A 57,671-nucleotide genomic window follows, 5' to 3' on the forward strand; every position below is an offset into this window, starting at 1 on the left:
AACGAACTGGCGGTGGAGATCGATGGCGTGCATGGTTGAGCGTGCGCGCGGCTGAGGGTATCCGCCTGCCGTCATGGCGGCGGTAGCGCCTGCTCGGCGAGGCGTCGAACAACGCAAGATGTTCGGTAGCGGCGGCCGCCCGGTTCGGTGCTCGCATGCGCGCACCGAACCCCGAGTAGCGTCGCCAGATAATCGGCGGCATCCGATCCAGACCTGTGCACTGGCATTCCATGTCCGACATTCGCCGCAAGATCGTGATCGTTTCCGGCGCGCCTGGCGCAGGAAAAACCACCCTGGCGATGCCGCTTGCCAAACGGCTCGGCTTTCCGCTGTTCTGCAAGGATGTCATCAAGGAAACGCTGACCGACAGCCTCGGCGACAGCGGCGGCGATCTGGCCGCGTCACGCCGTCTCGGCGGCGCGGCGATGGAACTGCTCTGGTCGCTGGCGCGCCACGCGCCGCAAGCGGTGCTGGAAGCAAACTTCCGGCCGCGCAGCGCGTACGAACGCGAAAAACTGACCAGCCTGGACGCGGTCATCGTCGAAGTTCATTGCGACTGCGGTCCCGACGAAACCGCCCGACGTTTTCGGGATCGTGCGGCGGCCAGCGCACATCACGCCGCGCATCCGTTGAAAGAACTGCCGCCGGACATGCTTGCGGAGTACGCCGGGCCGGTTGGACTGGGGACGGTGGTCGCGGTGGATACGCGCGTGCCGGTGGACCTGGAGCGCCTCGTGGCGAAGGTATTGAGCGCTTTATCCTGAAGAGCGGCGGCTGGTCCATTCGGCGTTGAGGCCGGGCCGAGTGCCAAAGGCAGTGACGACCGCCAGGGCGTGCGAGATGCGTGCCGCGTACCGTATCCACCTATCCAATCAGGAACAGCAGCGAATTCCCCGGCCACTGCAGCGTCATGCTCTGCAGATTCGACAGTCGCCGGAAGCACGACGGCATCCGGCACTGACCACCCCTCAGCCTTCGCGCTCCCCCGCCAACAACGCCAGCAACCGATCGCGCGGCAGCTTGCCGGTTTCGTTGCGCGGCAAGGCATCGAGCTTGCGCAGGCGGCGCGGCAGGAACACCGGGTCCAGCTCGCGGCGCAATGCGGCCAGGATCGCGGCTTCGTCCAGGGTCGGCGCGACCACTACGGCGGCGATGCGGCCGACCGCCTGGCCGGGTTCGGGTTCCAGCTGCAGCATCGCGCCGTCGACCACGCCCGGCACGCCCAGCAGGCGCCGGGTCAGGTCGGCCAGCGAGGCGCGCTTGCCGGCGATCTCCAGCAGGTCGGCCTGGCGGCCGCGGACCTGGAAGCGGCCGTCGGCGTCCACGTCCATCAGGTCGGCCAGCAGCACCGGCTGCGGCAGGTGCGGCGCGTGCACCAACGTGCCATCTGGTTGCGGTGCCACGCGCACGCCGGGCAGCGGCGTCCACTGCGCTTCGCAGGCGGTGCGGCGGCTGGCGAACACGCAGGTTTCGGTGGAACCGAACATCTCGCGCACCTGCCCGCCGAAGCGCGCCTCGGCGGCCGCGGCCAGTTCCTGCGCCAGCGGCGCGGTGGCCGAGACGATGCCGGCCAGCGGCGGCAGGGCGACGCCGGATTCGACCAGCGCGCGCAGATGCACCGGCGTGGTCACCAGCAGCCGCGGCGCCGGCACCTGCGCCAGCGCGCGCGCCACGTCCTCGGGGAAGAACGGCCGCCCGGCATGTACCGCCAGAGGCGTCACCAGCGGCAACAGGATCGACAGCTCCATGCCGTACATGTGCTGCGGCGGCACCGTCGCCACCACCTGCGGTACCGCGTCCGCCTCCCACAATCCGACCAGCGCCAGCAGATCCTGGCGGGTGCTGGTCAGGAAACTGCCCCAGGTCTTGGGGTTGGGTTTCGGCGTGCCGGTGCTGCCGGAGGTGAAGCCGATCGCGACGAGCGCATCGTCCGCCAGTTGCGGCATGTCGCCGTCCAGGCTCGGCAACGGCTCGGGCAGCTGCCAGTAGCGCGGCGGCGGTTCGGCCAGTTCCAGGTCGCCCAGGCAATAGCTGTCTGCATGGCTGCGCTGCACTTCGGCGACCACCGCCGGCGCGCGCGAGGACGGCAGCAGCGAGGTCTGCCCGCGCAGCGCGACCGCGCAGAACGCGACCATGAAGCGGTAGCGGTCCTCGCACAGGTTCAGCGCATGCCGGCCCGGCGGCAGCACAGCGGCCAGGCCGCGCACGTGGCCGAGGAAGGTGGCCAGATCGATGTGCTGGCCGCCGGCATAGGCCAGCGGACGGTGCAGGTCGCCGACGGCAAGAGGATGCAGCAGCGGCGGGGAAACGGCGGACGAAGCGACAGGCATGCGTGGCGAAGGCTCGGCGGGCGACAGGCCCGCAACGGGCAGCGCGAATCGGTAGCTTGGCCGCCACCGCCGCCGCTGGCAAGCCGGCGCCGCCGCGCACGCGATCGCGGCAAGCGGCGCGCCGGTGCCGCCGGACTCAGTGGTGGTAGCCGCTGTCGGCGGTGATCTTGCCGCGGAACACCCGGTACGACCATGCGGTATAGCCCAGGATCACCGGCAGCAACACCACCAGCCCGGCCAGCACGAAGCCCTGCGAGGACGGCGGCGAGGCCGCTTCCCAGATGGTCAGCCCCGGCGGCACGATGTTCGGCCAGATGCCCAGCACCAGGCCGAAGAACCCGAGCACGAAGAAACACAGGGTCAGCAGGAACGGGCGCGCATCGCGGCCCTGCGCCATCGCCGCGCGCCACAGCGCGAACGCGTTGACCAGCACCAGCAGCGGCACCGGCGACAGCCACCAGAAATTGCCGCCGTGGAACCAGCGCGCCATGATCCGCGAGTCCAGGAACGGCAGCCAGGCGCTGACCAGGCCCATGAACACCACCACCACCAGCACCAGCGGCCGGGTCAGCGAACGCGCGATGCGCTGCATCGGCCCCTCGGTCTTCAGGATCAACCAGCTGCCGCCGAGCAGCGCATAGCCGAACACCACCGCCGCGCCGGTCAGCATCGAGAACGGGCTGAACCAGCCCAGCACGCCGCCCAGATACTTGCCGCCCTGCAGCGGCATGCCCTCGACCAGCGCGCCGAGAATCACGCCCTGCCAGAACGCCGCGCACAGCGAGCCGGCGGCGAACGCCCAGCCCCACAGGTACTTGGAAGTGTGCGCCTTGAAGCGGAACTCGAAGGCCACGCCGCGGAACACCAGCGCGATCAGCATCATCAGCACCGGCAGGTACAGCGCCGACAGGATCAGCGCATAGGCCTTGGGGAACGCCGCCAGCAGGCCGGCACCGCCGAGCACCAGCCAGGTCTCGTTGCCGTCCCAGATCGGCGCGGCGGTGTTCATCATCAGGTCGAGCTGGTCCTCGTCCTCGGCGAACGGGGCGAGGATGCCCAGGCCGAGCACGAAGCCGTCCAGCAGCACGTACATCAGCACGCCGAATCCGATCACCCCGAACCAGATCACCGGCAGCACGGTGGCCATGTCCATCAGCGCGTCTCCTCGAGGTTGTCGTCGGCCGCCGAGATCGGCCGCGCCGGGGTCTTGTCGCCATCCTGCAGTTGCGGCTCGGGCTCGTGCGGCAGCGGCCCCTTGCGCAGCATCTTCAGGATGTACCAGCCGCCGAAGCCGAACACGAAGGCATACGCGGCCACGTACACGCCCAGCGACACCCACACCATCGCCGGGCTGATCGCGCTGACCGCATCGCGGGTGCGCAGCAGGCCGTAGATCACGTACGGCTGGCGCCCGATCTCGGTGACGAACCAGCCGGCCAGCAAGGCCACGAACCCGGCCGGCAGCATCGCGTTCCAGGCCACGTGCAGCCAGCGCCGCCGCAACAGCGTGCCGCGCCACCAAAAGAACAGCGACACGAAGGCCAGCAGGAGCATCGCCATGCCCAGCCCGACCATGATCCGGAACGCGTAGAACACCGGCTTCACCGGCGGCCGCTCGTCGGCCGGCACCGAGGTCAGCGGCGCGATCTCGCCATCCAGGGTGTGGGTCAGGATCAGGCTGCCCACGCGCGGGATCTTGACCTCGTAGTCGTTGCGCTCGGCTTTCTCGTTGGGCACCGCGAACAGCACCAGCGGCACGCCGGCACCGGGCGCCTCGCCATGCCAATGCGCCTCCATCGCCGCCACCTTCATCGGCTGGTGCTCGAGCGTGTTCAGGCCATGCGCGTCGCCGGCGGCGATCTGCAGCGGCACCGCGATCGCGGCGAACGCCACCGCCAGCTTCAGCATCCGCCCCGCCACCTCCACGTGCACGCCGCGGCGCAGGTACCAGCCGCTGACCCCACCGATCACGAAGCAGGTGGTGATGAACGCGGCCAGCACCATGTGCGTCAACCGATACGGGAACGACGGATTGAAGATCACCTCGCGCCAGCTGGCCGGCTGGAACACGCCATCGACGATCGCGTAGCCGGCCGGCGTGTGCAGCCAGCTGTTGGCCGACAGGATCCAGAACGTGGAGATCAGCGTACCCAGCGCGACCAGGCAGGTGGACAGGAAATGCAGCTTCTCCGGCACCTTGCGCCAGCCGAACAGCATCACCCCGAGGAACGAGGCCTCCAGGAAGAACGCGGTCAGCACCTCGTAGCTGAGCAGCGGGCCGAGGATGTTGCCGGCGCGCTCGCTGAGCACCGACCAGTTGGTGCCGAACTGGAAGCTCATCACGATGCCGCTGACCACGCCCATGCCGAACGACACCGCGAAGATCTTCAGCCAGAAGAAATACAGATCGCGCCACAGCGTGTCGCGGGTGCGCAGCCAGCGCCATTCCAGGAACGCCAGCCAGCTCGACAGGCCGATGGTGAAGGCCGGGAACAACACGTGGAAACTGATGACGAATCCGAACTGGATGCGCGAGAGCAGCACTGCGTCCATGGGACGTTCGCTCGTGAAACCGTAACTGAGCGTCATTGTTAGCCCCAGGCCGTGAAAATGCGTGTGACGGGTTGTCGCAGGGGGGCTGGGAATCGGGAATCGGGAATCGGGAATGGCAAGAGCGGTTTCCTGTTGCTTTGATCGCGCGTGCAAGGCGAGGCGCAAGCAAAGCGCCTTTGCAATTCCCCATTCCCGATTCCCGATTCCCAGCCCCCCTGCTACCCTCCCCGCTTGCCCGTTCGTCCGGAATCCAGATGCGTCGCGTAACCCTGTGCGTTGTGTTGCTGTCCCTGTCCTGCCTGGCGCCGCTGGCCGTCGCGCAGGAGGCCGCTGCCCCGTTGACGATCGAGCAGGCGATGGCCGATCCGGACTGGATCGGACCGCCGGTCGAGGCCGCCTGGTGGGCCTGGGACGGGCGCCAGGTGCAGTACCAGCTCAAGCGCGCCGGCAGCCCGGTGCGCGACACCTACCGCCAGGGCGTCGACGGTGCCGCCGCGCAGCGCGTCGAGGACACCCAGCGCAGCACGCTGGATGCGGCCGATCCGGTCTACGACGCGACGCGCCAGCGCATGCTGTTCGTGCGCAACGGCGACGTGTTCCTGCGCGACCTGCGCAGCGGCGCGCTGACCCAGCTGACCCGCAGCAACGAGGCCGCCTCGCGCCCGCAGTTCACCAGCGACGGCGGTGCGCTGTGGCGGGTCGGCAACGACTGGTACCGCTGGAGCGCCGGCGGCGGCACGCTGCAGGCGGCGGTGCTCAAGGCCGAGCGCGATCCCGACGCCGCGCCCAAGCCCGACGCGCTGCGCGAGCAGCAGCTGCGCACCCTGGAGACCCTGGCCCGCGACCGCGCGCAGCGCGAGCTGGCACGGCAGCAGGAACAGGCCTGGCGCCGCGCCGACGGCAGCCGCGCGCCGGCGCCGGTATACCTGGGCGAGGACGTGGCCATCGACGACAGCGCGCTGTCGCCGGACGGCCGCCACCTGCTGGTGGTCACCCACGCCAAGGGCGGCGACGAAGGCCGCGACGGCAAGATGCCCAAGTACGTGACCGAATCGGGCTACGAGGAATTCCAGGAAGCGCGCACCCGCGTCGGCCGCAATCCGCCGCTGGCGCAGACTCTGTGGCTGGTGGACGTGGTCGCCGGCAGCGCGCGCAAGCTCGATGTGGCCGGCCTGCCCGGCATCGACGCCGATCCGCTGGCGGCGCTGCGCAAGGCGGCCAAGCAGGAACCGCTGAAGGGGCCGCGCGCGATCCGCGTGGAGACCGACGGCGACGGCGCCGGTCCGGCGCTGCACTGGAGCGCCGACGGCCGCAATGTCGCGGTGATGCTGCGCGCGGTCGACAACAAGGACCGCTGGATCGCCAGCGTCGATCTGGACAAGGCCACCCTGCTCAACCGCCACCGCCTCACCGACGCGGCCTGGATCGGCTGGAGCTTCAACGACTTCGGCTGGCTGCCCGACAACCAGACGCTGTGGCTGCTGTCCGAGCAATCCGGCTATGCGCACCTGTACACCCAGCGCGGCACCGACAAGCCGCGGCAGCGCACCTCGGGCAAATGGGAAGTCTCCGCGCCGGTCGCCACGGCCGATGGCCAGGGCTTCCTGTTCCTGTGCAACCGCAAGTGGCCGGGCGACTACGAAGTATGCAAGCTCGACCTGCGCGACGACCGCGTCAGCGAACTGACCGCGCTCGACGGCGTGGAAGACTTCGCGCTGTCGCCGGACGGCCAGCAGCTGCTGGTGCGCTATTCGGGCAGCTACCTGCCGCCGCAGCTGGCGGTCGTGCCGGTGGCCGGCGGCAACGCGCGCACCCTTACCGACACCCGCAGCGCCGCGTTCAAGGCGCGCAACTGGATCCAGCCGCAGTACGTGCAGGTGCCGTCCAAGCATGGCGCCGGCGTGGTCTGGGGCAAGTACTACGGCCCGCAGCATCCCGAACCTGGCAAGCGCTACCCGATCGTGATGTTCGTGCACGGCGCCGGCTACCTGCAGAACGTGTCGGCGCGCTACACCCCGTATTTCCGCGAGCAGATGTTCCACAACCTGCTGGTGCAGAAGGGCTACGTGGTGCTCGACCTGGACTACCGCGCCAGCGCCGGCTACGGCCGCGACTGGCGCACCGCGATCTACCGCAACATGGGCCATCCGGAACTGGAGGACTACCTGGACGGCCTGGACTGGCTGGTCGCCGACAAGCAGGGCGACCGCGACCGCGCCGGCATCTACGGCGGCTCCTACGGCGGCTTCATGACCTACATGGCGCTGTTCCGCAGCCCCGGCACGTTCAAGGCCGGCGCCGCGCTGCGCCCGGTCGGCGACTGGACCCAGTACAACCACGAGTACACCGCCAACATCCTCAACACCCCGGAGCTGGACCCGGAGGCCTACCGCGCCTCCTCGCCGATCGAATACGCCGCCGGCCTGCGCGACCACCTGCTGATCGCCCACGGCATGATCGACGACAACGTGTTCTTCCGCGATTCGGTGAGCATGAGCCAGAAGCTGATCGAGCTGCACAAGGACAACTGGGAGATCGCGCCGTACCCGCTGGAAAAACATGGCTTCACCCGCGCCGATTCGTGGCTGGACGAGTACAAGCGGGTGCTGAAGCTGTTCGAGCAGCAGTTGAAGTAGGGCTGTCTGTGGCAAATGGTCGCGGCTGAAGCCGCTCCTACAGGGATTTCCTGCGGACCGCAGGGTCTGTTGTGGGGGCGACTGCGGTCGCGACGGGCGAAGCGCCGGCTTCCCGGTAACCGACGGGCGAAGGGGCGCAGCTTGCGCCGGCGGCAACCCGCCCTATCCTTGCCGGATGCTTCGCGGCCCCCTCATGCCGCCACCCATCGAAGGACCGCCGATGCCACCCCCGCCGCTGCCCGCCGCACGCAACCCGATGATCGACACGATGGCGAAGATCTCGCTGGTGGTCGGCGTGGTCTGGCTGCTGTACGCGCTGGGCCAGCTGGCGGTGCTGGCGCTGCTGCCCGATGGCGCGCTGCAAGAGGTGGTCGTGCGCATCGGCATCGCGCTGCCGGCGCTGTGGCAATGGTGCCTGGACCATCTGTTCGCGCTGTCGCTGCTGTCGGCGTTGCTGGCGCTGCTGTTCAGCGCCTCCGCCTGGGGACTGCAGCAACGGCGCGAATGGGCACGACTGAGCTTCGTCGCCTTCCTGGTCGTCACCGGCCTGGCCAACTTCGCCAGCCTGCCGCTGTTGTGGCAATTCTTCGGCGCGATGCGCCAGATGCTGCCCGAGGCGATGCTGCACAGCGCCGACGGCGCGCAGTTGCTTGGCCAGCTGCAGAACGGGCGCATGATCAGCATGGCCACCGCCACGGTGACCGCGCTGGTGTTCGCCGCGCTGCACGGCTGGTTCGTCTACCAGTTGTACCGGCCGGCGATCCGCGCCGAATTCCGCAGCTGATCCCACCCGCCGGCATCGCGCCGGCTTCGAAAAGGACTTCCGATGACATCGCATTGCCCCAGCCGCCGCTTCCTGGCCGGCGCCACCCTGTCCGCCCTGGCCTGGTTCGGCATCGCCGCCTGCGCCGACGCCGCGCCCGTCGCCCCCGTCTGCGGCCTGTACGTGGACGGCGCACAGAACGCGCTGTATCTGGAAAGCGCCGACAGCGCGCGGCTGGAACCCGAGCAGGACACGCCGCGGCGCTTACATCTGCTGCGCGAGGGCAACGCCTTGCAGTTGTTCGATCTGGCCAGCGGCCGCAGCGAGCGCTACACGCTGTCGGCAGACGCCGCGCAGGTCCGTGCGGCGGACGGCACCGTCTATCGGCGCGGCAACAGCACGCCCTGCGCCGCGTCCGCCCCGGCGCCGACAGCAGCGATCGCCCAGTGCCGCGCGGACCTGCCGGCCTGCGCGCAGCGGCTGGCTCGAGGCGACCAGGCGCACGCCGCGGCGCTGTGCGGGCCGCAGTTGCCTTTCGCCTGCCGTGCGCTGCTCGAGCCCGCAGCGGCGGCGCCAGCCGCGCCCGCCCCGGCTGGCGCCGCAGTGCAGCCCGAAGCCGTGTGCCAGCGCAGCGCCTCCCCGCAGATCTGCACTGCGGCGGCGGAACGGCAGTGGGACGCCGGCCAGTTCCTGCGGGCCAAGGCGCTGCTGGAACAGGCCTGCGCCCTGTCCGATCCGGTGGCCTGCGGCCGCACCACGGCACTGGAAGACGTGGACGCGGCGCTGCTGCAGTCGCCGCCGGCCACGCGGCTGCCATGCGGCCGCTTCGTCGCCCCCATCGGCGACGGGATCAGCCTGCAGTTCGGTGCCGATGGCAGCGTGCGCAGCGGCGAGGGCGAGGTCATGGAAGCGCGCCTGGAAGATGGCCAGATCGCGCTGCGCCAGCGGGACGGACAGCAATGGCGGCTGCGTCCGCTCGGCGCGAAGCTGCTGCTCGGTCTGGATCGCGCGCACCGCTTCGTGGTGTTCTTCGGCGACGAAGCCGGCCACTGCGGTGCCGCGGCGCGGTAACGGCGCAATCAGCCGGTCACAGGGCCGCAGCGCCAGCGCTTGCTGGCACTGTCCGACAATGGCTCCCTTCTCCCCACGGGGGAAGGTGCTCCGAAGGGGCGGATGGGGGTACGGGCGAAGCTCCTCGGGCAACCCGCGAGCGCCGCGCCCGGCAACCTGGCAATGCCGGTCGCGTTAACAGCCCCTGGCGATCGGCACGCAATAATGTGCACCGCGCCGCTGCCTGTCGCCCAGCGCAGGCGACCGCCCCTCCCCGCCGCCTGACTGCCATACCGCCACCATGACCGAGTTCGACCGAGTACGCGATTACCTGACCGGGCTGCAGGACCGCATCTGCGCCGCCATCGAGGCCGCCGACGGCCAGGCCCGCTTCGCAGAAGATCTGTGGCAGCGCGCCGAAGGCGGCGGCGGGCGCACCCGCATCCTGCGCGACGGTGCGCTGTTCGAGCAGGCCGGGATCGGCTTCTCCGACGTGTCCGGCACGCGCCTGCCGCCCTCGGCCAGCGCCAACCGTCCGGAACTGGCCGGCGCCTCGTGGCGTGCCACCGGCGTGTCGCTGGTGTTCCACCCGCACAGCCCCTACCTGCCCACCACCCACGCCAACGTGCGCTTCTTCCGCGCCGAGCGCGACGGCGAAACCGTGGCCTGGTGGTTCGGCGGCGGCTTCGACCTGACCCCGTACTACCCGTTCGACGAGGACGTGCGCCACTGGCACCGCACCGCGCAGGCGCTGTGCGCGCCGTTCGGCGAGGACCGCTATGCCGCGCACAAGCGCTGGTGCGACGAGTACTTCTTCCTCAAGCACCGCAACGAGACCCGCGGCGTGGGCGGGCTGTTCTTCGACGACCTGCACGCCGACTTCGAGCGCGACTTCGCCTACCAGCGCGCGGTCGGCGACGGCTTCCTGGACGCCTACCTGCCGATCGTCGAGCGCCGCCGCGCGCTGCCGTGGGGCGAACGCGAACGCGAGTTCCAGCTGTACCGGCGCGGGCGCTACGTCGAGTTCAACCTGGTCTACGACCGCGGCACCCTGTTCGGCCTGCAGAGCGGCGGCCGCAGCGAGAGCATCCTGATGAGCCTGCCGCCGCGGGTGCGCTGGGAATACGGCTTCCAGCCCGAGCCGGACAGCGCCGAGGCGCGCCTGGCCGAGTACCTGGTGCCGCGCGACTGGCTGGCATGAGCCGCGCACCGCTGCCGTCGGGCGTGCTGGGACGCGAGGACAAGGCGCGCATCGCCGAGCAGCTGCAGCGCTACCTGCGCGAGGAACTGCAGCAGCAGATCGGCAGCTTCGAGGCCGAATTCCTGCTCGATTTCGTCGCCGAGCGCATCGGCGCGCAGTTCTACAATCGCGGCCTGCAGGATGCCCGCGCGCAGCTGGCCACCCAGTGGGACGCGCTGGACGACGCGCTGTACCAGTTGGAGCAACCGACCGAGACGCGCCGCTAGTCGCGGCGACGCAGCTTCCTGTAGGAGCGGCTTCAGCCGCGACCGGGCGTTACCGGGAAAGCCCCGGTCGCGGCTGAAGCCGCTCCTACAGGGGTTTACAGGGATCAACCGTCCTTGGCGGTCAGGATGGTGATGTGGCCGTTGGTCTCCAGCAGCGCCAGGCGCACGTTGTCCAGGCCCGGGCAGCCCTGCTGGCGCATCGCCGCCTCGAAGTCGGCGTTGCTGACCAGTTCGCGGCGCAGCACCTGGCGGAACACATGGCCGTCGCGCGCCAGCACCACCGGCTCGCCTTCGATCAGGCGTTCGGCGCGGTCGCTGCGCGAGGTGATCAGGCCGACCCCGAAGTTCAGCGCGATCAGCGTCGCCGCCAGCAACAGGCCGCCGCCGAGCGAGGTGTCCTGGCCCAGCAGGGCGTTCTGCACCGCATTGCCGAGCAGCACGATCAGCAGCATGTCGAACGGTGTCAATTGCCCCATCGCGCGCTTGCCCGATACCCGCACCATGGTCAGTACCGCCACATACACCACGACCGCGCGGAAAATGAATTCCCACCACGGCATCGACAGACGAAAAAGATCGGGCATCGCGCGGCTCGCAGGTAAGGTGGTTGCACCCCGGCGTATGCCGGCGGCGATGGCGCTGAGCTGGATTTTTTCGCAGGCAATAAAAAGCCCCGCGGACCAGGGGGAGGTCGGCGGGGCCAGGGAACGGAGACTTGGGGAGGAGTCGCCGTTCCTAGATCTGCTCCAGGGGATGGGAGGAGATCCGCGACAGGTATTGCGCCTGTCGAGGGATATAAAACCATTTTGCACCTTGCTAGTTCGTGAAGATTTTAGTTAAAAATTCATCGAATTAAGGACCGATTCATTCACGAAATCCAGCGCAACGCAGGGTTCCAGAAACAACTGCTTTTTATAGGATGGATCCGTGCACAAGAACGCGGCGGACGCGCGTTTGTGATGCGGAGTGGATCCCGAAACTGTGCGCTGTTCGCCGGTCTGGCGCATGGATGCTCCAAAACCGGTGCGGTGCGATCCAATCCGCCACGCGAGCAACGACAGGAGCAGCGCGTAGACAGTTGCGCTGCGACGCTCTCCGCGCGGCCCATCGCCAAAAACCGCGCGGTTTCGAATAAAGGCGTTCAGGCGTGCCGCAACATCACGAGCGCGACCCGGTCACCACTCCTGCGCCTGCGAATCGGGCCGCCCACGGCAACGCGCGCCCATCCCTTCCACCACACCCAGACCCGGCCGCTGGCCGGCCCGGGCTTTCCCATTCCCGATTCTCGATTCCCCATTCCCGCCCCAACTAATGCGCCTCGTCCCAGTTGTCGCCGACGCCGCTGTCCACCACCAGCGGCACCTTCAGCTCGGCGGCGCCGGCCATCAGCCGGGTCACCTCGGGCAGCAGGGTGTCGACGAAGTCGGCGTCGACCTCGAACACCAGTTCGTCGTGCACCTGCAGGATCATCAGCGCGCGCTCGCGGTGCTGTTCCAGCCAGGCGTCCACGGTGACCATGGCGCGCTTGATGATGTCCGCGGCGGTGCCCTGCATCGGCGCGTTGATCGCGGCGCGCTCGGCGCCGGCGCGCAGGCCCTGCTGCTTGGCGTTGATGTCGTTCAGGTACAGGCGGCGGCCGAACAGGGTCTCCACGTAGCCCTGGGTGCGCGCCTGCTCGCGCATGCGCTCCATGAAGTCGCGCACCGCCGGGTAGCGGCTGAAGTACAGCGCCACGTAGTCCTGCGCCTCGCCGCGGCCGATGCCCAGGTTGCGGGCCAGGCCGAACGCGCTCATGCCGTACATCAGCCCGAAGTTGATCGCCTTGGCGGCGCGGCGTTCGTTGTTGGTGACGTCCTCGAGCTTGCGCCCGAACACCTCGGCGGCGGTGGCGCGGTGCACGTCCACGCCGGCGCCGAAGGCGCGCAGCAGGCCCGGGTCCTCGGACAGGTGGGCCATGATCCGCAGTTCGATCTGCGAGTAGTCGCAGGCGATCAGCTTGCGTCCCGGCGGGGCGACGAAGGCGCGGCGGATGCGGCGGCCGTCGTCGGTACGGATCGGGATGTTCTGCAGGTTCGGATCGGCCGAGGACAGCCGTCCGGTGGCGGCGCCGGCCTGGTGGTAACTGGTGTGCACGCGGCCGGTGTCGGGATTGATCATCTCCGGCAGCTTGTCGGTGTAGGTGCTGCGCAGCTTGGCCAGGCCGCGGTATTCCAGGATCACCCGTGGCAGCTCGTGCTGGTCGGCGATCGCCTCCAGCGCCTCTTCGTTGGTGCTGGGCTGGCCCTTGGGGGTCTTCATCAGCGCCGGCAGCTTCAGTTCGTCGAACAGCACCGCCTGCAGCTGCTTGGGCGAGTCCAGGTTGAAGGTGCGCCCGGCCAGCGCGGTGGCCTTCTGCTGCGCGGCGAGCATGCGCTGGCTCAGGTCCTGGCTCTGCCTGCGCAGTTCGGCCATGTCCACACTGACGCCGTTGGCCTCGATCCGCGCCAGCACCGGCACCAGCGGCATCTCGATCTCGCGGTAGACCCTGGCCAATGCCGGCTCGGCATCCAGCTGCGCGGACAGCGCACGGTGCAGGCGCAGGGTGATGTCGGCGTCCTCGGCGGCGTAGCCGGTGGCATCGTCGATGGCCACCTGCGAGAACGCGATCTGCTTGGCGCCCTTGCCGGCCACGTCCTCGTACTTGACCGTGTCGTAGCCCAGGTAGCGCCGCGCCAGCGAGTCCATGTCGTGGCGGCTGGCGGTGGAATTGAGCACGAAGCTCTCCAGCATGGTGTCGTCGGCGTAGCCGCGCACGTGCACGCCGTGGCGGCGCAGCACGTGCAGGTCGTACTTGCCGTGCTGGCCGACCTTGGGCTTGGCCGGGTCTTCCAGCAGCGGCTTCAGCGCCGCCAGCGCCAGGGTCCGGTCCAGTTGCACCGGCGCGCCGGGGTAGTCGTGGCCCAGCGGCAGGTAGTCGGCGCGGCCGGGCTCGATCGCGAAGCTGAGCCCGACCAGGTTGGCGCGCATCGCGTCCAGCGCGTCGGTCTCGGTATCGAAGGCGAAGCCGGCGGACGCGCGCAGGCGCTGCAGCAGGTGTTCGAACTGCTCCGGGGTCATGATCGCGGCGTAGTCGCCCTTGGCGGCCAGCGCCGGGTCCAGGGTGTCGTCGATCGGCGCGGCGGCGCGGGCATAGCCGGCGGCGGTGCCGCGCAGGCTGGGGGCGACCTCGGCGGCGCCAGCCGGGGCGGCCACGCCGCCGTCCAGGTCGCGCAGCGCCTGGGTGAAGCCGTAGCGCTGGTACAGGCCGCGCAGCAGGTCCGGCTCCTGCTCGCGCAGGGCCAGCGTGCGCGGGCCGCCGGGCAGCGCCACGTCGGTCTTGATCGTGACCAGTTCGCGGTTCAGCGGCAGCCGCGCCAGCGCCGCGCGCAGGTTTTCGCCGATCTTGCCCTTGATCGCGTCGGCATTGGCCATGACCCCGTCCAGCGAGCCGTATTCGGCCAGCCACTTGGCCGCGGTCTTGGGGCCGCACTTGTCCACTCCCGGCACGTTGTCGATGGCGTCGCCCATCAGCGCCAGCAGATCGACGATCTGGCTCGGCCACACGCCGAACTTCTCCATCACCGCCGCGTCGGAGTCCATGCGGCTGCCGCTCATGGTGTTGACCAGCTGCACGCCGGGGCGCACCAGCTGGGCGAAGTCCTTGTCGCCGGTGGAGATGGTCACGTCCAGGCCGTCGCCGGCGCCCTGCAGGGCCAGGGTGCCGATCACGTCGTCGGCCTCCACCCCGCCCTCGCGCAGGATGGTGATGCCCAGCGCGTGCACGATCTGGCACATCGGCTCGACCTGCGCGCGCAGCTCGTCGGGCATCGGCGGGCGGTTGGCCTTGTACTGTGCGTACAGGTCGTCGCGGAAGGTCTTGCCGGGCGCATCGACCACGAAGGCGACGTACTCGGGGCGCTCCTTCAGCGTGGCACGCAGCATGTTGACCACGCCGAACAGCGCGCCGGTGGGCTCGCCGGCGGGGTTGGTCAGCGGGGGAAGCGCGTGGAACGCGCGATACAGGTAACTGGACCCGTCGATCAGGACTAATCGGCTCATCGGGCAATTCTACGCTGGGCGTGGGCCGGGACCGGACCAAGAGCCCCTCTCCCATCGGGAGAGGGGTTGGGGTGAGGGTGCGGCGCGGAGCGACTCGCGGAGATTGGGCGCACGAGGCTGCGCCCGTACCCTCATCCGCCCCTTCGGGGCACCTTCTCCCGACGGGAGAAGGAACGGCCTAAGCCCCTCTCCCATCGGGAGAGGGGTTGGGGTGAGGGTCCGGCGCGGAGCGACTCGTGGAATTTGGCTGCACGAGGCTGTGCCCGTACCTCATCCGGCCCTGCGGGGCACCTTCTCCCGATGGGAGAAGGAACTGCTGCTAGCCCATCAAGAAAAAGGTTGGATGAAGCGCTACGCGCGTCCAGCCGTTGCGCGCCGAATACGGCGGCTCGGCGCATAATCCGTGGCGACGACTTCAAGCTGTGGAGAATGCTGCGATGAAAGCCCTGATGCTGGTTCCACTGTTGCTGCTGGCGGGCTGCGCCTCGACCGGGATCGGCCCCGACGGTCCGCCGGTGGACGTCCGCGGTGCCGACGTGACCCACCGCACGATGGACAACGGCGACAGCGTGGACGAATACCGGGTCTCCGGCCAGCTGCGCGCGGTCAAGGTGACCCCGGCCAACGCCCCGGCCTACTACCTGTACGACCAGAACGGCGACGGGCACATGGACGGCAGCAAGGACAACGTGTCGCCGGTGTACTGGAAGCTGTACAGCTGGTGAGACCGGCGCGCCGGCCTCCAGGCGCCGGCGCGCGACCGCTGCCCAGGGCATGTCATCCATCCCCTGGCAGCTCGCGCCACGCCTGCGCGCGTGTGGAGCGCCGACACGGCAGCATGTCCGCGTAACAGCGCCCCATCGATGACACGTCCTACAGGGTGATCGCGGCGAAGGCCGGGATCGCCGGGAAACCGGCCGGCGCCGCCGCGGTCCCGCCCGTCTTGACCCCGTTGCGGTACCACAGGTAGTACGGATAGATGGTCGCCGCCGGGTTCTGGCCCAGGCCGTGGTCGGCCGAATAGGCGCCGTTGTTGGCGGTGACCTTGACCAGCAGCGGCAGCCGCTGCTTGGTGAACGCCGCATCGCAGACCGCGCAGGGAAACGCGTCCTGCACGATCAGGAACGGCCCGGCCGCCGCCTTCGCCCCAAGTGCGTTGTAGACGCCGATCTCCGAATGCTGCTGCTTGCCCTGGCCGCTGACCGAGCCGGTCGCACCGGATTTCCATTTGCCGTTGGCAACGTAATAGCCTTCCGTGTTGATGGTCATGCACGATCTCCTTGCAGGTTTTGTGGGGGGGGTGGGGGCGGCTCAGCCGCGCGCGGCGATCAGCACACGCTTGGTGAACTGCCCGTAGTTGTCCGCATTGACCAGCGCATAGGCCGGATGGAACTGCGCCAGGACCTTGTCCATCGGCTCGGTGCTGCTCTGGTGGGCGAAGGGCGATACCGAATTGCCGAAGTCGGCATGCGCCGGATCGTCGCTGACCCGCGCGCACTGGAAGCTGCCAGCCGCGTCGAGGTCGGGGACGTCCACCGCGTTCAGTGCGCCGTGCGCGAACTCGTGCGCCAGGGTGGCGATGGTGTCGTCGGTGCTCTTTTCGTAGTTGCCGCCGCCGAGGAACGCGCGCCCCATCAGCATTTCCACCTTTCCGCTCAGCGACAGTTCGCCCTTGGCGCTCTTGGTCACCAGGTTGCGGCGCACGCAGCCGCCGTAGGTCTCGGCCCAATCCACGCGGTTGCGCACGTCGATGAAGTCCGGCGTGCCTTCGAACGCCAGCACCAGCGCGCGGAAGTTCTCGACCAGCTTCTGCAGGCGCGTGGCGTCGTAGGCGCCGAAGAAATCGAGATAGGTGCGTTCCGGCGGCGGCACCGGAACGGCGGCGAAGCGCTTGAGCCTGGCAGCGTCGAGCACCGCGTCGCGGGCCAGCGTCACCGCCGCCCTGGCGCGCCGCACCGCCTCGTTGATGCGCGCGATTTCCGCGGTGGTCAGCGCCGCCACGCGTTGCGCCGCCGGCAACAGCGTGCCGCCGTGCCTGGCCGGATCGTAGGCGACGAGCCGCCAGCCGACCGCAACCACCTGGGCCGGCGCCGCAGCGGCGGCCGGCGCCGGAGCAGGAACCGCCAATTGGCGGACCACCTCGGCGTTCAACTCGTCGGCTACCAACCGCAACCTGGCGTATTCGGCCGCCTGCGCGGATTTCCATGCGTCGAACTGGGTACGCACCGCGTTGACGTTGGCACCCTTCACTCCGTTGCCCTGCTTCGCCCAGGCCAGGACGGCGACGTCCACGCGCTTCAGTTCGGCGCTGCGCGGCTGCAGGCGCGCCTTGAGTTCCCATTCGCTGACGATGCTCATGCTGCGACTCCCTCGTCCGGTGGCAGGCGCCGATCGCAGGATGCGAAGGCGGCGCGGTGGCTGGACGCGTGCGCTGCTGTCGTGTACCTGCGGCGCATGCGTCCTTGGCAGCCAGGGTCGGCGCAAGCCGCAGGCCGGACCATCGGTGCAAACCTGATTCCGTGCTGCCGTGGGGCCGAGGGATCGTCTCGCGCCGTGGTTCGGCAGTGGCATGTGCGTGGCGCATGCGCACGCGACGGCGCGCAGCAGGCGGCGCCTTCGCTGCGTGGTCCGTTCGTTCGCGAAGGAGAGTGGCGCGCCCTGTTACGCGCCTTGTCTTGCGGCCGAGGATCGCAGGCGATGCGGGAAGCGCGTCGCGCTTATCCGTGTGCGAGCCGCAGCCGTGCGGCGCCGCGAATCCCCGCGCGCGGCGCGCGGGCGTGTTGGCGCGCTGCCGCGGCTAGGCGTCCTCGTCGCGGACGCCGGCCACGTGCTGCAGTTCGCTGACCCCGGCCGGGGCCAGTTCCTTGAGCAGGTCCAGGAAGTTGCGCCCGACCAGGCGCTGCGCGCGGCGCAGCAGCAGCGGCACCGGGCTGGAGGGTTCGTGGCTGGCGTAGTAGGCGCAGATCTCGTCGAGCCGGCGCATCACGTCGTCGGGGCTGGCGATGCGGGCGTTGCCGCCGCCGGCTCCGGCAGGCGCAGCGCTGCCACCCTCGCCACCGGCCTGCTCCTCGCCCGCCGCGTCGCCTTCGGCCGCGCCGCCGTTGCGCGCGGTCCATTGCGGCAGCAGGAAGCGCTCCAGGTCGCGCAGATCGCCAAGCAACGGCTTGAGGTCCGGTGCGGCGCTGCCGATGCGCTCGGCGAACAGCGCGTCCAGCTCGCGCGCCAGCTGCTGCGCGCGCTGCACCGCGGCCACGGTCTCGCCCAACGCTTCCAGCGGACAGTCCAGGCAGCAGGCCTCGATCTCGGTCAGCGATGGCACGCTGTCGCCGGCGTTGGCCGGTTTGATGCTGCCGTTGGCCACGCGCAGGTCGCGCAGGCTGAAGCGGCCCAGCCGCGGCGATTGCACGAAGGCGGTGCTGCGCAGCGCGCCGAGCAGGCCCAGCGGATCGCCCAGCGCGACCACGGCGTTGACCCGCGCGGTCGGGTCGTCGTCGTCCTCGGCGTCCAGCTGCGGATGCACGCTGTCCCAACGCTGCGCCAGCAGCGCATGCACCAGGGCCAGGCCGTCGGCCCAGCCGGGCAGGCCGCGCAGGCGCAGCCAGGCCGCGCTCAGGTGGATCGCCACGCGCAGATCGTGGCTGCGGCGGAACAGCGCCAGCGCCAGGGTCTGCACCTTGTCCCAGTCGGGCTCCTCGGCGGCGATCACGCTGTCGCCGACCGCGCGCTCGGCCTTGTTCGCTGCGGCGCGGTCCAGCGCCAGGAAGTCGGGGTCGTATTCCAGGTCCGGGCCGGACGCGGCGTCGTCGGCGATCGGCGCCAGCAGCGTCTCGAGGGTCTGTTCGGTGCTCATGCGCAATCACTCCGGTGCGGATGCGGCCGGCGTGGCGATGGCGCACGCCGGCAGGGAAACGGGACGGCGGCGCGCTGCGCTCACTCCTGCGTGCACTGCGCATCCGGATCGTCGGCGTCGCAGGCCGGCTGCTGGTCGGCCGGCAGGCGCAGGCCCGGTTTGACCAGGCCGAACGCGCGGTAGCTGGCGTTGGCCGCGCTCAGGTCCACATAGGCGATGGTGCGGCTGTTCGAACTCTGCGCGCGGCTGGCGAACGCCGAGGTCGGGACGTTGAAGCCCGACTCGCCGTCCACGACCAGCAGGCTGCCGTCGGCGGCAACCGCGTAGAAGTACGCTGGCGGCAGGCCGACCGCCGCCACGGTCTGGTTGCTCACGCCCAGCACGTAGATCGGATTGGCGACGGTGCCGATGCGGCTGCTGGCCGAGAAGGTGCCGGCGCCGTCGTACAGCCAGGCGGTGTCGGTCTGCAGCAGGTCGCCGAGCACGGCCAGGTACAGCGCCGAGGTGCCGGCATTGACGGTGTAGGCGCTGCCGTTGAGCGCGGACAGGGTCAGGCTCTGGCCATTGCTCAGGCTGAAGCCGCCGGGCGAGGCGAAATCGCCCAGGGTGCCGATGCGGTTGTCGATCGCCGCACCGGCGGCGCCCAGCCGGGTGCTGCCGCCGACGCTGCCGCTCAGCGTGTCGGCGCTGATGCGGCCGCTGCTGGTTTCGCTCAGGTCGCCGCCGACCTGCAACCAGACGCTCTGGCCGCCGAGTGCGCCGTCGATCGCCAGATCGCCGCCTGCGTCCAGACGCAGCGCACCGGCAACCGCGACCGGACCGGTCACGCTCAGGTCGCCCAACGTGCGCAGGCTCAGCTGGGTCGCGTTGAAGGCACCGAGCGCGGCGATGGCGTTGGCGCCGGTCAGGCTGGTGGCGCCGCTGGAACTGCCGCTCAGCGAGGCGGCACGCAGCGTGCCGGCGGTCTGCGCGATCGTGCCGCCGCTGCGCAACTGCAGCGCGCCACTGCTGCTCACGTCGTGGCCCAGGCCCAGGTCGCCGCCGGCGCTCAAGCCGATGCTGCTGCCGCTCAACGCGCCGGCCGTGCGCAGCGCGCCGCCCGCGCTCAGCGCCAGCGTGCCGCTGGCCTGCGCCGCCACCGTCAAATCGTTGCGATCAGCGATGGCGATGTCGCCGCCGCTTGCCTGCAGCGTGCCCTGGAAATCGTTGCCGGCATCGGTCAGCGCGATCGCGCCGCTGCCGGCATCCAGCGTGGTGCTGCCGGCGACGCTCAGCGCGCCGCGCTGGCCGATGCCGCCGCCGCTCGCCGCGGGCGTGGCGCTGGCGGTGACGATGGTAGAGGTGGTGCCGCCGCCAGCGTCGCTGCGCGCGACCAGGTCGCCGCCGATGCGACCCTGGCCCAGCGACAGGGCGCCGCCGCTGGTCACGTTCAGCGCGGCGACCGCCACGCTGCCCAGCGACAGTGCATTGCGGTCGCGCAGAGTGGTGGCGCCGCCGGCGAGGTTCACGTCGCCCTGGAAATCATTGCCGGCGGTGTCCAGCGCGATCGCGCCGGCACCGCTGTCGATCGTGGTGCTGCCGCCCACCTGCAGCGCGCCGCTCTGGCTCACTGTACCGCCGCCGCTGGTGGCGACCAGATCGCCGGCGATGCTGCCTTCGCCCAGGTTGAGCGCGCCGTGGCTGGCAACGTCCAGCGACCCCAGCGACAGCGTGCCCAGCGACAGCGCGTTGGCGTCGCGGACGCGCGCGGAGCCGCCGCTGAGTGCGAGCAGGCCCTGGAAATCGTTGCCGGCATCGTCGAGCGCGAGCGCGCCGCTGCCGGTGGCGATCGCGGTATCGCCGGTCACGCGCAAGGCGCCGTTCTGGCTCAGCGCGCCGGTGCTGGTGAGTTGCAGCGCGGCGGCGTTCGAGGCGCCCAGGGTCAGCGCGCCGAGCGCGCCGATGCGGACCGCGCCGCCGTCGAACGCCAGTGGGCCGGCGAAGCGGTTGGCCTGGTCCAGCGTGATCGCACCGCTGCCGGCCGTCAGGCGGGTAGCGCCGCCGATGTCGAGCGCGCCGCTCTGGCCGATCGTGGCGTTGCCGCTGTCGGCCTGCAGGGCGCCGCCTACGCTGCCGCTGCCCAGGGTCAGCGCGCCGCCGCTGCTCACTGCCAGGCTGTCGACCGACAGCATGCCCAGGCGCAGCGCGCCGCTGTCGTGCAGCTGCACCGCGCCGCCGGCGATGTCCACGGTGCCGGCGAAATGGTTGCCGCTGCCGGTCAGGGCGATGCCGCCGCTGCCGGTGTTCATGCTGGTGCTGCCGCCGACCGTCAGCGCGCCGGCCGTCTGCACGATGGCCGCGTTGTCCGTGCTCAGCAGCAGAGTGCCGGTCACGGCGACGTCGTCGGCCAGGCTCAGGCCGCTGCCGCCGCTGAGGGTCAGGTTGTGGCCGCTCAGCGCGCCATCCAGGCGCAGGGTGCCGTGGCGGGCGACCAGGCTCAGGTCGCCGCTGCCGGTGTCGATCGCGCCGCCCGGCAGGTCGAGCGAACCGTCGGCGAGCAGCGACAGCGCGGCATTGTTGCCGTTGTGGACGGCGGCGATGCTCAGATCGTTGCGGTCGGCGAGCTGGATGCCGCTGCCGCTGAGCTCGACCGCGCCGACGAAGTCGTTGCCGGCGTTGGTCAGTGCGATCGCGCCGCTGCCGGCGTCGATGCTGCTGGTGCCGGCGACGGTGACAGCGCTGCTGGCGGACTGGGAGATGCCAGCGTTGGTGGTCTTGAGCCGCAGCGTGTCGCGGGCAGTCACGTTGTCGGCAAGGACGATGCCGCCGACGCTGTCCAGGTCCAGCCGGTTCCCGGACAAGGCCGCCGCGGTGGTCAGCACGCCGCCGCTGCGCAGGGTGATGTCGGCGCTGCCGGTATCGATCGCGGTGGCCGGCAACGACAGGGTGCCGCCTGCGGTCAGCGACAGCGCACTGTTGCTGCCCAGGCTCAGCGCCCCGATGCTCAGGTCGTTGGCGTCGGTCAGGGCGACGCCGCTGCCGGTGACGCTGACCGCCTGGCCGAAGTCGTTGCCGGCCTGGTTCAGGGCGATCGCGCCGGTCCCGGCATCGAGCGTGCTGGTGCCGGCGACAACGAGCGCACCGCCGGTCTGCGAGATCGCCGCGTTGCTGGTCTGCAAGCGCAGCGTGGCGCCGGCGGTGACGTCGTGGGCAAGGACGATGCCGGCCGCGCCGTCCAGGTCCAGCCGGTTCCCGGACAGGGCGGCCGCCGTGGTCAGCACGCCGCCGCTGTGCAGTGTCAGGTCGGCAGTGCCGGTGTCGATCGCGATGGCTGGCAACGACAGCGCGCCGCCCGCGATGAGCGACAGCGCGCTGTTGCTGCCCAGGGTCAGTGCGCCGATGGTCAGAGCGTTGGCGTCGGCCAGGGCGATGCCGCGGCCGGTGGCGCTGACCGCCTGGCCGAAGTCGTTGCCGGCGTTGGCCAGCGCGATCGCGCCGCTGCCGGCGTCGAGTGCGCTGGTGCCGGAGACGCTGAGCGAGTTGATCGTGGACTGGGTGATCGCGCCGCCGTTGCTGGTCGCGACCAATGCGCCGTTGACCGTGCCGCTGCCCAGGTTCAACGCACCGCTGCTGGTGGCGGTGAGGTTGCCGGTGGCCAGCGTGCCCAAGGTCAGCGCGCCGCTGTCGGTGATGGCCGTGGTACCGCCGGTCAGGCTCACCGCTTGCCCGAAGTCGTTGCCGGCGCCGGTCAAGACGATGGCGCCGGTGCCGGCGTCGATGCTGCTGGTGCCGGAGACGGCGAGTGCGCCGGCGCTCTGGACGATCGCGCTGTTGCTGGTCGTCAGCGCCAGCGTGCCGGCGGTGACGTCGTGCGCCAGGGTGATGCCGTCGTCGCCGCTGAGGCTCACGTTGGTGCCGGACAGCGCCGCCGCGGTGGCCAGCACGTTGCCGCTGTGCAGGGTCAGGTTGGCACTACCGGTATCGATCGCGTTCGCCGGCAAGCTCAGCGTGCCGGCTGCGATCAAGGACAGCGCGCTGTTGCTGCCCAGGGTCAACGCGGCGACGTTCAGGTCGTTGCTGTCGACCAGGCGAATGCCGCTGCCGGTCAGCGACACGGCGCCGCCGAAATCGTTGCCGGCCTGCTCCAGCGTGATCGCGCCGGTGCCGGCATTGAGGCTGCTGGTGCCGCTGACGGTGAGCGGGCTGGTCGTGGACTGGGTGATCGCGCCGCCGTTGCTGGTCGCCGACAGCGTGCCGGTCACGGTGCCACTGCCCAAGTTCAAGGCGCCGCTGCTGGTCGCGGTGAGCGCGCCGGTGGCCAGCGTGCCCAGGGTCAGTGCGCCGCTATCGGTGATCGAGGTGGTGCCGCCGGTCAGACTGACCGCCTGGCCGAAGTCGTTGCCGCTGGTGGTCAAGGTGATCGCCCCGGTGCCGGCATTGAGGGTACTGGTGCCGGTGACGGTCAGCGGATTGCTCGCGGATTGGGTGATCGCGCCGCCGTTGCTGGTTGCGGACAGCGTGCCGTTCACCGTGCCGCTGCCCAGATTCAAGGCGCCGCTGCTGATCGCGGTGAGGTTGGCGGTGGCCAGGGTGCCAAAGGTCAGCGCGTTGGCATCGGAGATCGCGGTGCTGCCGCCGGTCAGGCTGACCGCCTGGCCGAAATCGTTGCCGGCACTGGTCAAGGCGATGGCGCCGGTGCCGGCGTCGATGCTGCTGCTGCTGTTGACGGTGAGCACGCCGGCGCTTTGGCCGATCGCGCTATTGACGGCGCTCAGCGTCAGCGCGCCGGCGGCGGTGACGTTGTGCGCCAGCGTGATGCCGTTGTCGCCGCGCAGGTTGACGTTGGTACCGGACAAGGCCGCGCCAGTGGTCAGCGCATTGCCGCTCTGCAGGGTCAGGTCGGCACTGCCGGTATCGATCGCGTTCGCCGGCAGGGTCAGCGTGCCGGCGGCGATCAAGGACAGCGCGCTGTTGCTGCCCAGGGTCAACGCGGCGACGTTCAGGTCGTTGCCGTCGACCAGGCGAATGCCGCTGCCGGTCAGCGATACGGCGCCGCCGAAATCGTTGCCGGCCTGTTCCAGCGTGATCGAGCCGGCGCCGGCATCGAGGGTGCTGGTGCCGCTGACCGTGAGCGGATTGGTCGTGGACTGGCTGATCGCGCCACCGTTGCTGGTCGCGGACAGGGCGCCGCTCACCGTGCCGCGGCCCAGGTTCAGTGCACCGCTGCTGATGGCGGTGAGAGAGCCGGTGGTCAGCGCGTCAAACGCCAGCGCGTTGGCGTTGGTGATCGCGGCGTTGCCGCTGATCAGAGTGAGCGCTTGGCGGAAGTCGTTGCCGGCGGTGGTCAGGGTGATCGCACCGGTGCCGGCATTGAAGTAGCTGGTGGCGGTGACCGTGAGTGGGTTGCTCGCGGACTGGGTGATCGCGCCGCCGTTGCTGTACACGGTCAGCCCGCCGGTCACCGTGCCGTGGCCCAGGTTCACGTCCCCGGTGGCGACGGCGAAGAGGTCGCCGGTGACCAGCGTGTCCAGGGTCAGCGCGCCAATGTCGACGATCGCGACGCTGCGGCCAGTCAAGCTCACCGCTTGCCCGAAGTCGTTGCCGTTGGTGGTCAGGCTGACATTTCCCGTGCTGCCGGCATTGAAGTTGCTGATGCCGCTGACCGTGATCGGGTACAACCCGGACTGGCGGATGTTACTGCCGTTGCTGGTCGCATCCAGGGTGCCGGTCACGGTGCCGGTGCCCAGGTTCAATACGCCGTTGCTGATCAGGGTGAGGTTGCCGGTGGCCAGCGTGCTCAGGGTCAGCGCGTTGGCGTCGGTGAGCGCGGTGCTGCCGCCGGTCAGGCTGACCGCCTGACCGAAGTCGTTGCCGGTGGTGGTCAGCGTGATCGCGCCGGTGCCCGCATTGAGGGCGCTGGTGCCGGTGACCGTGAGCGGGTTGCTCGCCGACTGGGTGATCGCGCCGTTGTTGCTGGTCGCGGCCAACGTGCCAGTCACCGTGCCGCGGCCCAGGTTCAAGGCACCGGTACTGATCGCGGTGAGTTTGCCGGTGGCCAGCGTGCCCAAGGTCAGCGCGTTGGCGTCGGTGATCGCGGTGCTGCCGCCGGTCAGGCTGACCGCCTGGCCGAAGTCGTTGCCGCTGGTGGTCAGGGTGATCGCGCCGGTGCCGGCGTTGAGGGTACTGGTGCCGGTGACGGTCAGTGGATTGCTCGCGGATTGGGTGATCGCGCCGCCGTTGCTGGTGGCGGACAGCGTACCGGTCACCGTGCCGCGGCCGAGATTCAGTGCGCCTGTGCTGATGGCGGTGAGGTTGCCGGTCGCCAATGTGCCGAGGGTCAGTGCGCCGCTGTCGGTGATCTGGGTGGTGCCGCCGGTCAGGCTCACGGCCTGCCCGAAGTGGTTGCCGGCACCGGTCAGGGTGATCGCACCGCTGCCGGCGTTGACGCTACTGGTGCCGGAGGCGGCGATTGCGCCGGCGCTCTGGGCGATCGCGCTGTCGACGGTGGTCAGCGCCAGCGTGCCGGTGGCGGTGACGTCGTGTGCCAGGGTGATGCCGGCGTCGCCGCTCAGGCTCACGTTGGTGCCGGACAGCGCTGCCGCGGTGGCCAGCACGTTGCCGCTGTGCAGGCTCAGGTTGGCGCTGCCGGTGGCGATCGCACTGCTCGGCAGGGTCAGCGTGCCGCCGGCGTTCAACGACAGCGCGCTGTTGTTGCCCAGGCTCAGCGTACCGATGATCAGGGCGTTGGCGTCGGTCAGGGCGATGCCGCTGCCGGTCAGCGACACGGCGCCGCCGAAATCGTTGCCCGATTGCTGCAGCGTGATCGCGCCGCTGCCGGCATTGAGGTTGCTGGTGCCGGTCACCGTCAGCGGGCTGCTCGCGGATTGGCCGATCGCGCCGCCGTTGCTGGTGGCGGCCAGGGTGCCGGTCACGCTGCCGCTGCCGAGGTTCAAGACGCCGGTGCTGGTCGCGGCGAGATTGCCGGTGGCCAGCGTGCCCAGGGTCAGCGCGCCGCTGTCGACGATCGTGGTGTTGCCGGCGCTCAGGCCGACCGCCTGCCCGAAGTCGTTGCCGGCGTTGTCCAGGGTGAGCGCATGGCTGCCCAGCGAGAAGCTGCTGCTGCCACCCACCGTCAGTGCACCGGACTGCGCCAGGTCGATGGCGTTGGTCAGGCTCAGGTTGCCGTCCACGCTCAGGCTGGCGAGGGCGGCGATGTGGTTGCTGCCGCTGAAACTGGCGTCGCCGCCGATGCTGCCGCCCAGGGTGCCGGCCGTGTAGGTGCCGCTCTGCTGCACGCTGTGGTCGGTGCTGATGTTGATCGCGCCGCTGCCCACATCGATGCTGCCGCTGCCGCCGACGCTGGTCTGGCTGCTGCCGTTGGCGACCAGCGACACGCTGCCGTCGCTGCCGCCGCTGAGGGCGGCGGCGGTGATGGTGCCGCTGTTGTTGATCAACTGGTCGAACAGGCCCTGCGCGGCGCGCGCCTGCAGCGTGATGATGCCGCCGGGCGCGCTGAGGGTGCCGCTGTTGCTGTTGTCCACCGCCACGCTGTCCAGCTGCAGCTGCAAGGCCTTGTCGACGACGACGCCGAAGCCGCCGCTTTCGAAGGTGAGGGTGACCTTGTCGGCACCGACCAGGTTGATGTTGCCGGCGCTGGCGGTGATGGTGCCGCTGTTGACCACCTTGCCGCCGATCAGGTCGACCGCGCCGGCGGCGGCGTTGATGGTGCCGCTGTTGGACATCAGCGCGACCGTGTTGCCGCCGGCGTCGAGCGTGTCGTTGCCGCTCATGAAGGCGGAGGCGGTGGTGCCCAGGGTGCTGGCCACCAGCCCGCCAACGTTGATGTGCGTGGTGCTGCCGAAGATGATCCCGTTGGGGTTGATCAGGAACACCTGGCCGTTGGCGTTGAGATTGCCGAAGATCTGCGTGGGATTGCCGCTCTGCACCAGGTTGAGCACCGCTGAATTGGTGGACGGCTGGTTGAACGTCACCGTGGCCGCCGAGCCGATATCGAACGCGGACCAGTTCAACGCCATCCGGCTGGAGGTCTGGTCGATGGTCAGGGTCGCGCCGCTGGCCGCATTGATGGTGCCGGTGCCGCCGACGATGCTGCCGCCGGTCGGCAGTTGGGTACTCGCCACCTGCGCCGCCGCGTTGCCGGGCGCCGCGGCGCCGAGCGCGAGCGCCATGGCCAACGCGAGCGGCGAGTGGCGCAGCGCGCGCGCGGCACGGGGGGCGATCGAAGTCTGGGCGATGGCGGACATGAGCGGATTCCTCAAAAGGTGAAACCGAAACGCGAATAGAAACGGACGTCGCGTCCGTCGGACGCGTCGCGCCCGCCGGTCGGCTTTGCGGCGCTGAGCCGCAGTTCGAAGCTCTTCCATTGCGGCACGCGCAAGGTGACGCCGGCACCGGCGCCATCGAACGTGCTCACCGCCGCGGTGGTCGCGCGGTTGCCGCTGGCCGGGTAGACCTGCGCGTGGTCGGCGAACACGTCCAGCTCCAGCACCTCGCGCCACGGCCGGCCGTTGAACGGCGAGGCGGCGTCGGCGAAACCGGGCGCATCGACGTGGTACTCCAGCGCGGCGTAGTAGCCGCGGTCGCCGAGCGCGTCGGACACCGGATAGGCGCGCACGCTGTCCGGTCCGCCGACAGCGAACTGTTCCATCGGGGTCAGCGCGTCGTCGCTGTACTGGCCATTGAGCTTGAGGTACAGGCGCTGGGTGCGGCTGAGGTACTGCATGCGCGTATAGCTCAGCCGCGCGATGCTGAAGTGGCTGTCGTGCTCCGGGCTGACCAGGTCCGGCGTCGCCGAGCGGTCCTGCAGCGACTGGCGCAGGCTCAGCTGCAGCAGGTCGATACCGCGCCAGCGCAGGTCGGTACGGCGCAGCGCGGTGCTCAGTTCGACCACGTCGAACTTCTGGTCGGACAGCTGGATGCCGGCGGCGCTGAGCCGCGACTGTTCGCGCAGGTAGCGCGCCGAGGCCTGCCATTGCAGGTTCTCGCGATTGACGAACTTCCAGTCGCTGCCGAGGTAGACCACCGAGGTCGGGCCCTGCAGGCCGAGCGTGGCGAACACGCCGTTGCGCACTTCCAGTTCGCTGCGGCTGGCGCCGATCACCGCGCCGAATCCGGGCAATGCCGGAACCGGCAGCGCGTAGGACAGCGCGCCGATCCGGCTCTGCCGCGGATCCAGCGAATAGGCGTAGCTGGCGGACAGCACATCGCCCAGGCCGAGCGGGCTATTCCAGGCCAGTCCGAGCTGGGCGCGGTAGCGGCCGGTCAGGTCGGTGCCGTAGTTGTTGCCGCCCAGGCTGATCGCATACGGGCGCGGCGCCTCGCTGGCGACCAGCAGCACGTCGGTCTCGCCTTCGTGCTGGCCCGGCTGCAGCACCGAGGACACCGACACGCCCGGCAGGTCGCGCACATACAGCAGCGCGCTATCCACGTCCTGCTTGCGCAGCGCGCGCCCCTGCAATGCCTGCAGCGGCGCGGCCAGGGTGCTGGCGCGGTAACGCGACGCGCCCTTGACCTCGACCTGGCCGACGCGGCCTTCGAGCACGCGGATCTCGACGATCTGTTCCGGCCCCGGGGTCTGCGCCGGCAGGTAGGCGGTGCTGACGATGAAGCCGGACAGGCGGTAGGCGCGGGTGATGGCGTCGGCCACCGCCTGCAGTTGCTCGAAACGCAGCGCCACCACCGGCTGGCCCTGCGCCAAGGCCTGGAATTGCGCATCGGCCAGCGCCTGCACGCTGGCCGGGGTGACGCCGGCCTTGGCGTGTTCGCCGACATCGCGCACGCGGAAGCCGCGGACCTGCAAGGTCACCGCGTTGTCCTCGCGGTCTTTCAACGGCGGCAGCGTGGCGCTGGCGCCGCTGGCCGCGGTGCCGGTTTCCGCGGCGGCAAGCGGCAGCTGCGCCCACGCCGGAACGGCAGCGAGCCACGCGGACACAGCCGCGGCCAGACACGTCATACGCATGCGATTTCCCCTGGAACGATTCCCTGTCGTGCGCCGGCCTCGCCCCACTGCGCCCCGGGTACCGCGGCGGCAGCGGCGGACCGATGCGCGCGCGGGCCGGGATCGGCCGCCGCTTGCGCCTGCCCTGCGAATGCGGGCAAGGCGCCAGCGAAGAATAGCAGTAAAAGTGCGATCAACGTCACGAAAATAAACAGCATGAGCCAGCGCCGGCGGCGGCGCGCCGGCGCGTCGGCGAACAGCGCACGCAGCGGTTCGTGCGCGGCGCGCGTGGCCGCCGGCGCGGCGGTGGCCACGGTCGGCCGCAGCGCATTGCGATGGGTCACGCCCTGGCCGATATCGCGCACGGAGGCCAGCACGTTGCGCCGCCGCGCGCGGTATTCGTCGCGGCCGATGCGGCCGTGCTGATAGGCCTCGGCGAGCGCGTGCAGATGCGCGTTGGCCAGTTGCTGGGCCTCGTTCATGGCAGCTCCCGCAGCACGCGCAGGCCCACGTCCGGCTGCGCCGAGCCGTTGTCGGCGCGCCGCGCCTGCACCGTGCAATCGGCCCAATAGCTGGCGAAACTGCCGCCGCGCGCCTGCACCCCGGCGCCGCTGGACACCCACTCCCAGACGTTGCCGGTGACATTGATCAGCCCCCATGGATTGGGCTCGCGGCCGCGCGGCGGCAACGGTGCGCGGCTGGCGTCGCCAGCGCTGGCGGTGGGCGGCACGCAATTGCTGTCCTCGGCTTGCCGCCAGTCGCTGCCGGCCTGCGCGGCGTGCTGCCATTCGGCATCGGTGGGCAGGCGATAGCGCCAGCCGCCGCTGGCGATGGTCAGCCAGCGCAGGTAGGCGCGGGCCTGGGTCAGGCTGATGTTGCGCACCGGTGCGCGTGCCAGTTCCGCATCCCCGGCCGGTTGCGCGGTGCACTTGCCGGTGGCCTGGCAGAACAGGTTGAAATCGGCCACCGCCACTTCCGCGCGCGACAGCGCGTAGGGCTTGCCGCCGGCCAGGCCGGGCACCACCACCAGCATCGGCCCGCGCTGCGCGCCGAGCGCATCGAAGCAGGCCTTGCCGCGTCCGGGCGCGGCAGCGGCGCAAGGATCGGGACCGGTCGGCACCGGCGGCAACGGTTCCTCGTCGCTCGCCGCGCCGGCGGCAGGCGCACGCGCGCTGGCCGCAGGCGCGGTCGCCGGCTTGGCGGCGGGCTTGCCGCCCGCGGGTTTGCGCGTGGCGTCCTTGGCGGCCGGCTCGGCCGCTGCGGCCGCGGCCGCTGTCGGCGCCAATGCATCGGAACTGGGCGCATCGCTGCCGGCCTGGCGCTGCAGGCGCGCGCCGAGCGTGCCTTCGGGCAGCTGCCCGCGCGCCTTCAGGTCGGCTTCCAGCTGCGCCATCGCCTGCGCATCGCTGCGGTACAGCGCCTCCAGGCGCTGGCCGAGTTGCTGCCGCGCGGCAGCGGGCAAGGCCTGCGCGCTGCCGTCCATCACCGCGGCGACGACGTCGTAGCGGGCCTGCGCGGCGCGCAGTTCGGCGCGGTCGCCGAGCGCGGCGACGCCCTGGCCGAGCAAGTCGGCGGCCTGCCGATAGCGGCCCTGGCGGAACGCGCCGGCAGCGTTGCCGAGATAGACCCCGGCCAGCAGCTGCGGCGCTTCCTTCTGCAGGAACGGATGTTGCGGTTGCAGCGCGCCGATGCGCGCCAGCGCCTGGCGCGCCTTGTCCAGATCGTTGGCGGCCGCGGCGCGGCGCATCGATTCGATCCGCGAGGTCACTTCGGCCTCGGCGCTCTGGCGCGCCAGCATGGTCTGCAACTGTTGCTGCAGGGTCTGCAGGCGCTCGCGCTGGGCCAGCAGCTGCGGCGTCTGCGGCGCCTGGGTCAGGCCGAAATCGACCAGCGCCTGCGCGCCCGGCAACTGCAGCGGATCGCTCTGCGGCGCGACCGCCGCGGCGATCGCCGCGGCCAGCGCCGCGTCCTGCGCATCGCGTTCGGCCGCCGGCAGGACCGCCAGCGCCGCTTCGACGTTGTCCTGCCAGTCCGGGTCGGCGGAAGGCTCGGCCAGCAGCGCCGCCAGCGCCTTGCGCGCCTGCGCCGGATCGTGCAGCGCCGCTACCGCCGGCTGGCTGGCATGGTGCTGCGCCAGTTCCAGCTGCGCGCCGCGCAACTGCAGCCGCAGCGAATCGGGCAGCGCCGCGCGCGCCTGCTGCAGGCGGGTGCGCGCCTGCGCCCACTGCTGCGTGTCGGCCGCCTGCTGGATCGCCGCGTCCAGGCGCAGCTCCAGTTCCGGGTGGCGCAGCAGGGCGCTGTTCGGATCGATGCGCCGCACCTGGTCCAGCGTGGCCAATGCGTTGTCGGCGCGGTCGCGGAAGATGGCGCCGGCGGCGATCTGCGCGTTGAGCGCGGTATCCAGCGCGTTGAGGCGTTCGTTCTTCTCGCGCTCCATGCTCTCGCGGCGCGCGTCCAGCGCCGGCGAATACAGCCGCAACCGGTCGCGCAGCGCGAACGCCTGCAGCGCGCCGCGGTAGTCGTAGCGCCCGCTGGCCGGATTCCACAGCGCATCCAGGCGGCGCAGCAGGAAATCCTGGATCAGGTCGCCGCGGTCCACCAGCAGGCGCCGGCGGTCGTCGTCGTCGAGACTGGCCAGCGCCTGCATCGCCTGGGTCTCGTCGACGTAACGCTGCGGATCGGCGGCGCCGAAGCGCGCGGTGACCTGCTCCACATGACGCTGATGCAGATAGCGCGACGCGCCCCAGCCGCCGGCGCCGACCAGCACCAGCGCCGCGGTGCCGTAGCCCAGCAGCGGCAGCGTGCGCTCGCGCAGCGGCACCTCGCGCAGGCCTTCCAGCAGCGCCTCGACCTTGCCCAGGCGCTGCGCGGCGGGAAACGCCACCGCCGCACACAGGGTCTGGTATTGGCGCTTGGTCAGGCCCGGCACCGGCGGCGGCACGCGCTTGTCGCGCAAGGCCACTTCGGCGCTGAGCTTGTCGAACGGATGCTTGCCGGTGAGCAGTTCGAAGCACACGCAGCCCAGCGCGTAGATGTCGTCGGCCGGCGTGGGCTCCTGGCCGCGGATCATTTCCAGGCTGGCGTAGGCCGGGGTCAGCGCGCCGAGCGTGGCCGCGTCGAACACGGTCTGCTCGCCGGCCACGTCGGCGGCGTGCTTGCCGGCGCGGGCGATGCCGAAATCGAACACCTTGGCCACGCCGTCGCGGGTGACCATCACGTTGCCCGGCTTGAAATCCGAATGCACCACGCCGGCGGCGTGCGCCCGCGCCAGGGCCCGCGCCATGCCCTCGATCAGCGGCCGCGCGCGCGCCAGCGGCATGCCGTTATAGGCCTGCTCGCGGATCAGCGTCTTCAGGTCGCAACCGTCGATGTACTCCATGGTCATGAAGACCAGGGTGCGGTCCTTGTCGAAGTCGTAGACGCGCACGATGTTGTCGTGGGCCAGCTTCTGCGAGCGCCGCGCCTCGCGCTGCAGCGCGATCAACGAATCGGGATGGCGGCGGAACTCGTCGCTGAGCACCTTCACCGCCAGCCATGGGTCGCGATCGCGCGCCTCGACCTTGCGTTCGTCGCGCGCCAGGTAGACCACGCCCATGCCGCCGCGGCCGAGTTCGCGCTCCAGGTAGAAGCGGCTCTTCAGCAGCGTGCCGACCGTGGCGTAATCGCCGCCGGCGGCATCGGCCAGGCGCTGCCAGCTGGCCAGGCTGGCGGTGCCCGCGGTGCCGGTCGCGCCGCCGGTGCCGGTGCCGGTCGCGCCGGTGCGGTCGGCGCCGGCCTGCGGCAGCGGCATTGCCGGCTGCACGCGGGTGGCTTCGTCGTCGACCGCAGCCGGCGGCGGCGCACGGCGCGGCATCACCACGGTGGCGTCGTCGTCGATCGGCGCGGCCACGGGCGCAGTACCGCCGTCCGCGCGCAAGGCGTCGAGGCGGGTCACCAGCGTGGTCACGGTGACGTCGTCGAGCAGATGCTGCTGGCGCAGCTGCCACAGCGTTTCCACCCCGGCCCGGTAGTCGGCCTCGGGCACGGCGCTGCGTTTGGCCAATGCGTCGAGCACGGCCTTCAGGTCCAGCTCGCCGGTGCGCATCGCGGCGACCAGCTCGACGACGGTAGCGGTATCTTCATGCACGTCCTTCACTCCTGCAGGCGGACGACGACGGCGGTGACGTTATCGCGCGCCGCCCGGCCCATCGCCAATTCGAACAACCGCGTCAGCAGCGCCTGCGGCTCGCCATGCAGGCGGCACTCGGCATCCAGCTCCGGGTCGGGGATTTCCTTGTTGATGCCATCGCTGCACAGCAGGAACTGCGCGCCGGACGCGCTCGGCGCCAGCACCCAGTCCACGAACAGCGGTTCCTGCGCGCCGACCGCGCGGGTCAGCACGCCGGCGTTGGCGGTCGGCTCGGCGCTGGCGCCGGCGTATGCGAACTGGGTGGCGTCGTCCTTGACCCCATGCACGTGGTCGCGGGTGAGCTGGCGCAGCGCCCCCCCGAGGCGGCCGTAGCCGCGGCTGTCGCCGACCCAGCCGTAGAGCATGAAATCCGGGTCGTGCACCAGCAGCACCACGGTGGAGGCGATCATGTCGACCTGGCGCTGTGCGGCGCAGTGCAGCAGTTCGCTGTTGATCTGCGCCAGCGCGTCCTCGATCGCCTCGATGAAATCGCACACGTCGGCGGCGCGCGGCAGCGTCGCCAGGCGCTCGACGATCAAGCCGCTGGCGTAGTCGCCGGCGGCATGCCCGCCGAGCCCGTCGGCGACCACCCACAGCCCGGCGTCGTCGCGCAGCAGCAGCGCATCCTCGTTGTGGCGGCGCACCTTGCCGACTTCGGTATGCCCGGCCGAGCGATAGTGGTGTGCGGTCATCAGCGCGTGGCCTCCGGCAGCGCGAGCGCGGCCGATGTCAGCCAGCCAAGATAGTCGTGAGCGGACAACAGGCCGACGCTGTGCTGCACCACGCCGTCGCCGCTCCACCACAACGCCTGCCCGGCCAGCGCGCGCGGCGCATTGGGAATGGCGGTGGCGTCCGGATCCGGCGCCAGCGCCTGCAGCTGCGCGTCGAACGCCTCCACGCCCAGCGCGCGATCGGCCAGCGCGTGGCCGAGCAGCGTGGCCACGCGCGCATACCAACTGCGGTCCGGCGCGGCCTGCGCCAGCGGCAACGCGATGGCCAGCGGGAAACAGCGGCCGACGCGGTCCTCGCCCGGCCCCAGCACCCCGGCCCAGGCCACTCCGCCGCACAGGCCATTGCCGAGCACGAACGCATGCAGGCCGCTGCCGCGGTAGGCCGGTGCCCACTGCGTGCCGAGCTGCTCGCGCGCGCCGGCGATCAGTTGCGAGAAATGCCGGTCCCACGGTTCGACGAATGCCGGCGGCAGCCGCCGCTGCACGAAGTCGCCGGCGCTCGGCAGCTTGCCGAAGAATCCGGGCAATGCCATCGGCTGCATCCTCAACCCCCACACGCGAAGCGACGCACGTCGGCGTCGAGGAAGGGATGGCGCAGGTTGCCGGCGCGCAGCGGCAGTTGCACCGCATGGCCCCCGACGTCGAAATGGGCGACGAAGCGCAGGTCCGACGGGTTCTGCAGGTCGCCGGCCTGCAGCGCGCGGAACAGTGCCCAGTCGCCCTGGTAGTCGAGCCGGCCCAGCGCGGCGCCGTCGGCGCCGAAGGCGGCGATGCTGACGTGGCCGGGGGTGGGCCCGGGCCATTTCATCGGCATGCTGTCGACGCCGCCGGCGGTGTAGTCGAAGCGCTGGCCTTCGATGTCCACGGTCAGCCGCGCCACGCCGGCGTCCAGGATCGGCGCCAGCACGGTGAAGCCGACTTCCGGCTGCACCGCGCCGCGAAAATATTTCTGCTTGATGCGCTCGGCCAGCTGCAGCTGCGCCGGCAAGCCCGGCGCGCCGGCCAGCGCATCCGGGCCGCTCTTCCAGCGCCAGTCGCGGCCGCTGGTGTCGAGCAGCTTCTGCAGTGCGTCGCGGTACAGCGCGTCGAAGCGCCCGCCGACGCCGAACAGTTCGCCGAAGTTCTGCAGCGGGATCTCCTGCGCGCTGGCCGGATCGAACGGATAGCGGCCCTTGACGAATTCGCCGCAGACCACGCCCACCGCCTGCTGCACCTGCGCGTCCAATGCGGTCTGCGCGCCGCGCGTCATCAGCGCGGCGCTGCTGCCGGTCAACGCCTGCAACCAGCCCGACAGCGGCGGCGGCAGTTGCGCCGCTTCCTGTCGCGCCAGCAGCAATTGCGCATTGGGCTGCGGTGTGGCGGTGGCCGGATCGGTCATCGTCAGCAGGGTCTTGCTGAGCTGGTCGAGCACGCCGAGCAGGTGGTCCAACGGCGTGGCGCCGGGCGCACCGCTGGCGAGCGCGTTGAGCGCGGCGAAATGGTTGGCGATGGCCTCGCCAGGCGGCGCGCCAGCGGCATCGCCTGCGTCGCCGCTGGCGGCCAGCGCCGCGGCCATGGCCGCGTTGCCGCCGGGCAGCTTGGCCGCCAGTTTCGCGCCGGCCTTGCCCGCCGCCTTGCTCGCCGCGTCCTGCCCGGGCTTGGGCGGCGGCGCACGCAGCAATTGCTGGGTGTTGTCGCGAACCACGCCGAGCAGCAGCCGCAACGGCGAACTCGGCCCGGCCAGCTTGGCCGCGATCGCGCTGGCCTGCTGCAGGTCGGCGGCCGGCTGCAGATGCAGGTCGGCCAGCAGGCTGTCCCAGTAGCGGATGTAGTCCTGTTCGTAGAGCACGCGCACCTGCTGCACCAGCCGCGCCTTGCCCAGCGCGTCGATGCGGCGCGGGCCGAACACCCAGTCGTCGCGCACGAACTGTTCGACCGCCTCGCCGATGCCCTGCCCGGCCAGCGCGGCGAACACCGGTTGCGTGTACAGCGCCGGCAGCGGTTCGGACAACGCGGTGCCGCTGTTGCGCTGGAACACGTTGCCGAGCAAGCCCAGCGCCTTGTCCAGCTGCAGCGGCTCGGCGCCGGCCTGCGGTTGCGACAGCTTGAGGTTGCCGTACACCAGCGTGGCCAGGTCGGCCGAACGCAGCGTGTTGCGCGCCTGCTCCAGCAGCGCCGGATCCAGCGACAGCGCGCGCAGCCGCCCGGGTTCGTCGAGCAGCGTCTGGAAATGCCCGGCCAGGGCCTGCTGCAGCACCGTGTCGGCGGGAAACAGCTTGCGCCATTCGATCGCGCTCAGCGCGGTCAGCTGCGGCGCGTCCAGATGCTGCGGCTGGCCCAGCATCAGGTAGCCCTTGAGGTAGTAGTACAGCGCCTGCGGCGCGCCCGCGTTCTCGGCCATGCCCTGGCGCAGGCGCAACGCCACGCCCGGCACCAGGGTGCCGTTGAGTTGGCGCAGGTAGGCGTCGTGCAGTTCCTCGCCGACTGCATCGCCCTGGTACAGGCCCATCCGCATCGACCACGGCGCGCCGTCGCGATATTGCTGCGCGACCTGCGCCAGCGCGCGGGTACCCTCCAGTTGCTGCAGCGCCAATGCGAAGTACTGCGGCGTGGTCGCCGCGCTGTCCGGGTCCGGACTGTGCGGGCGCGCATCCAGCGCCGCGCGCACCTGCTGCAGGTAGGCACGGTTGCCCAGGTAGCTGCCGGTGAGTCCGCCCAGCAGCAGCACGCCGAGCAGCGCGATGCCGGCGTAGCCGGCCGCCTGCAGCCAGGCGCGGCGCCGCTCCAGCGCCGGCGCACGCGCGGCCAGGCCGGATTCGCGCAGCAGCACCTGGCTGAGCAGGCGTCCGACGAAGAAGGTGCGGCGCTGCGCGCCCGGCGCCTGCACGCTGGCTTCGGCCAGGCCGAAGGTGCGCGCCACCGCGCCCATCATGCGGTCGATCGGCGTGCCTTCCTGGGTGCCGGAGGTCAGGTACACGCCGCGCAACAACGGCGGCGTGCCGTAGGCGGTGCCGGCGAACACGCCTTCAACGAATTGCCGCGCCGCTTCGCCGAGCGCGGCGAACTGTTGCGGGAACGACAGGATCGCCGCGCGCCGGGAACGGTCGCGCTCCACGTGCATGCGTTCGAACAGGCGCGCATTGAGCCGCTCCTGCAGCAGCGCGTACTCGTCGGCGAAGCCGCGCGCGGCGCTGCCGTCGAGGCTGCGCGGCAGCGGGAACGACACGCCCCACACCTGCGCGCGTTGCTCGGGATTGAGATCGTCGAAGAACTCGCCGAAGCCGCCGATCAGGTCGCACTTGGTGAATACCAGGTACACCGGCACGCTCATCTTCAGCTGCTCGCTGAGTTCGTCCAGGCGGCGCCGGATCGCCTGCACGTGCAGGTCGCGCTCGGCGTCGTCGAGCAGCAGCAGGTCGGACATGCTCATCGTCACCAGCACGCCGTTGAGCGGGCGACGGCGGCGGTAGCGGCGCAGCAGGCGCAGAAAATCGATCCACGCGCCGGCATCGACCTGGCGATCGGAATCCTGCGTGGTGTAGCGGCCGGCCGTATCCAGGAACACCGCTTCGTCGGTGAACCACCAGTCGCAGTTGCGGGTGCCGCCGATGCCGCGCAGCGCCTGCTGGCCGAAACGCGCGGCGAGCGGGAAGTGCAAGCCAGAATGCTGCAGCAAGGTGCTCTTGCCCGAGCCGGGCGGGCCGATCACCACGTACCACGGCAGCGTGTACAGATCGCCGCCGCCACGGCGCTTGCGCAGGATCTGCACCGCTTCGTGGAAGCGCGCCTGCAGTTGGTCGCGTTCGTCGGCGCCGCGCGCCTGGCGGTCGTCGCCGAGCGCGTCCAGCGCCGACGGCGTGGCCATCTCGGTGGCCAGCTGGCGGCTCTGCCGGCGCGCGCGCAGTTGCTGCCACTGCAGCCAGCCGGCCCACGCGCCGACCAGCAGCAGGATCAGCAGCAGCCGCGGCACCGCGCCGGCCAGCGGCTGGTGTCCGGCGATGCCGATGTACGGGCCGATCAGCCAGATCAGCAGCGCCGCCAGCAGCAGCCCGACCATGGTCACGACCCAACCGGATCGCAGCATTCCCAGCAGCTTGCCCACGGCGCTCACTCCCCCGGTTGGAACAGGATTTCGACGCGGCGGTTGCGCGTCCGGTTGGCCGCCAGGTCCGGCGGCACGGCCACCGGCTGCGAATCGCCGGCGCCGGCCGATTCGATCCGCCCCGGCACCGACAGGCGCTGCCCCAACAATTGCGCCACCGCGTCGGCGCGCGCGGCCGATAGCGCGTAGTTGTCCTTGAAGCGCAGCGAACGCAGCGGCTGGTCGTCGGTATGCCCGACCACGATCACCCGCCCCGGCAGCTGCTCCAGTGCCGCGGCGATCTTGCCCAGCAGCGGCAGCTGGTCCGGATCGACCTCGACCCCGCCGGAGGCGAACATCGCGTTGGCGTTGAGCCGCACCCGCGCCTGGCCGTTGGCCTGTTCTTCGACGACGAGCAGGCCGGCGCGCTCCTGCGGCGCCAGCAACTGCTTGAGCGTGACCCGCGGCGGCGGCGGCCGCAGCGCATCCGGCGGCGTGCCGCGCTGCAGGCCGATCTGCGCGGCGGCGGCGCTGATCGGCGCCGACAGCGCATTGAGCCGCGCGTTGAACCACGCGAACGCCAGCAACACGATGCAGGCCATGCCCAATGCGGCCACCCACAGCGGCAGGTAGCGCGCCAGGCGCCGGCGGCGGTCGTCCACGCCCTGCCAATGCGGCGCCAGCGTGTCCGCCGCGGCGCCGCGCTGGGCGCGGATGCGCCGGTACAGGTCGTCCTGGATCTCGGCCAACTTGGCGCGGCCGCCGGCCTCGATCTGGTAGCGACCGCAGAAGCCCAGCGCCAGGCACAGGTACATCAGCTCGATCAGGTCGACGTGGCGCGGCACGTCCGCGCACAGGCGTTCGAGGATCTGGAAGAACTTGGCGCCGCCGTAGGACTCGCCATGGAACACCACCAGCAAGGTCTTCTGCGACCAGCCGCTGTGCTCGCCCCACGGCGCATTGAGCACCGCCTCGTCGAGCATCGCGCACAGCACGTAGCGGGCGGCGGTGACCGCTTCCGGCGCCGCGCCGCCGTCGCGCGCACGCTGCTCGAAGCGCCGCACCTGCGCGGTCACCTGCTCGCGCAGCCGCGCCACGTCCGGCAGCGCCACGCTGTGCCGCAGTTGTACCGCCAGCAGCAACAGCGGGCTGGCCGCCTGCACCAGCGGGTTGACGCTGCGGCCGAGGAATTCGCTGATGTCGGCATCTCCGGGCGCAGGCGCGGAGGCCATGGCCGGTGCGGCGGCGGCGGGCGTTGCGGCGCCGCGCTGCGGACGCATGATGGTGGCATCGCTCAACGGATCGACGGGCGGACGTGAATTCATGCGCTCAGCTCCGGATCGCCCACAGCTGCAGGTCCAACCCGGCGAACTCGCTGCCGAAGTGGAACGCGATGCCGCCGGAGCCCTTCAACGTGCGCCACAGCGGCGACTGCTTGTCGAATTCGAAATACAGGTAGCCGGCGTGGTACGGGATCTGCCGCGGCGCCACCGGCATCGGCATCGCCGCGATACCGGGCAGCTGCAGATTGACCAGGTCGCGGATCTTCTCCACCGGGCCGATCTTGGCCTGCAGCGGCAATTGCCGGCGCAGCTCTTCTGCGGGCACGTCGGCCTTGGCCGCGAGCACGAACGCGGCGCTGTCGAACAAGGCCGCGTCCGGCACCATCGCCACCCACACGCCGAACTTGCGCGCCTGTACCGGGATCGGCAGCGCGGTCTGTTCGAGCACCGCGCTGAGGCTGCTGCGCAAGCTGGCGATCACCGGCTCGAAACTCGGCTGCAGCGCGTCGTGGCGATAGGCCGGCCACGCCGGCGGGCGCTTGCCCGGGGTGGTGAAGGTGCTCAGTTCGCCGGCCAGCGCGACCAGCGCCGCATACAGGTCCTGCGGATGCAGCAGCGGCGCCGGCGCCCAGTGCGCGATGAGCGGCTGCCAGCGGTTGACCACCTGCAGCAACAGGAAATCGGCGATCTCCGCCGCGCCGCCGCGATCGCCCACCGACACCCGCGCGGCCAGCGCTTCGCCGCGCTGGTGCAGCAGGCCGAGCAGCTCGACCAGGAACGTGGCCAGCCGCGGCGCCGCCTGGCAGGCCAGCACGGTCGGCACGAACGCCTCGTCCAGCGTCACCTGGCGATCGGCGCGCGATTCGACGATGCGCGCCAGCGGCATCCGGGTCAGCCCGTCCAGCGGCTGCGACTGCGGCAACAGGCGCGTGCTCATCCCGCCCACTTCCATCAGCACCGCGCCCTGCATGCTGCCGGAGGCGTCGTCGACCTCGGTCTCGCGCACCCGGTAGCGGAACAACTGGTCCGGCGGCGCTTCGGCGCGGCCCACGTCGGCCTGCGCGGCCGCGCGCAGCGGCAGGGTCAGGTACACGGTCTGGTCGCGCCAGTTCGGCTCCACGTCCAGCGCCGGCGGCAGCGGATCGTCGCCCGGCATCGCGAACGGCGTGCCGTCGGGAAACACGCCGCGCGCGCGGCGGATGCCGAGCTTGCCGATCGCCAGCAGATCGGTTTCCAGTTCCAGTTCGGAGAAGCCCCAGGCATGCGCATGCAGGCCGCCGGCGCGCAGCTCCACGTAGCGCTCCAGGTAGCGCTCCTGCTGCTGCAGATGCTGGGGGCGCAGAAACAGCCCCTCGCTCCAGACGACCTTGTTGTTGTGCATGATCCGCCGTGTCCGCTGCTGTCGATGGCGATGCGGCCGCCGCGTTGGACGCAGCAGCCGACCCCAATGTGCGATCCCCTTGCCGACGGCCCGGACGCGGCGCGCGGCGCGCGCAGTCCAGGCTGGCGGGATGCAGTGTGGCCAGCGCGGATGCGCGCTACCCGACAATTCGTCTCAGGGCGGCGGGGATGCCGTGGCGCTGCACTGCGTCGAGACGATGGCCTGCGCAACGATGCCGACCGCAGCGTGCATTGCGGACCGGCGCCTTCGATTTCCTGGTGTTGTGCGTCGATATGCAGCGCGTCGCCGACGCGATCGACGACACGCTACAGGCCACCCGCACCATGGTGTCGGCGGCATGTGCCGCGCGTGCGTTCCTGTCTCTGCGACCACGCAGCTTTTTGTAGGAGCGGCTTCAGCCGCGACACGTGCTGCGGACACTGCCTGTCGCGGCTGAAGCCGCTCCTACAGGTGCGGTTTGCCGGCGCGCCTTGCCGACTTGAGCCGCGCCAGCTGCGCCTCGTAGGCGCGGGCGAACTCGTCGCCGAACAGGCGCCGGAAGCATTCGTCCGGGTCCTTGGCCAGGGCCTGAAAGTTGTCGCGATAGCGCTCCCAGTAGCGGCCCTTGCCGGCGAACGCCAAGCGTTTGCCGCTGGCGTCCACCTCCTGCTCCAGCCGGTCGGGGCTGAAGTGGAACAGCATCGATTCGAACGCGGCGCGCATGCCGGCCAGCATCGCCATCTGGTGGCAGCGGATGTCGTCGAACGCGTCGTCGAACGCGGCCACGCCGGACAGGAACGCCGGGCTCGGCGGCGCCAGCAGTTTCTGCAGCGCATCCTCGGGCGTGGCCGCGAACTTCAGCGGGTTGTTCTCCGAACGCTGGATCACCGTCACCGGCAGGCGGAAGGTGTTCTTGATCTCGGCGCGTGCACGCAGCACCTCCATCACCCCATCGACCACAATCTCGAAGATCCGCGCCACGTCGTCCGGCATCTGCGTGGACGGCGCCGAGGGCACAGCCTGCGCCGCGAACGGCTGCGGCGCGGCAGGCGTGGCCGTGGCGCTCGCCGCCGGCGGCGCCGCTGGCGCGAAGTCGCCGGTGGTCAGATCCCAGTTTTCCGGCAGTTCGAAGCCGCGCGCCGCGGCCGCTGCCGGCGGCGCGGGAACGCGGAAATGGTCGTGACCGGCATCGCTATGGTTCCAGCTCTGTGTCGGCTGCGGCGGCGCGGTCGGCGCCGGCAGCGGATCGAGCAGGCGCAGCGGGTCCAGTTCGCCGGCCGCGCCCGGCACGCCGAGATCGCCGAGCAGCGCGTCGTCGTAGGCGCCGCCCGCAGGCGCGGCGGCACCGCCGAATCCGGGCAGACCGAAGTCGAAATCGAATGCGCCAACACCGGCACTGGGCGCACTGCTGGCCACGTGCGGCGGCAACGCCGCCGGCACCACCTGGGTCAGGTCCGACGTGTCGTCGGGCACCGTCACGGCGGGCGGTGGCGGTGCGGCGGGCGCTTCGGCCTGCAGCTGCACCTGGATCTCGAAGCTGTCCAGCTGCAGGCGGTCGCCGTCGCCGAGCGCGGCCGGGTCGCCGCGTTGCAGCGCGGCGCCGTTGAGCAGCATGCCGTTGGTGCTGCGGTCCTCGATGAAATACATGCCGTTGAGATAGCGCACCACCGCATGCGTGCGCGACACGCCGGGCGCGGCCAGCACCCAGTCGCTGTCGTCGGCGCGGCCGATGCTGCCGCCGCGCTGCGCGAACGCCATCTGCGCGCGCGCGCCGAACTGGGCGGCGGCCTGGCCGGCGACGGTGAGGGTCAGTTTGGACGGTAGGGACACGTGGCGCTTCCTTCGGATCGGGTGTCGCGGCGCGGCCGCGGACACGCTGTTGCGGATGGGCTAGGCGTTGCCGCGCGCGCGTGGCATCGCGCCGCGACCGCGCTCATGCCGCCGCTCCGCCGGCCAGCAACTCCAGCGCGTGCAGCGCATAGCCATGGCGCCGCGCCTCGAACTGCGCCGGCTGCAGCGCGGCGAGCAGGTTGATCGCCGCCACCGCCGCGCGCGCGGTCAGGTGCTCGGCCGGCGGCACCGGCGTGTCCTGGCTCGGCGGCGCCAGGCTGCCGCCGGACCAGGCCACCGCCGCCGCCAGCCACGCGCCCAGCGAGGCGTAGCCGCCGGCCTGGGCGAAGGCGAACGCGGCGCGGCGGTTGGCCTCGTTCGGCTCGCGCACCCATTTCTCGGCCAGTGCGGCGCCGGCGCGGTCTTCCGGCGACAAGGCTTCGCCGCGCGCGCACTGGCACAGCCAGGCGACCACGTAGCGCTTGGGCAGCAGCCGCGCCAGCAGCTTCAGCGCATCCTGCGGCTGGCCGCCGTCGAGCAGCACGCGCACCGCGGCCTGCGCCGGTTGCGCGATGTCCAGCTGCGCGCGCGCCGGCGCCGACAGCTCCATCTCCACGCAGGCCTTCTCGATCGCATTCATCGCCGCGTCCTCAACCGATCATGATCAGCGCACCGCCGATCTGGTGCAGCGCATCGGCCTTGAGGCTGAGCATCGGTGCCTTCAGTGTGCCCATCGCTCCGCCTTCCAGCGCCAGCATCGCGTCCGAATGCACCTTGACGCTGGCGCCGGCGCCCATGTCCACGGTCGCCCCGCCCTTGATCGCGACCTGCACCTTGCCTTCCACGTTCACCGCATTGTTGCCGGTGACGGTGATGGTCACGCCCTTGATCTCGATCTCGCCGCTGCTCTTCATCACGATGCTGGACGCGCCGGTGACCAGTTCGATCTCGCTGCCCGCACTGAGCTTGAACTTCTGTCCGATCGTGTGCGTGGCGTTGTTGCCGACGTCCAGCGTCTCGTCGTTGTCGACCTTGTGCTTGCGGTCGTGCTTGACGGTGCTGGTCTGGTCGTTGTCGACGGTGGCGAAGTGGTCGTGCTCCACTTCCTCGCGCAAGTCCTTCTGCGCATGCACGAACAGCTCCTCGCTGCCGAGCTTGTCCTCGAAGCGGATCTCGTTGAAGTCCGCCGCGCCGCCGCCGGCGCTACGGCTGCGCACCCCGCTCTGGGTCTTGTTGTCCGGCAGCGCGAACGGCGGCATGTGATCGGCGTTGTAGACGCTGCCGATCACCAGCGGGCGGTCCGGATCGCCTTCCAGGAAGCTGACCACCACTTCCTGCCCCACCCGCGGCAGGCTCATCGCGCCCCAGCCCTTGCCGGCCCACGACGAGGCCACCCGCACCGGGCACGATGGCTTGCTGCCGTCGCGCGCCGAGGTGTTCCAGTGAAAGGTGACCTGGATGCGACCGTACTGGTCCACCACGATGTCCTCGTCGGTGTCGCTGCCGGTGACCACCGCGGTCTGCAGGCCGGCGATCAGCGGCTGCCGCGCGCGCGCCGCGGTGCGGAACGGCAGCTTGCTCTCGATCGCCTCGAAGCGGCACGCGAACGGCGCCGCGCCGCTGCCCGCGCCGGAGGCATAGCCCGGCGCTTCCAGCGTGGTGTGCGCGCCGATCACCAGGTATTCCTGGTTCCATTCCGGGCGCGGGAACGCCTTCAGCGAGAACAGCGCGCCCACGCGCAGCCCGACCGCATCGCTGTCGCCGCGATAGCGTGAACGCTGCACGTTGTGCGCTTCCGCACGCACCTGCGCGTAGCGCTTGCCATCGGCGACCTGCACATGCGCGCCGGGATAGTCGAAGGCGGTCAACCCGCTGACCGGATGCAGATCGCCGCCGTGGCCGATGTCCTCGTCCACCGCCAGCGACACGCGCGGGCGCAACGGATCGTAGTCGGTGAGCTGCTGCGCGCTGGTATGCACGCTGCGCGCCAGCTGCCATTCGCTGACGGTGGCGCCCATCCCCTTGGCATGCTGGCCAGGCGGCACGTACGGCAGGGTCTCGAAGCCACTGTTGCTGGCATGCGCGCCCAGCGCGTCGGCCAGCACCAGCGTATGCGTGGTCTGGCTGTGGGTGAAGAAGTAATAGATGCCTTCCTGCTCGAGCAGGCGGCTGACGAAGTTGAAATCGTCCTCGCGGTATTGCACGCAATAGTCGCGCTTGGGGTAGGTGCCGCTCAGGCTCAGGGTCACGTCGCCGTAGCCGATGCCGTCGAGCACCGTGCGTACGATCTCCGGCACGCTCTGCGCGGTGAAGATGCGGCAGTCGCGGCGCTGGGTCAGCAGCCACGGCTTGGGCACCAGGGTCAGCTCCAGCACCGCGTAGCTGAGCCGGTCGACGACGTGGAAGCCGGTCTGCGCGACATGCGCGACGATGCCGTGGTACCAGCGCACATGGCCTTCGCCCGCCTTCAGCTGCACCGCCATCGAGGTGCCGAGCAGCGCGCGCAGGTCCGGCCGCGGCTGCGTGCTGAGCGCGGTCAGGCGGTACTCGAACAGTTCGCCCAACGCTTCCGTCGCCTGCATGCGCCAGAACAGCAGCGCATCGCCAAGGTCGGAGTGCAGCGTCATCATCGGCGTGGGCATCGTGGTGTCCGGGAAGTCGAGCGCCGCGCAATGCGGACCTGGGCCGGCGATCGCGAGCGGCGTTCGCGGTGCGGCGCGTAACGCCGGCACCGGCCCGAACGCCGCCCGCGTGCGCTGCCGGCAGGGCGATACTCACACGGCGCCCGGCGCGAAAGCCGACATTTCGTCTCAGCGCTGCGGCCGCCGGCGGCGCGCGTCCTCGCCGCCCAGCGACTTGCAAGCACGCGGCGCTAGCGGCGTGCCAGCACCACCCAGCCGTGCACCGGCGCACCGCCCTCCTTGCGCAGTTGATCGGCGCGCAGCTGCACGCGCGCGAAGCCGGCCTGCGCCAGCGCGGCCTGCACGTGCGCGCGGCTGTGCCGGTAGCGCCCGCTCGAACCGAGCTGCACCCGATCGTCCGCAGCGTCCAGCGCCTCCACGGTGAAGGCCAGCCAGCCGTCGCGGCGCAATGCGGCGTGCGCCGCGGCGCAGACCTCGCGCAGGTCGCCGAAGTACACCAGCGTATCGGCCGAGACCACCACGTCCCACGCCTGCGGCTGCGCCTGCAGGTACGCGGTCAGTTCGCCGACCACCAGCGCGTCGTAACCGCCGCGCTGGCGCGCCTTGTCGATCATGCCGCCGGACAGGTCCACCCCGGCCAGCTGCCGCGCATGCGGCCGCAGCAGCGGCGCGCACAGGCCGGTGCCGCAGCCGGCGTCGAGCACGTCCAGCGCCGCGCTCGGCGCATGCAGCACCTGCGCCAGCTCCGTGGCCAGCAGCTGCGGCGCGCGGTACTCGAGATTGTTCAGCAGTTGCTCGTCGAAGCTCTCGGCGAAGCCATCGAACACTTCGCGCACGTAGGCATCGTCGGCACGCGGCGGCGCGGCGCTGCCGCCGCACGCGGCCAGCATGTGCCGGGCCACCGCATTGTGCGGATCGCGCACCAGCCAGTCGCGGTACACCGCCACCGCTTCGTCGTGGCGGCCGAGCAGGTACCAGGCGGTGCCCAGCGCCTCCAGCGCGCGCAGGTTGGCCGGATCCAGCTGCCACGCGGTGCGGAAGCACTCGGCCGATTGCTCCAGGTGTTCGTGCTGCTGCGCGTGGTTGCGCAGGAACAGGCCGAGCAGATAGTGGCCATGGGCGTACGTGGGTACCTGCTGCAGCAGCTGCGCATAGGCCAGGAACGCCTCGTCCAGCCGCGCCTGCGCTTCCAGCACCACCGCCAGGTTGCTCAGCGCGTTGTGGTGCGACGGCGCGCAGGCCAGCGCGCGCCGGTAGCAGGCCTCGGCCTCTGCCAGGCGCGCGCATTCCTTGTGCACGTTGCCGAGATTGTTGTGCGCGTCCGGGTAGGCGGGAATCAGCGCCAATGCGCGCTCGATCAGTTGTTGCGCTTCGTCGCTGCACCCGCGCTGATGGCACAGCACGCCGAGGAAGTGCAGCGCGTCGGCATGCGCGGCGTGCTGCGCAAGTAGGCCGCGATAGCCGCGCTCGGCCGCGTCCAGGTCCCCGGCCCGGTGCACGGCGATCGTCTGCGCCAGCGTCGCTGCGGCCGGCATCCCCATGCCGGCCGCGGCCGCTTCCGCATCCCCATGCCGCGCCAGCGCGACCCCCGCCTGCTGCATCGCCCCGCTCCCCTTATCCGATCAACACGGTGAAACACCCCAGCACGATCGCCCCGCCGTGCGCGGTGCTGTCGCCCAGCCGCGCTGCGGGCATGCCCGCGATCAGCACGGTCGGTGCGCCGGACACGATGCTGTCCGGCGGCCCCACGCACACCGCCATGTCGCCGATCCGCGCCGCCGGCAACCCGCCGATCAGGACCGTCGGCGCGCCAGGCGCCAGGATCGGCCCGCCCACATGCGGCACCACCCCGGTGACCATCGGGCAGACATGAAGATCGGTGAGGCGGGCGGCAGGTTGCATGCGGAGCCGAGAGCGCAGTGGCCAGGCATCCAGCTTGGCGCGCGCGGCGGCGCGCGACCCGTCATTTCGTCTCAGCCACCAACGCCGAGCGTGGCGCATCCGGCGCGTCCAGCTTGGCCAGCGTTTCGCGCACTTGCGCCAGCGGCCCGGGCGCATCGCCGTACAGACCGACCAGGATCTCGCGTGTGCGTTCGGCATGCGCGCGCGCCTGTGCGCGTTGGCCCAGGGCGATCTCCGCCTCGGCCAGGCCACGCAGGATTTCCGCGGTCACCTCGTGCCTGCCGCCGAGGACACGCTCGGCATCGGCCAACACCGCCCGCTGCTCAGCTGCGGCAGCCTGCGCCTGGCCGTCGTCGAGCATCCAGAACGCATGGTTGGTGCGCGCCATGATGGTGGTGGGATGGTCCTCGGGGTATCTTGCGCGCGCATTGTCCAGCGCCTTGCGGTAGTAGGGTCCGGATTCGGCGACCTTGCCCTGCTGGCGCAGCGCCCCGGCCAGGTTGTTGTAGATCATCTGGGTATCGGAGCCGTTCACCCCGTACAGGCGGATCATGATCGGCTGCAATGCCTTCAACTCCCGCTCCGCCGCCGGGTAGTCGCGCTTCATCAGCAGATAGACCGCCAGGCTGTTGCGCATCGACAGGGTCAGGGGATGCTCCGCGCCCAGGCGCGCGCCGCGGCGCGCGATCAGGTCCCGGATCAGGGCGATTGCCTGGTCGTAGTCACCGCCGTCGGCCAGCGTGGCGGCGTAGCGATCGCCCGCGCTCAGCACGCTCTGGTCGTCGGCCGGCAGTACCCGCAGGATGCCCGTGTACGCCTGCCGGCTCTCGCGCAACGCCGCCTTGGCTTCGCCCTGCACGCGCAGCGCCCAACTCAGCCGCGACTGCATGTCGTAACCCAGCGGCGCGTCGGCGCCGTGGCGCAGGCGCACCTGCGCGACGCCCTCGCGCAAGATGGCTTCCGCGCGCTTCGGCTCGCCCACGTTCACCAGCGCCTCGCCGAGCAGGCGCATGATCTGCAGCTCGTCGGCGCTGTAGGCGCCCAAGTGCGCCTGTGCATGGCGCCGCGCCGCCTCAAGCTGGGTCACCGCGCGCTTGTACTCGCCTAGCCCGACCAGGCTGGTGCCGATGGTCAGTTCCACCTCCACCAACGCCTGCGGCTGGCTTGCCAGTTCGCGCGTGGCGCGCTGCGAGGCCTGGTCCATCACCTGCAACAGCAGGGTCTTGTCCTTGTCCTGGGCCACCGCCGGATCCACGCTGGACAGCAGCGAGCCGAGGAAGTCCGCGGTCACCTGCGCCCGCTGCGCCTCGCGCTGCGCGTTGCGCAGCGACCACAACGTGCTGGCCAGGCCGCCGCACAACGCGACCAGCACCAGCAGCGAAGCCAGCACCGCACCACGGTTGCGCTGCACGAACTTGCGCACGTCGCGCCCGCGCGAGCGGCGCAGCGCCCGCGGCGGATAGTCGCCGAGCCAGCGGCGCAGATCATCCAGCAGCGACGACACCGATGCATAGCGCGCGGCGCGGTCCGGCGCCATCGCCTGCAACACGATCGCGTCCAGGCCGTCGTGCAGCCCATGCAGCAATTGCGCCGGCGACTGGCCACGCTGCAGTGCCAGCTCGCGCTGCAGCGGCTGCGGCTGCGCCTGGATCCAGCGCGAGGGCGCCTCCGGCACGCCGGCCTCGAACAGCTCCGGACGCACCCCGCAGATCAGTTCGTACAGCAGGGCGCCCAGCGAGTACACGTCGCTGCGCGCGTCCACCCCGCCGCCGTCGCCCTGCGCCTGCTCCGGGCTCATGTAGCCGGGCGTGCCGCTGGCGCCTGCCGGATTGCGCGAGGGCTGCGCGGTTTCCACCGCGATGCCGAAGTCGATGATGCTCGGCACCGGGCGCCCGTCGACCTCGCCGACCAGCACGTTGTTCGGCTTGAGATCGCGATGGATCACGCCCTTCTGGTGCGCGTGCTGCACACCCTCGCCGACCCGCACCAGCAGCTCCACCCGCGCGCGCAGCGACAACCCGTGCTGCGCGCACCAGCGGGTCAGCGGTTCGCCGCGGATGTACTCCATCACCAGATACGGCCGCCCCTGCGCATCGGTGCCGGCATCGTGGATCTGCGCGATCGCCGGATGCTGCATCTGCGCCAGCAGGCGGCATTCGAACTCGAACACCGCCCGCTGCTGCGCATCCAGTCCCGTCGCGGCGATCAGCTTGATCGCCACTTCGCGCGCGTAGGCGCCATCGGCGCGATGGCCCAGATAGACCTGGCCCATGCCGCCGCGGCCGATCAGCCGATCGATCGCCCACGGGCCGAAGCGGGTCCCGGGCGGCACCTCGTCGGCGTTGCCATCGCCGCCGAGCAGCGTGCCGAGCAGGCCCGGACGCGGCAACTCGGTGGCGCGCACGTCGGCCGCGAGCAGGCCGAGCAGCTCGTGCAGCAGCTCTGGCTCGTCGCCGGCCTGCGCCTGCGCGAAGGCCGCGCGCTGCGGCTCGGGCAGGGCGCAGGCTTGATGGAACAGCGCCTGCAGGCGCTGCCAGGTGGCGGGGTTCAGCGGCATGGCGGGGAGGCCTTTTGCACGGTCCAACGCGGTGCGATGCCCGAACCGCGGCATGGGGCGTGATGCGCCAAGTCTTGGACAGCGATCGGGAGCGGCCTGGGCACGACGTCGAGCATGGCTGGCGGAAGAGTGAGGGCCACGCAAGTATCACGCATAAAAGTGACGCGACTCGCATTCCGTCGCCTGCCGGTTGGATGGATCAAGCGGCACGCGCCGGATCCGCCCGCCGCTTCGTGCCGGATTCGCCACAGACCCTGCATGATTTCGCTTGCCGGGCTCATGCGCCGTACCGGACGCTCCTACCAGCGCAGGCACATCGCTGCGTGATCGGAACCAAAACGACGCTTGATCTCGGCATGCGGCGCAGCCTGATCGAAGGCACGAAAGACCAGCACCGGCTGGAAGTTCGACAAAGCGTAGTCGAGCTTACGCCCGCTGATTCTCGTCGGACCGACGGGCGCGCAGATTTCGCCGGCCGGTACCCCCTGAGCCAATAGCTGGCCGGGTTCGGCGTTGAGATCACCGAACAGGATGCTGTTGCCGACGTGATTGGCTTTGATGAAGTTCCACATGGCAGCGACGACCTGGCCGTTGTTGCCAGACGGCGCATGCCAGAAGAACAGGTTGATGCCGCCGTGGACCACCCACCTGGGAATGCGCCTATTGCCGCCGGCGAGATGCGGGCCGCCCGGCGGCCCAGGCACGCCGGCACCGACCGCCGGAAAGGCCAGCGGTTCGGCGAGCGCGCCGAGAATGTTGGTCCAATAGCACAATATCTTGGCCCCAGGAGCGACTGCGTTGCGTAACGAAGAGGTGTTGCCTGGAAAGCCCTGCTGAACCTCGCAATAGAACACCGGAGACGGCTGGCTTTCGAGCCAGCGTTGCGTCTGGACTTTGCGCAGGCTGACGCCGGCCTTGTATTCGAGTCTGTTGACTTTAAGAAGCTGGCTCAACTCGGTCTCAACTTGGCGCTGCACCCTGCGGTCTTCGCTGTAGATGGTCCGCGCGTAGGGATGATAGGACCCGGCCTTCACTACCTCCCTACCTGCGACCCGACGCATCGAGCGCGTAATTGGCGGGGTTACGACGGCCCCTTTCGCCGCGTGGTTTTCAAGCTGCCGCATCGTGTCGAGTTGAGCGCGCTCGGCTTCCGCCTCCCTTTCCTGGGAAAGCAGTTCCGCATTCGTTGAGAGATGTTCCGCATTCCAAAAGTAGATTTTTGGCACAACCCTTCTCCTCGATTTCATCCGTTCGCTTCGACCGGCATGCCCATGTAGTGAAATCGGCGACAGACCGGCCGTCGAATGCCTGGACGCGACCGGACAGCGCTTCGTTAAACAATCCAATTTTCAATCGACTTATCGCCACCGCGTCGCGCAGACGCATGGCAGACGCGCCTATGCTGCAACCGCCAGATAGGCCTCGATCAGCGCATCCAGTTCATCGGTAGCCGTGACGTGACCATTCTTCACGTTCAGGCGATACAGATAGCGATAGCTCCCCACCAACTCAAAGGAAAGCGAACCAGCTCCGTAGTAAGCGGCCAGTTCCTCCTCGATTTCCAGATAAAGCCCACGCTCCGGAAACTGCGCCACGTAATGCATTCGGGTAGTGCCATTGGGCGTATCGGTTCTTTTTTGCTTCGAACCGTAGCTGTAGCCCATGGTATGGATGTCGTGCTCGATGGCGATGGCAATGCCTCGCGCCTTTATCTGGCCGTCGCTGTATCCCATTCCGGAAAGCGGTCCCGTATTTAGCACGTTCGCACGATACTTAAGCGCGCCGTCGGAACTGATATGGTCCCGCTCCAATGTCGCGCTTGCCACGTTGTGCTTCAGCGATCCGACACCTGTACTGTAAGGCCCGACATCGCCCTCGCGGACCAAGTCGTTTCTTCTGTCCAACCTGCTCCGCGGCTTCGCTTTCTTGCCTACGCCCTTGGGAACCGCAGCGCCACTGGGGAGCCGCTTTCCGCCATTCTTGAAGCGCACGAAATTGTCGGCGCTAAGCTGAATGGAATTGGTTGCGAAAACCTGGAATACAATCGCGTTGCTCACGACCAATGTGTTCAGATCGTGGTTGGTGGAAACGTGCCCATACTGGCTGACCTGCCCGGCTTTCGAATAATGCGAATAATAGACCATCGAGTCCTTGATGCTCACGGCCACATAGCCCATAAATCCTCCAAAAACATTGATCGACCGAACCACAGGATGGTTTGACGTCAGCCTCCTTCGTACAGGTTTCCGTCCAAGCCATGGAACGATTTCGCATAGGTTTTGTGTGAACTCGCCACCACCGCGGCGGCATCGTGCGCTACGTCGCGCACCCAACGGGCTTTACCGGTTTCACCGGGGCGCGTGCTATTGGACCACTGCCCGTCGGCTTTCTTGGCTTCCGCGCTGCCCTTCGAATCGCCTTGCAACTTCCTCATCGGGAGCTTGTTGCCTTCCTTATCTTTCGTCGCTGCCGAAATCCAGCCGCGCTTGTCGTAGCGCATGCACAGGAAGCTGGAGACAAAGTGATTCTTGAGCGGTCCTTTCAGCCCGCGCACCAAGTAATCCGTGATCACTTGTGGCGAGCGATAGCTCTGGGATTCCAGTGTCTCGCCATTCTTCAACACGGTACCTGCAGCATCCGCATGCATGTCCGAAGGGAAGCAGTCCGCCAGCCATTGCCAGAGGAACACGGTCTTGCGCTCGGCCGCGTTGGCGCGGTAATTTCCCAGTTGCGCATAGAGCCTCGCTGCCGGACGGCCGAACTTGCTGGCGATGCTCAGCCATTGCAAGGCATGCGTATATTCGCCATGCCGATTGTGCATCGAATCCTTCCAGAACAGCTTGTTGCGCAACATGTAGCCAAGCTCCGGGTCACCAGCGATCAGCTTGAGCTGCATTGCGGCACCGCGCGCATGATCCGGCGCGAGCCGAGTGGACACTCGGAATCCGTATGGTTCCGCGACCAAGGCGATGACACGGGTGAACTTGTTTCGCTCGTTGACATCGAGTGTTACGTAACGCTTCCACATCGCTTCCGAAACTATTCTAAGCTGCGCTTCGAATTGAGACTTATTGCAGAGAAACGCAGCGATCTGCGCCGCAAGCTTAAGATCGCTATCGATGAGCGTCTCGTCCAGACCGGTGTGGTCGTGAGGCTTGAATCCATTGTCCCGCAAGCTACGCTCAGCCGTGACCGCATCGGCGAATACTGTGTTTGCCATGCTCTTTCCCCGTAATGACACTATCCGCTACGGCGCAATGCCGCGCTCGACCGCACTGAATTGCTCGCACTTCGATTGATCCGACTTCAGGCGAAGCGATAGGAAAAATCGCCGCCCGTCGTGCCCAGCTTCACGCCGGTGACTGGCTGGCCTTCGATCATCCGACCGAGGAACTCGCGCGAAATCTCCGGCAGCATCGAATTGGTCAGGATCGCGTCGATCATGCGACCGCCCGATTCGCTCTCGGTGCAGCGGCCGACCACCAGCTTGACCACGTCTTCGTCGTAGTCGAACGGGATCTTGTAGCGGGCTTCCACGCGCTTCTTGATACGGTTCAACTGCAGCTTGACGATCTCGCCGAGCATCGCGTCGCTCAGCGGGTAGTACGGAATTGTGACCAAGCGGCCGAGCAGCGCCGGCGGGAAGATCTTCAGCAGCGGCTCGCGCAGGGCCTTGGCCATGCCGTCCGGATCCGGCATCAGTTCCGGGTCCTTGCACAGGCTGGCTATCAGTTCGGTGCCGGCATTGGTGGTGAGGATGATCAAGGTGTTGCGGAAATCGATGCGGCGGCCTTCGCCGTCTTCCATCACGCCCTTGTCGAACACCTGGAAGAACAGTTCGTGCACGTCCGGGTGCGCCTTTTCCACTTCGTCCAGCAGCACCACCGAGTACGGCTTGCGCCGCACCGCCTCGGTCAGCACGCCGCCCTCGCCGTAGCCGACGTAGCCGGGAGGCGCGCCCTTCAGCGAGGACACGGTGTGCGCTTCCTGGTACTCGCTCATGTTGATGGTGATCAGGTTCTGCTCGCCGCCGTACAGCGCCTCGGCCAGCGCCAGCGCGGTCTCGGTCTTGCCGACGCCGGAGGTGCCGGCGAGCATGAACACGCCGATCGGCTTGTGCGGGTTGTCCAGGCCGGCGCGGGTGGTCTGGATGCGCTTGGCGATCATCTCCATGGCGTGGTCCTGGCCGATCACGCGCTTGGCCAGCAGCTGCGGCAGGCGCAGCACGGTGTCGATCTCGTTGCGCGCCATGCGCCCGACCGGGATGCCGGTCCAGTCGGCGACCACCGCGGCCACCGCCTGGTAGTCCACGGTCGGCAGGATCAGCGGGTTCTCGCCCTGCAGCGCGCCCAGTTCCGCCTGCACCTGGCGCAGCCGCGCCAGCAGCGCGTCGCGTTCGTTGCCCGAAGGCATCTGCGCCGGGATCTCCTGCATCTGCTGCGCCGGCTCCTGCTGCGCCAGGGTCTGCGCCGCCGCTTCCAGCGGGCTGCCGGTGCCTTCGATCGGGGCGATGCCGGCGCGCAGTTGCGCGCGCAGCGCCAGCAGCTCGTCGACCAACGCCTTCTCCTCGCCCCAGCGCTGTTCCAGCTCGGCCAGGCGCGCCTGTTCGGCATCCAGCAGCGCGCGGCAAGCGACGTCGCGTTCATCGACGACGATGCCGATCGCGCGCTCGCGTTCGATGATGCCGCGTTCGGTCTGCAGCGATTCGATGCGGCGGCGGCTGTCGTCCACGTCGGCCGGGGTGGCGTGCAGGCTCACCGCCACGCGCGCGCAGGCGGTGTCGAGCAGGCTCACCGACTTGTCCGGCAGCTGCCGCGCCGGGATGTAGCGGTGGCTGAGCTTGACCGCCGCCTCCAGCGCCTCGTCCAGGATCTGCACCTTGTGGTGCTGCTCCATGGTGCTGGCCACGCCGCGCATCATCAACACCGCCTTGACTTCGTCCGGCTCGTCCACCTGCACCGCCTGGAAGCGGCGGGTCAGTGCCGGGTCCTTCTCGATGTATTTCTTGTACTCGGCCCAGGTGGTGGCGCCGACCGTGCGCAGGGTGCCGCGCGCCAGCGCCGGCTTCAGCAGGTTGGCCGCATCGCCGGTGCCCGCGGCGCCACCGGCGCCGACCAGGGTGTGGGTCTCGTCGACGAACAGGATGATCGGCTTGGCGCTGGCCTGCACTTCGTCGATCACCGCACGCAGGCGCTGCTCGAATTCGCCCTTCATGCTGGCGCCGGCCTGCAGCAGGCCCACGTCCAGCGCGCGCAGCTCGACCTCCTTCAGCGCCGGCGGCACGTCGCCGCGGGCGATTCGCTGGGCCAGGCCCTCGACCACCGCAGTCTTGCCGACGCCAGCCTCGCCGACCAGGATCGGATTGTTCTGGCGGCGGCGCATCAGGATGTCGACCACCTGGCGGATCTCGTCGTCGCGGCCGATGATCGGGTCGAGCTTGCCGTCGCGCGCTTGCGCGGTCAGGTCGGTGGTGAATTTCTTCAGCGCTTCCTGCTTGCCCAGCGCGGCCGGGGCGATCGCGCCGCTGGCCTCGCCCGGCGCGCCGGCCTGGCCGAGCTGGAAGCCGTCGCTGGGCAGCAGTCCGTCTTCCGGCGAGCCGGCGACGATCTCGGCGAAGCGCTCGCTCAGCGCTTCCGGCTTGATCTTCTCGAATTCCTTGGAGATGCCGAGCAGCGCATTGCGCAGCGTACGCACGCTGAGCACGCCGACGATCAGGTAGCCGGTGCGCACCTGCGCTTCGCCGAAGCTGAGCGAGGCATACACCCAGCCGCGCTCGACCGCTTCCTCGACGTTGCCGGACAGATCGGTGACGCCGCTGGAACCGCGCGGCAGCCGGTCCAGCGCCTCGGTCACGTCGCGCGCCAGGTTCGACGGGTTGAGCTCGAAGCGCTTGACGATGCGGTGCAGGTCCGAGTCCTGCAGTTGCAGGATCTGGTGCAGCCAGTGCACTAGTTCCACGTACGGATTGCCGCGCAACTTGCAGAACACGGTGGCGCTTTCGATGCCGCGATAGGCGAGCTTGTTGAGCTTGCCGAACAGGGCGCTGCGACTGATTTCGGCCATGGCGATGATTCCTTGTGCGAATGCGGAAAGAGAAAGAGAAAAGACGTGCTCAGCCGGACGGCCGCAGCACCACGTCGTCGGCGTCGGCGATGTCCCAGCTACGCTGGCCGAGCCAGGTATCCAGGCCCAGGCGCCCGCCGCGCGCCAGCGTGGTCGCCGGCACCTCGTCGGACTGCAGCAGCAGCTGCAGATCCCAGCCTTTTTCGTCGCCGACGTAGCTGCGGACCGCCGCAGCCAGCTGGCGCAAGGCCTCGCCGCCGGGCAGGAAGCGTTGGAAGGCGCTGCGCGACAGCGGCCCCAGGCGCAGCCGGAAGCGCTGCTGCGCCCCGCGCGCATGCGCGCCGAGTACGGTGCTGTGGCCGAGCGTGGCGACCTCGGGCGAAGCGCCCAGCCGCAGCAGCGCATCGTCGGGCAGGCGCATCCATTCGGCGACGAACTCGAGCACCTGCACCGGCACCGCGAACAGCTGTTCGAGCAAGCCGCGCAGGCCTTCGGCATTGCGCGCCACCGGCAGCAGGCGCCCGGCGAAATGGCGGCGCGCATCGTCGGGCAGCGCGTCGCGCCCGCGCAGGTGCGGCGAGGCGATGCCGGCCAAGGCGTCCAGGTAGCCGCGGAAACGGTCCTCGTGCGGGCGGTCGGCATGCACAGTGGGTTGCGCATCGGCCCAGGCGCGGTAGAACAGGCTCAGCATGCGGTGATGGAACAGGTCGGCGAACGCGGCCAGGGTCGGATCCTTGGCCTGCGCCTGGCGCTCGATCGCGTATTCGGTCAGGTGCAGCGGCAGCGGTGCGTTCGGCCCGAACAGGCCCAGGAACAGCCCGTACAGCTTGCCCGGTTGGGTGCCGGCGGCGGCCACGTAGCGGTCGATCGAGCGCGGCGCGAACGCCAGCGACGGCGTATGCCGCAGCCGCACCGGGTCGTCGGACGGACGCGTGGAACGGCCCAGCCGCGGCTGCTGCGGATGCGCACGTTCCAGCGCGCGCAGCGCGGCGAAGAATTCGAAGTCGTGCGGCCGCTCGCGCAGCGCCTGCTCCAGGGCGGCCAGATCGGTGGCGCTCACAGCAGCTGCCGTTTGCCGAGCTGCGCCGGCCAGCGTGCGATCTCGTTGCGCTCGCTGGTGCGCAGCACGGTCTCGGTGAAGGAATTGACCGACACGTAGCGGGCGAAGAAGTGCTGCAGCACCGCGCCGAGCAGGAACGCGCCGCTGCCTTCGAACGCGCTGTCCTCGCAGGTGAGGGTGATTTCCAGGCCACGGCCGAAGCTGATCGGCCCCGGCGCGGGAATGCGGCGCACGATCGGCTGCGCGCGCACCTGCTTGATGCCTTCGATCTGGCGCAGCGCCGCGGCGTCGAACGGATCGCAGTACAGCGTGAGCATCTCGCGCAACGCGGCGGCGCCGTCCTGGCCGTCTTCGAACAGCGACAGGTAGTTCAACTGTAGGTGGCTGAGCAGGCGCCACGCGGTCTCGCCATCGCTCAGCGCCGGGCGCGGCTTGGTCGGCCCGGCCACGCAGCGCACGCTGTGCACCGGCGCGCCGGCGTCCATGGTGAAATCGGTGGCGCCCTTGCCTACCGGCATGTGCAGCGGCAGGTCGCGGTTGCTGCACAGCAGCTGCAGGCCGAGCTGGCGCAAGGAGGTGGCGTAGGCGCCGTCGTCGGCATCGACCAGGCTGACGTAGACCTCGCTGCCGACATAGCTGGAGCGCGCGCCCTGGCGCCGCTGCCGCGCCGACAGCAGCCGCGGTTCGCGGCGCATGGTGTAGAACGCGCCGTGGCGCGCATGCCAGGTGTGCGCGTCGCCGCCGTAGAACGGCAGGAAGCGCTGCTCCGGTTCCTGGCGGTCGCCGAAGCCCTCGACCTCGCCCAGGCTGTGGATCTCGAAATCCATCGGCCGGGTGCGGTCGGCGAGAACGTGGTATTCGGTCTTGCCCGGCGCCAGGTGCAAGCGGTCGGCACGGCGCGGGAACAGGTTGATCGCCGGCGTGCAGAACAACCGGAAGTTGTCCGCGCTCACCGCCTGCGCCAGGCTCGGCACGCTGCGCTCCAGCAGCACCACGATCTCGAAACCGGTGCCGTGCAGCCGGCGCAGCGCCGCGCGCAGCCCGCCCAGTTCGGCGAACAGGAAGCGCTGCGGGCAGGCGAAGTATTCCTGCAGCAGGCGGTAGCCGCTGAACGCGCGGCCGTCGTACGGCACCAGCGCCTCGTCGTCGGCGAAGCCGCGCGCGCGCAACTCGCTGCGGCCGCGCTGCAATTCCACGCTCGCGCCGGCCGCATCCTGGCCGCGCACCACGAAGCCGGCGGCGTGGCCGAGCAGTTGTTCGTACAGGCGCGTGGGCAGTTCGTCGGTGCCGGCCAGGAACAGCGGCAGCGCGTCCAGCGCCAGCATGTTGGC

36 protein-coding genes and 1 pseudogene (2 of these 37 only partly in view) are annotated in these 57,671 nt (G+C 70.1%); 8 read left to right on the top strand and 29 right to left on the bottom strand.

Going from position 1 to position 57,671, the window contains the following annotated elements; all coding sequences use genetic code 11:
- Positions 1-39, top strand: the 3' end of a protein-coding gene (locus tag HEP74_RS20720) for a chorismate transformation FkbO/Hyg5 family protein (RefSeq protein ID WP_185814462.1). Its footprint begins 972 nt before the window's first position; the window shows 39 of its 1,011 coding nt (coding positions 973-1,011); its start codon lies off the left edge, out of view; it ends in the stop codon at positions 37-39.
- Positions 40-230: 191 nt separating this feature from the next.
- A complete protein-coding gene (locus HEP74_RS20725) occupies positions 231-764 on the top strand; it encodes a P-loop nucleotide/nucleoside kinase family protein (protein WP_185814463.1) in 534 nt (177 codons plus the stop codon).
- Between the two features lie 204 nt (positions 765-968).
- Here the strand turns inward: HEP74_RS20725 and HEP74_RS20730 are convergent, their stop codons facing one another.
- From HEP74_RS20730 to HEP74_RS20740, 3 genes are all read right to left on the bottom strand, one after another.
- The gene (locus tag HEP74_RS20730) at positions 969-2,330 is read right to left on the bottom strand and encodes an AMP-binding protein (protein WP_185814464.1); all 1,362 of its coding nucleotides are present in this window, start codon (positions 2,328-2,330) and stop codon (positions 969-971) included.
- Between the two features lie 136 nt (positions 2,331-2,466).
- On the bottom strand, positions 2,467-3,483 hold the full coding sequence (cydB, locus tag HEP74_RS20735) for a cytochrome d ubiquinol oxidase subunit II (RefSeq protein WP_185814465.1): 1,017 nt from the start codon (positions 3,481-3,483) through the stop codon (positions 2,467-2,469).
- Entirely contained in the window at positions 3,483-4,883 is a 1,401-nt protein-coding gene (locus HEP74_RS20740) for a cytochrome ubiquinol oxidase subunit I (RefSeq protein ID WP_185814466.1), read from the bottom strand. Before HEP74_RS20740 ends, cydB begins: the two co-directional genes overlap by 1 nt.
- A 254-nt stretch (positions 4,884-5,137) precedes the next feature.
- On the opposite strand from HEP74_RS20740, the gene HEP74_RS20745 reads away from it, so the two are divergent.
- From HEP74_RS20745 to HEP74_RS20765, 5 genes are all read left to right on the top strand, one after another.
- Positions 5,138-7,519 (top strand): S9 family peptidase, encoded by a 2,382-nt coding sequence (locus HEP74_RS20745; RefSeq protein WP_185814467.1) that lies wholly within the window; start codon positions 5,138-5,140, stop codon positions 7,517-7,519.
- Positions 7,520-7,739: 220 nt separating this feature from the next.
- On the top strand, positions 7,740-8,303 hold the full coding sequence (locus HEP74_RS20750; RefSeq protein ID WP_185814468.1) for a hypothetical protein: 564 nt from the start codon (positions 7,740-7,742) through the stop codon (positions 8,301-8,303).
- Positions 8,304-8,345: 42 nt separating this feature from the next.
- Entirely contained in the window at positions 8,346-9,353 is a 1,008-nt protein-coding gene (locus HEP74_RS20755) for a hypothetical protein (protein ID WP_185814469.1), read from the top strand.
- Between the two features lie 280 nt (positions 9,354-9,633).
- A complete protein-coding gene (gene hemF / locus HEP74_RS20760) occupies positions 9,634-10,533 on the top strand; it encodes an oxygen-dependent coproporphyrinogen oxidase (protein ID WP_185814470.1) in 900 nt (299 codons plus the stop codon).
- Positions 10,530-10,799, top strand: coding sequence for a DUF2164 domain-containing protein (locus HEP74_RS20765; protein ID WP_185814471.1), 270 nt, complete (start codon positions 10,530-10,532; stop codon positions 10,797-10,799). The genes hemF and HEP74_RS20765 overlap by 4 nt, the downstream gene beginning before the upstream one ends.
- A 104-nt stretch (positions 10,800-10,903) precedes the next feature.
- Here HEP74_RS20765 and HEP74_RS20770 read toward each other — a convergent pair whose 3' ends face one another.
- The gene (locus HEP74_RS20770; RefSeq protein ID WP_185814472.1) at positions 10,904-11,383 is read right to left on the bottom strand and encodes a DUF421 domain-containing protein; all 480 of its coding nucleotides are present in this window, start codon (positions 11,381-11,383) and stop codon (positions 10,904-10,906) included.
- 724 nt (positions 11,384-12,107) lie between these two features.
- A complete protein-coding gene (polA, locus tag HEP74_RS20775; RefSeq protein ID WP_185814473.1) occupies positions 12,108-14,876 on the bottom strand; it encodes a DNA polymerase I in 2,769 nt (922 codons plus the stop codon).
- A 437-nt stretch (positions 14,877-15,313) separates the two neighbouring features.
- Here polA and HEP74_RS20780 point away from each other — a divergent pair, with 437 nt between their 5' ends.
- The gene (locus tag HEP74_RS20780) at positions 15,314-15,601 is read left to right on the top strand and encodes a DUF2782 domain-containing protein (RefSeq protein ID WP_145703958.1); all 288 of its coding nucleotides are present in this window, start codon (positions 15,314-15,316) and stop codon (positions 15,599-15,601) included.
- A 148-nt stretch (positions 15,602-15,749) separates the two neighbouring features.
- Here HEP74_RS20780 and HEP74_RS20785 read toward each other — a convergent pair whose 3' ends face one another.
- The 24 genes and pseudogenes from HEP74_RS20785 to tssF form a co-directional block, all read right to left on the bottom strand.
- The gene (locus HEP74_RS20785) at positions 15,750-16,145 is read right to left on the bottom strand and encodes a hypothetical protein (protein WP_255423595.1); all 396 of its coding nucleotides are present in this window, start codon (positions 16,143-16,145) and stop codon (positions 15,750-15,752) included.
- Between the two features lie 42 nt (positions 16,146-16,187).
- A complete protein-coding gene (locus tag HEP74_RS20790; protein WP_185814474.1) occupies positions 16,188-17,234 on the bottom strand; it encodes a hypothetical protein in 1,047 nt (348 codons plus the stop codon).
- Positions 17,235-17,673: 439 nt separating this feature from the next.
- Positions 17,674-18,726, bottom strand: a complete 1,053-nt coding sequence (gene tssA, locus HEP74_RS20795; RefSeq protein ID WP_185814475.1) for a type VI secretion system protein TssA — start codon at positions 18,724-18,726, stop codon at positions 17,674-17,676.
- 80 nt (positions 18,727-18,806) lie between these two features.
- Positions 18,807-26,969, bottom strand: coding sequence for a two-partner secretion domain-containing protein (locus HEP74_RS20800; protein ID WP_185814476.1), 8,163 nt, complete (start codon positions 26,967-26,969; stop codon positions 18,807-18,809).
- An 11-nt stretch (positions 26,970-26,980) separates the two neighbouring features.
- Entirely contained in the window at positions 26,981-28,678 is a 1,698-nt protein-coding gene (locus HEP74_RS20805) for a ShlB/FhaC/HecB family hemolysin secretion/activation protein (RefSeq protein WP_185816750.1), read from the bottom strand.
- Positions 28,675-29,145, bottom strand: coding sequence for a hypothetical protein (locus HEP74_RS20810; RefSeq protein WP_185814477.1), 471 nt, complete (start codon positions 29,143-29,145; stop codon positions 28,675-28,677). Before HEP74_RS20810 ends, HEP74_RS20805 begins: the two co-directional genes overlap by 4 nt.
- Complete coding sequence (locus HEP74_RS20815) at positions 29,142-32,789, bottom strand: bifunctional serine/threonine-protein kinase/formylglycine-generating enzyme family protein (RefSeq protein ID WP_185814478.1); 3,648 nt, start codon at positions 32,787-32,789, stop codon at positions 29,142-29,144. The genes HEP74_RS20810 and HEP74_RS20815 overlap by 4 nt, the downstream gene beginning before the upstream one ends.
- A gap of 5 nt (positions 32,790-32,794) precedes the next feature.
- The gene (locus tag HEP74_RS20820) at positions 32,795-33,523 is read right to left on the bottom strand and encodes a PP2C family protein-serine/threonine phosphatase (RefSeq protein ID WP_185814479.1); all 729 of its coding nucleotides are present in this window, start codon (positions 33,521-33,523) and stop codon (positions 32,795-32,797) included.
- Positions 33,523-34,095, bottom strand: coding sequence for a type VI secretion system-associated protein TagF (tagF, locus tag HEP74_RS20825; RefSeq protein ID WP_185814480.1), 573 nt, complete (start codon positions 34,093-34,095; stop codon positions 33,523-33,525). The genes HEP74_RS20820 and tagF overlap by 1 nt, the downstream gene beginning before the upstream one ends.
- 11 nt (positions 34,096-34,106) lie before the next feature.
- On the bottom strand, positions 34,107-37,625 hold the full coding sequence (gene tssM, locus HEP74_RS20830; RefSeq protein ID WP_185814481.1) for a type VI secretion system membrane subunit TssM: 3,519 nt from the start codon (positions 37,623-37,625) through the stop codon (positions 34,107-34,109).
- A gap of 23 nt (positions 37,626-37,648) precedes the next feature.
- Positions 37,649-38,970, bottom strand: a pseudogene (icmH, locus tag HEP74_RS20835) (type IVB secretion system protein IcmH/DotU).
- Positions 38,952-40,286 (bottom strand): type VI secretion system baseplate subunit TssK, encoded by a 1,335-nt coding sequence (tssK, locus tag HEP74_RS20840; RefSeq protein ID WP_185814483.1) that lies wholly within the window; start codon positions 40,284-40,286, stop codon positions 38,952-38,954. The pseudogene icmH and the gene tssK overlap by 19 nt, the downstream one beginning before the upstream one ends.
- A gap of 465 nt (positions 40,287-40,751) precedes the next feature.
- The gene (gene tagH / locus HEP74_RS20845; RefSeq protein ID WP_343203505.1) at positions 40,752-42,044 is read right to left on the bottom strand and encodes a type VI secretion system-associated FHA domain protein TagH; all 1,293 of its coding nucleotides are present in this window, start codon (positions 42,042-42,044) and stop codon (positions 40,752-40,754) included.
- A gap of 175 nt (positions 42,045-42,219) precedes the next feature.
- Positions 42,220-42,756: a DUF6931 family protein gene (locus HEP74_RS20850; RefSeq protein ID WP_185814485.1), complete on the bottom strand. Its 537-nt coding sequence runs from the start codon at positions 42,754-42,756 to the stop codon at positions 42,220-42,222.
- 10 nt (positions 42,757-42,766) lie between these two features.
- Positions 42,767-44,758: a type VI secretion system tip protein TssI/VgrG gene (gene tssI / locus HEP74_RS20855; protein WP_255427820.1), complete on the bottom strand. Its 1,992-nt coding sequence runs from the start codon at positions 44,756-44,758 to the stop codon at positions 42,767-42,769.
- A 230-nt stretch (positions 44,759-44,988) separates the two neighbouring features.
- Positions 44,989-46,299, bottom strand: coding sequence for a tetratricopeptide repeat protein (locus tag HEP74_RS20860; protein ID WP_185816752.1), 1,311 nt, complete (start codon positions 46,297-46,299; stop codon positions 44,989-44,991).
- Between the two features lie 73 nt (positions 46,300-46,372).
- Positions 46,373-46,660 (bottom strand): PAAR domain-containing contractile injection system baseplate protein, encoded by a 288-nt coding sequence (locus tag HEP74_RS20865; RefSeq protein WP_185814486.1) that lies wholly within the window; start codon positions 46,658-46,660, stop codon positions 46,373-46,375.
- Positions 46,661-46,721: 61 nt separating this feature from the next.
- Positions 46,722-49,217 (bottom strand): serine/threonine-protein kinase, encoded by a 2,496-nt coding sequence (locus tag HEP74_RS20870; RefSeq protein WP_185814487.1) that lies wholly within the window; start codon positions 49,215-49,217, stop codon positions 46,722-46,724.
- 299 nt (positions 49,218-49,516) lie between these two features.
- Positions 49,517-50,443 (bottom strand): exonuclease/endonuclease/phosphatase family protein, encoded by a 927-nt coding sequence (locus HEP74_RS20875; RefSeq protein ID WP_185814488.1) that lies wholly within the window; start codon positions 50,441-50,443, stop codon positions 49,517-49,519.
- Positions 50,444-50,614: 171 nt separating this feature from the next.
- Entirely contained in the window at positions 50,615-51,379 is a 765-nt protein-coding gene (locus HEP74_RS20880) for a hypothetical protein (RefSeq protein ID WP_185814489.1), read from the bottom strand.
- Between the two features lie 62 nt (positions 51,380-51,441).
- Positions 51,442-52,437 carry a LirA/MavJ family T4SS effector gene (locus tag HEP74_RS20885; RefSeq protein ID WP_185814490.1) on the bottom strand — a complete coding sequence of 332 codons (996 nt, stop codon included), beginning with the start codon at positions 52,435-52,437 and terminating at the stop codon, positions 51,442-51,444.
- Positions 52,438-52,523: 86 nt separating this feature from the next.
- A complete protein-coding gene (gene tssH, locus HEP74_RS20890) occupies positions 52,524-55,280 on the bottom strand; it encodes a type VI secretion system ATPase TssH (RefSeq protein WP_185814491.1) in 2,757 nt (918 codons plus the stop codon).
- 49 nt (positions 55,281-55,329) lie between these two features.
- Complete coding sequence (gene tssG, locus HEP74_RS22000) at positions 55,330-56,373, bottom strand: type VI secretion system baseplate subunit TssG (protein ID WP_255427992.1); 1,044 nt, start codon at positions 56,371-56,373, stop codon at positions 55,330-55,332.
- Positions 56,337-57,671: the 3' portion of a type VI secretion system baseplate subunit TssF gene (gene tssF, locus HEP74_RS22005; RefSeq protein ID WP_255427821.1), read on the bottom strand. The gene runs 561 nt beyond the window's last position; 1,335 of the gene's 1,896 nt are visible here — the last part of the coding sequence; its start codon lies off the right edge, out of view — the gene reads right to left on this strand; its stop codon occupies positions 56,337-56,339. Before tssF ends, tssG begins: the two co-directional genes overlap by 37 nt.

Origin of the sequence: Xanthomonas sp. SS (assembly GCF_014236835.1) — a bacterium.
Classification (GTDB): Bacteria; Pseudomonadota; Gammaproteobacteria; order Xanthomonadales; family Xanthomonadaceae; genus Xanthomonas_A.

Bases quoted from the DNA above. Each gene is read 5' to 3' on its own strand.
- HEP74_RS20725 (WP_185814463.1), top strand. From the start codon at position 231: ATGTCCGACATTCGCCGCAAGATCGTGATCGTTTCCGGCGCGCCTGGC.
- HEP74_RS20755 (WP_185814469.1), top strand. From the start codon at position 8,346: ATGACATCGCATTGCCCCAGCCGCCGCTTCCTGGCCGGCGCCACCCTG.
- HEP74_RS20730 (WP_185814464.1), bottom strand. From the start codon at position 2,330: ATGCCTGTCGCTTCGTCCGCCGTTTCCCCGCCGCTGCTGCATCCTCTT.
- tssA (WP_185814475.1), bottom strand. From the start codon at position 18,726: ATGAGCACCGAACAGACCCTCGAGACGCTGCTGGCGCCGATCGCCGAC.
- HEP74_RS20765 (WP_185814471.1), top strand. From the start codon at position 10,530: ATGAGCCGCGCACCGCTGCCGTCGGGCGTGCTGGGACGCGAGGACAAG.
- HEP74_RS20745 (WP_185814467.1), top strand. From the start codon at position 5,138: ATGCGTCGCGTAACCCTGTGCGTTGTGTTGCTGTCCCTGTCCTGCCTG.
- tagH (WP_343203505.1), bottom strand. From the start codon at position 42,044: ATGGCGTTCGCGCAGCGCGGCGGCAGCATCGGCCGCGCCGACGACAGC.
- HEP74_RS20740 (WP_185814466.1), bottom strand. From the start codon at position 4,883: ATGGACGCAGTGCTGCTCTCGCGCATCCAGTTCGGATTCGTCATCAGT.
- HEP74_RS20870 (WP_185814487.1), bottom strand. From the start codon at position 49,217: ATGCCGCTGAACCCCGCCACCTGGCAGCGCCTGCAGGCGCTGTTCCAT.
- HEP74_RS20785 (WP_255423595.1), bottom strand. From the start codon at position 16,145: ATGACCATCAACACGGAAGGCTATTACGTTGCCAACGGCAAATGGAAA.
- cydB (WP_185814465.1), bottom strand. From the start codon at position 3,483: ATGGACATGGCCACCGTGCTGCCGGTGATCTGGTTCGGGGTGATCGGA.
- HEP74_RS20850 (WP_185814485.1), bottom strand. From the start codon at position 42,756: ATGAATGCGATCGAGAAGGCCTGCGTGGAGATGGAGCTGTCGGCGCCG.
- hemF (WP_185814470.1), top strand. From the start codon at position 9,634: ATGACCGAGTTCGACCGAGTACGCGATTACCTGACCGGGCTGCAGGAC.
- tagF (WP_185814480.1), bottom strand. From the start codon at position 34,095: ATGGCATTGCCCGGATTCTTCGGCAAGCTGCCGAGCGCCGGCGACTTC.
- HEP74_RS20810 (WP_185814477.1), bottom strand. From the start codon at position 29,145: ATGAACGAGGCCCAGCAACTGGCCAACGCGCATCTGCACGCGCTCGCC.
- HEP74_RS20770 (WP_185814472.1), bottom strand. From the start codon at position 11,383: ATGCCCGATCTTTTTCGTCTGTCGATGCCGTGGTGGGAATTCATTTTC.
- HEP74_RS20750 (WP_185814468.1), top strand. From the start codon at position 7,740: ATGCCACCCCCGCCGCTGCCCGCCGCACGCAACCCGATGATCGACACG.
- HEP74_RS20800 (WP_185814476.1), bottom strand. From the start codon at position 26,969: ATGTCCGCCATCGCCCAGACTTCGATCGCCCCCCGTGCCGCGCGCGCG.
- tssM (WP_185814481.1), bottom strand. From the start codon at position 37,625: ATGCTGCGATCCGGTTGGGTCGTGACCATGGTCGGGCTGCTGCTGGCG.
- HEP74_RS20860 (WP_185816752.1), bottom strand. From the start codon at position 46,299: ATGGGGATGCCGGCCGCAGCGACGCTGGCGCAGACGATCGCCGTGCAC.
- HEP74_RS20790 (WP_185814474.1), bottom strand. From the start codon at position 17,234: ATGAGCATCGTCAGCGAATGGGAACTCAAGGCGCGCCTGCAGCCGCGC.
- HEP74_RS20885 (WP_185814490.1), bottom strand. From the start codon at position 52,437: ATGGCAAACACAGTATTCGCCGATGCGGTCACGGCTGAGCGTAGCTTG.
- tssK (WP_185814483.1), bottom strand. From the start codon at position 40,286: ATGCACAACAACAAGGTCGTCTGGAGCGAGGGGCTGTTTCTGCGCCCC.
- tssI (WP_255427820.1), bottom strand. From the start codon at position 44,758: ATGCCCACGCCGATGATGACGCTGCACTCCGACCTTGGCGATGCGCTG.
- HEP74_RS20820 (WP_185814479.1), bottom strand. From the start codon at position 33,523: ATGACCGCACACCACTATCGCTCGGCCGGGCATACCGAAGTCGGCAAG.
- HEP74_RS20865 (WP_185814486.1), bottom strand. From the start codon at position 46,660: ATGCAACCTGCCGCCCGCCTCACCGATCTTCATGTCTGCCCGATGGTC.
- tssH (WP_185814491.1), bottom strand. From the start codon at position 55,280: ATGGCCGAAATCAGTCGCAGCGCCCTGTTCGGCAAGCTCAACAAGCTC.
- HEP74_RS20780 (WP_145703958.1), top strand. From the start codon at position 15,314: ATGAAAGCCCTGATGCTGGTTCCACTGTTGCTGCTGGCGGGCTGCGCC.
- polA (WP_185814473.1), bottom strand. From the start codon at position 14,876: ATGAGCCGATTAGTCCTGATCGACGGGTCCAGTTACCTGTATCGCGCG.
- HEP74_RS20805 (WP_185816750.1), bottom strand. From the start codon at position 28,678: ATGACGTGTCTGGCCGCGGCTGTGTCCGCGTGGCTCGCTGCCGTTCCG.